General features: G+C 69.5%; 41 protein-coding genes (1 of these 41 running past the window's edge). 18 read left to right on the top strand and 23 right to left on the bottom strand.

From position 1 onward, the window contains the following. Positions 1-284: 284 nt before the first annotated feature. From KY572_RS41915 to sctV, 6 genes are all read left to right on the top strand, one after another. Positions 285-1145 carry a carboxypeptidase regulatory-like domain-containing protein gene (locus tag KY572_RS41915; RefSeq protein WP_224249377.1) on the top strand — a complete coding sequence of 287 codons (861 nt, stop codon included), beginning with the start codon at positions 285-287 and terminating at the stop codon, positions 1143-1145. A 113-nt stretch (positions 1146-1258) separates the two neighbouring features. After that, on the top strand, positions 1259-1480 hold the full coding sequence (locus KY572_RS41920; RefSeq protein ID WP_224249378.1) for a hypothetical protein: 222 nt from the start codon (positions 1259-1261) through the stop codon (positions 1478-1480). A 210-nt stretch (positions 1481-1690) separates the two neighbouring features. Beyond that, on the top strand, positions 1691-2080 hold the full coding sequence (locus tag KY572_RS41925) for a hypothetical protein (RefSeq protein ID WP_224249379.1): 390 nt from the start codon (positions 1691-1693) through the stop codon (positions 2078-2080). A gap of 212 nt (positions 2081-2292) precedes the next feature. Continuing rightward, positions 2293-2757: a tetratricopeptide repeat protein gene (locus KY572_RS41930; RefSeq protein ID WP_224249380.1), complete on the top strand. Its 465-nt coding sequence runs from the start codon at positions 2293-2295 to the stop codon at positions 2755-2757. Positions 2758-2838: 81 nt separating this feature from the next. Next, positions 2839-3519 carry a tetratricopeptide repeat protein gene (locus KY572_RS41935; protein WP_224249381.1) on the top strand — a complete coding sequence of 227 codons (681 nt, stop codon included), beginning with the start codon at positions 2839-2841 and terminating at the stop codon, positions 3517-3519. A gap of 62 nt (positions 3520-3581) precedes the next feature. Beyond that, positions 3582-5708 (top strand): type III secretion system export apparatus subunit SctV, encoded by a 2127-nt coding sequence (gene sctV / locus KY572_RS41940; protein ID WP_224249382.1) that lies wholly within the window; start codon positions 3582-3584, stop codon positions 5706-5708. A 33-nt stretch (positions 5709-5741) separates the two neighbouring features. Here the strand turns inward: sctV and KY572_RS41945 are convergent, their stop codons facing one another. Both KY572_RS41945 and KY572_RS41950 read right to left on the bottom strand, forming a co-directional pair. Further along, positions 5742-6875, bottom strand: a complete 1134-nt coding sequence (locus KY572_RS41945; protein ID WP_224249383.1) for an FHA domain-containing protein — start codon at positions 6873-6875, stop codon at positions 5742-5744. A gap of 57 nt (positions 6876-6932) precedes the next feature. Next, positions 6933-7985: a tetratricopeptide repeat protein gene (locus KY572_RS41950; protein WP_224249384.1), complete on the bottom strand. Its 1053-nt coding sequence runs from the start codon at positions 7983-7985 to the stop codon at positions 6933-6935. A gap of 102 nt (positions 7986-8087) precedes the next feature. Here KY572_RS41950 and KY572_RS41955 point away from each other — a divergent pair, with 102 nt between their 5' ends. Together KY572_RS41955 and KY572_RS41960 are read left to right on the top strand one after the other, a co-directional pair. Continuing rightward, on the top strand, positions 8088-8603 hold the full coding sequence (locus KY572_RS41955; protein ID WP_224249385.1) for a hypothetical protein: 516 nt from the start codon (positions 8088-8090) through the stop codon (positions 8601-8603). A gap of 120 nt (positions 8604-8723) precedes the next feature. Further along, a complete protein-coding gene (locus KY572_RS41960; RefSeq protein WP_224249386.1) occupies positions 8724-10673 on the top strand; it encodes an Ig-like domain-containing protein in 1950 nt (649 codons plus the stop codon). Between the two features lie 39 nt (positions 10674-10712). On the opposite strand, the gene KY572_RS41965 is transcribed toward KY572_RS41960, so the two are convergent. Next, the gene (locus KY572_RS41965; protein WP_224249387.1) at positions 10713-11525 is read right to left on the bottom strand and encodes an RDD family protein; all 813 of its coding nucleotides are present in this window, start codon (positions 11523-11525) and stop codon (positions 10713-10715) included. Positions 11526-11881: 356 nt separating this feature from the next. Here KY572_RS41965 and KY572_RS41970 point away from each other — a divergent pair, with 356 nt between their 5' ends. Beyond that, the gene (locus KY572_RS41970) at positions 11882-14965 is read left to right on the top strand and encodes a cyclic nucleotide-binding domain-containing protein (protein WP_224249388.1); all 3084 of its coding nucleotides are present in this window, start codon (positions 11882-11884) and stop codon (positions 14963-14965) included. A 27-nt stretch (positions 14966-14992) separates the two neighbouring features. On the opposite strand, the gene KY572_RS41975 is transcribed toward KY572_RS41970, so the two are convergent. Beyond that, complete coding sequence (locus KY572_RS41975; protein WP_224249389.1) at positions 14993-16261, bottom strand: hypothetical protein; 1269 nt, start codon at positions 16259-16261, stop codon at positions 14993-14995. A 173-nt stretch (positions 16262-16434) separates the two neighbouring features. Here KY572_RS41975 and KY572_RS41980 point away from each other — a divergent pair, with 173 nt between their 5' ends. Continuing rightward, positions 16435-18060: a bifunctional metallophosphatase/5'-nucleotidase gene (locus tag KY572_RS41980; RefSeq protein ID WP_224249390.1), complete on the top strand. Its 1626-nt coding sequence runs from the start codon at positions 16435-16437 to the stop codon at positions 18058-18060. An 87-nt stretch (positions 18061-18147) separates the two neighbouring features. On the opposite strand, the gene KY572_RS41985 is transcribed toward KY572_RS41980, so the two are convergent. Next, positions 18148-20088, bottom strand: coding sequence for a lamin tail domain-containing protein (locus KY572_RS41985; RefSeq protein WP_224249391.1), 1941 nt, complete (start codon positions 20086-20088; stop codon positions 18148-18150). Between the two features lie 206 nt (positions 20089-20294). Between KY572_RS41985 and KY572_RS41990 the strand changes: the two genes are divergently transcribed. Together KY572_RS41990 and KY572_RS41995 are read left to right on the top strand one after the other, a co-directional pair. Next, positions 20295-21311, top strand: coding sequence for a stage II sporulation protein M (locus KY572_RS41990; protein ID WP_224249392.1), 1017 nt, complete (start codon positions 20295-20297; stop codon positions 21309-21311). Positions 21312-21439: 128 nt separating this feature from the next. Beyond that, a complete protein-coding gene (locus KY572_RS41995) occupies positions 21440-22162 on the top strand; it encodes a hypothetical protein (protein WP_224249393.1) in 723 nt (240 codons plus the stop codon). A 5-nt stretch (positions 22163-22167) separates the two neighbouring features. Here the strand turns inward: KY572_RS41995 and KY572_RS42000 are convergent, their stop codons facing one another. The 8 genes from KY572_RS42000 to KY572_RS42035 form a co-directional block, all read right to left on the bottom strand. After that, positions 22168-23475, bottom strand: coding sequence for a DUF58 domain-containing protein (locus KY572_RS42000; RefSeq protein WP_224249394.1), 1308 nt, complete (start codon positions 23473-23475; stop codon positions 22168-22170). After that, positions 23472-24473 (bottom strand): AAA family ATPase, encoded by a 1002-nt coding sequence (locus KY572_RS42005; protein WP_224249395.1) that lies wholly within the window; start codon positions 24471-24473, stop codon positions 23472-23474. The genes KY572_RS42000 and KY572_RS42005 overlap by 4 nt, the downstream gene beginning before the upstream one ends. Continuing rightward, positions 24470-25765, bottom strand: a complete 1296-nt coding sequence (locus KY572_RS42010; protein ID WP_224249396.1) for a DUF4350 domain-containing protein — start codon at positions 25763-25765, stop codon at positions 24470-24472. The genes KY572_RS42005 and KY572_RS42010 overlap by 4 nt, the downstream gene beginning before the upstream one ends. Then, positions 25758-27629, bottom strand: a complete 1872-nt coding sequence (locus KY572_RS42015) for a DUF4129 domain-containing protein (protein ID WP_224249397.1) — start codon at positions 27627-27629, stop codon at positions 25758-25760. Before KY572_RS42015 ends, KY572_RS42010 begins: the two co-directional genes overlap by 8 nt. Then, positions 27630-27899: a hypothetical protein gene (locus KY572_RS42020; RefSeq protein ID WP_224249398.1), complete on the bottom strand. Its 270-nt coding sequence runs from the start codon at positions 27897-27899 to the stop codon at positions 27630-27632. Between the two features lie 68 nt (positions 27900-27967). Continuing rightward, positions 27968-29029: a lipase family protein gene (locus KY572_RS42025; RefSeq protein WP_224249399.1), complete on the bottom strand. Its 1062-nt coding sequence runs from the start codon at positions 29027-29029 to the stop codon at positions 27968-27970. Next, on the bottom strand, positions 29026-29838 hold the full coding sequence (locus KY572_RS42030) for a lipase family protein (protein ID WP_224249400.1): 813 nt from the start codon (positions 29836-29838) through the stop codon (positions 29026-29028). The genes KY572_RS42025 and KY572_RS42030 overlap by 4 nt, the downstream gene beginning before the upstream one ends. A 284-nt stretch (positions 29839-30122) precedes the next feature. Then, complete coding sequence (locus KY572_RS42035; RefSeq protein WP_224249401.1) at positions 30123-32168, bottom strand: S9 family peptidase; 2046 nt, start codon at positions 32166-32168, stop codon at positions 30123-30125. A 190-nt stretch (positions 32169-32358) separates the two neighbouring features. Between KY572_RS42035 and KY572_RS42040 the strand changes: the two genes are divergently transcribed. Then, positions 32359-33909 (top strand): peptide MFS transporter, encoded by a 1551-nt coding sequence (locus KY572_RS42040; RefSeq protein ID WP_224249402.1) that lies wholly within the window; start codon positions 32359-32361, stop codon positions 33907-33909. 57 nt (positions 33910-33966) lie between these two features. Here KY572_RS42040 and rho read toward each other — a convergent pair whose 3' ends face one another. The 7 genes from rho to KY572_RS42075 all read right to left on the bottom strand — a co-directional run bounded on the left by rho (position 33967) and on the right by KY572_RS42075 (position 46465). Continuing rightward, positions 33967-35544 carry a transcription termination factor Rho gene (rho, locus tag KY572_RS42045; protein WP_224249403.1) on the bottom strand — a complete coding sequence of 526 codons (1578 nt, stop codon included), beginning with the start codon at positions 35542-35544 and terminating at the stop codon, positions 33967-33969. Positions 35545-35790: 246 nt separating this feature from the next. Then, on the bottom strand, positions 35791-38268 hold the full coding sequence (sppA, locus tag KY572_RS42050) for a signal peptide peptidase SppA (protein WP_224249404.1): 2478 nt from the start codon (positions 38266-38268) through the stop codon (positions 35791-35793). Positions 38269-38319: 51 nt separating this feature from the next. After that, positions 38320-39528, bottom strand: a complete 1209-nt coding sequence (locus tag KY572_RS42055) for a PEGA domain-containing protein (RefSeq protein WP_224249405.1) — start codon at positions 39526-39528, stop codon at positions 38320-38322. Positions 39529-39585: 57 nt separating this feature from the next. Beyond that, the gene (locus KY572_RS42060) at positions 39586-40929 is read right to left on the bottom strand and encodes a PEGA domain-containing protein (protein ID WP_224249406.1); all 1344 of its coding nucleotides are present in this window, start codon (positions 40927-40929) and stop codon (positions 39586-39588) included. A gap of 123 nt (positions 40930-41052) precedes the next feature. Then, positions 41053-42987 carry a DNA gyrase/topoisomerase IV subunit B gene (locus tag KY572_RS42065; protein WP_224249407.1) on the bottom strand — a complete coding sequence of 645 codons (1935 nt, stop codon included), beginning with the start codon at positions 42985-42987 and terminating at the stop codon, positions 41053-41055. 12 nt (positions 42988-42999) lie between these two features. Continuing rightward, positions 43000-45384, bottom strand: coding sequence for a DNA gyrase/topoisomerase IV subunit A (locus tag KY572_RS42070; protein WP_224249408.1), 2385 nt, complete (start codon positions 45382-45384; stop codon positions 43000-43002). A gap of 280 nt (positions 45385-45664) precedes the next feature. Then, positions 45665-46465 (bottom strand): hypothetical protein, encoded by an 801-nt coding sequence (locus KY572_RS42075; RefSeq protein WP_224249409.1) that lies wholly within the window; start codon positions 46463-46465, stop codon positions 45665-45667. 127 nt (positions 46466-46592) lie between these two features. Here KY572_RS42075 and KY572_RS42080 point away from each other — a divergent pair, with 127 nt between their 5' ends. Continuing rightward, positions 46593-47252, top strand: a complete 660-nt coding sequence (locus tag KY572_RS42080; RefSeq protein ID WP_224249410.1) for an MBL fold metallo-hydrolase — start codon at positions 46593-46595, stop codon at positions 47250-47252. On the opposite strand, the gene KY572_RS42085 is transcribed toward KY572_RS42080, so the two are convergent. After that, positions 47249-47989, bottom strand: a complete 741-nt coding sequence (locus KY572_RS42085; protein WP_224249411.1) for a M50 family metallopeptidase — start codon at positions 47987-47989, stop codon at positions 47249-47251. The genes KY572_RS42080 and KY572_RS42085 overlap by 4 nt on opposite strands. Positions 47990-48102: 113 nt before the next feature. On the opposite strand from KY572_RS42085, the gene KY572_RS42090 reads away from it, so the two are divergent. The 3 genes from KY572_RS42090 to KY572_RS42100 are packed head-to-tail and all read left to right on the top strand — an operon-like array spanning position 48103 to position 52823. After that, on the top strand, positions 48103-50277 hold the full coding sequence (locus tag KY572_RS42090; protein ID WP_224249412.1) for a S46 family peptidase: 2175 nt from the start codon (positions 48103-48105) through the stop codon (positions 50275-50277). Then, a complete protein-coding gene (locus KY572_RS42095; RefSeq protein WP_224249413.1) occupies positions 50277-50924 on the top strand; it encodes a high-potential iron-sulfur protein in 648 nt (215 codons plus the stop codon). Before KY572_RS42090 ends, KY572_RS42095 begins: the two co-directional genes overlap by 1 nt. 54 nt (positions 50925-50978) lie before the next feature. After that, positions 50979-52823, top strand: coding sequence for an aspartyl protease family protein (locus KY572_RS42100; protein ID WP_224249414.1), 1845 nt, complete (start codon positions 50979-50981; stop codon positions 52821-52823). A 13-nt stretch (positions 52824-52836) separates the two neighbouring features. Here the strand turns inward: KY572_RS42100 and KY572_RS42105 are convergent, their stop codons facing one another. Both KY572_RS42105 and KY572_RS42110 read right to left on the bottom strand, forming a co-directional pair. Next, positions 52837-54987: a serine hydrolase domain-containing protein gene (locus tag KY572_RS42105; protein ID WP_224249415.1), complete on the bottom strand. Its 2151-nt coding sequence runs from the start codon at positions 54985-54987 to the stop codon at positions 52837-52839. Next, entirely contained in the window at positions 54987-56825 is a 1839-nt protein-coding gene (locus KY572_RS42110; RefSeq protein ID WP_224249416.1) for a GDSL-type esterase/lipase family protein, read from the bottom strand. The genes KY572_RS42105 and KY572_RS42110 overlap by 1 nt, the downstream gene beginning before the upstream one ends. Positions 56826-57321: 496 nt before the next feature. Here KY572_RS42110 and KY572_RS42115 point away from each other — a divergent pair, with 496 nt between their 5' ends. Continuing rightward, positions 57322-57671: the 5' portion of a DUF885 domain-containing protein gene (locus tag KY572_RS42115; protein ID WP_224249417.1), read on the top strand. The gene runs 1441 nt beyond the window's last position; only the first 350 of its 1791 coding nucleotides appear in the window; it begins with the start codon at positions 57322-57324; the stop codon falls past the right edge of the window.

A 57671-nucleotide genomic window follows, 5' to 3' on the forward strand; every position in this document is an offset into this window, starting at 1 on the left:
ACATGCTGAAGAAGCTGGACGAGATGTCCATGGCCGTCATCCGCAACCTGGCCTGATAAACGGCTAGCAGCGGTTGATGTACCCGGAGCCGGACTTGCGTGGGCGATGCAGCCCGAGCGCAAGCCCGGCTCCTGCCTTTGCGGGCCAGGAGACATGCACGTCGCGAAGGTGCTGCCTGGGCGCTCCGCAGGAGGTAGGGTTCCCGGGAGCCGAGGCGCGATCATGGCGACGCGCCCCGCGGCGGCTCCGGGCGGCGGAGCCTCGACTCGAGAAGAGACGCGACTATGAGAACGATGCTCAAGTGGGTGATGACCGCATGCCTGGTGGGGATGCTCGCTTCCTGCGATGACAAGGGCAGCTCGGGGCCCGATGGCGGCCCGGGGCCGGGAGGCGGAGATGGCGGGGGAGGGGGCGGAAACTCGGGGACCGTGGAGCCCGGCGTGCTCAAGGGCCGGGTGGTGAACAACCAGGGGCAGCCCATCGAAGGCGCGGTCATCTACACCGGCGCCGCTCGCGACAACGGCATCCCGGGCGAGACCCGAACGGATGCCCAGGGCAACTACCAGATGACCAAGCTGCCGTCGCAGGTGCCCTACAAGGTCTGGGCCTGGGTGGACGTGAACTACCGCAACAAGAAGTACTGCCTTCGCGTCTCTCCCGATCAGCCGGGCGACTACGAGATCTTCGGGATCAAGGACGGAGCCATCCGCAACTTCCGCTGGAGGCTGCAGGGCCGCATGGAGGACTCGACGGCGACTCCCGAGGAGGATGGCGCCTGGTTCGGAGGGACGATCCGGCTGTTCTCCAACTTCGAGGACGGGGACTACAAGTCGATCATCGAGCTCACCTTCACCCCCAACGGCCCGCTGATCGACGGCAGCGCGGGCTCCGTGGTCCAGAAGAGCGTGGACCTGCAGAAGGGCACCTTCGTGCTGGATATCCCCGTCGGGGCCTACAAGGTCACCGCCACCCGAGTGAAGTCCGACGGCACGCGCGTCTCGGCCCGCCTGGGCCCGAACTCCACCGAGGGCTCCGCCGAGTACGACTTCGAGTTCAAGCCCGCGCCGACGACGCTCGCCTGCGGCACCTATGCGGGCACGATCACCGGCCTGGATCGGGGCATCATGTACGTCCACAGTCCCTGATGCGCCGCGTCATCTGGAAAATGATGATCGCAAGGAAACTCCCCGCGTGACGGGCCGATAATCAGGTTGTATCCTCCAATCGCCTCTTCCCCTCAATTCCAGGAGAACACGCCATGGGCAGCATTGCGAGCATCGCGAACCAGGTCAGCAGCAACATCACCGGGCAGATGACCAGCGTCCAGCGGGACATGGTGGCCAAGGCTCCGGACGAGCAGAAGCCCTTCCTGGAGGCGCAGTTCAAGCTGGAGAACGAGGCGCAGCTGACCCAGCAGATCACCAACATGCTGAAGAAGCTGGACGAGATGTCCATGGCCGTCATCCGCAACCTGGCCTGATAGCTGGCTAGAGGCGGCTGAAGCACCTGGAGCCGGACTTGCTGGGCGAAGCTGCCCGAGCGAGCCCGGCTCCTGCCTTTGCGGGCGGGTGAGCTCCACTCGCGTAGGGCTTCCGCATGCCTGATCCGGAAATGGAAGTGTGGGTAGCAACTCCTCCTCCAGATCGGCGATAATCACAGTGTTACCTGGAATTTCTAGGAGACTTCGACCATGACCGTTGGCAACGCTACCAGCGCCCCCCGCACCGCGGCCGCCCCCCAGACCACCTCGACCGGCGAGAAGTTCAAGAGCATGGACGAGATCACCGACTTCCTGAAGAACGACTCGGGCATTCAGGACCTGCGCTACATGCTGGCCGGCACCAGCGGTGAGAAGGCGGACGCGGGCACGAAGATCGCGAACTCCAGCTTCGTGAAGTCCTTCGAGGCGAACCTCAAGAAGGCCGTGGACAAGCTCGGCCCCAACGCCTCCAAGGAGGATGTCCAGAAGGCCGCCAACAACGAGGCCTACAAGCAGGAGCTGTTCAAGTCCGTGGTGAACAAGGCCGCCAGCCGCGTCATGAGCCGCGTCAAGGAGATGTACTCGGACACCTGGGGGTGAGAGCTGATCGCTCCTCCGCAGTGTCTGTTGCGGTTCTCCTGAGCTCGGGGCGGGGAGCTGTCTCCTCGCTCCGGGTGAAGACTCGAGCACCTCGGGCCAGGTGCCTCGCCGTGAACGGAATCCCCGGCTTTCACGGCTCTGGCCGCTCGTGCTAGGTTCGCGACCGCCCGCGGGAAGCGTGGGCTCCGTTCCAGGTTCGAGGATCATCGTCAATGGCGAACTCCAACGACGCCACCTCCACACAGCAGGCGGGCGCAACCGGCCCCGAGTTGCTGGAGAGGGCGATGGAGGGCTTCCAGCTCTACGAGATGGGCGAGTACGGCGATGCCCGCCGCATCTTCGAGGAGCTGTGCGAGCGTGATCCCGCGGAGGCCTACTACCGCACGGCGCTGGGGGCCATCTTCCTCGCGGAGGATGAGCTGGATCCGGCGCTGGACAACTTCAACCTGGCCCTCGAGCTCAACCCGAAGGACTCCGCCGCCCTGGTGAACCGAGGAGAGGTGTTCCTTCGCCTGGGCAGCATCTTGGAGGCTGCTCAGGACTTCGCCCGTGCCGTCGATCTGGATCCGGAGAACAAGGATCCGCTTACCATGCGTGCGCGCCTGCTGGCAGCGGCGGCCATCGAGACTGTCGAGGCCGTCCAGCGGAACGCCGCCCACTCCGAACTCAAGAAGTAGGCCCCTGGCGTCGGAAGCGTCGACGCCCACCGAACCATGGCCAGCTCGCAGGGGTCCGGCAGGAAATCACCTCCTGCCCCCGTGAAGATCTACCACTTCAAGAAGCGCGCTCCCCGCAAGGACGAGGGGTGGAGCCGCGATCCGGTCCGGCGCACGCTCGAGATCGAGCGTCCCACGCTGCCCGAGATGGCCATCGAGGAGCCTCCCGAGGAGCTCGAGGAGGAGCCTGTCCGCGCCAGGCCCGCCCGCAAGCCGGAGCCGGCGTCGAAGGCCAAGTCCCGCGCCAGCTCGGCCGCGCCCGAGGCGGACGGGCGTGCCTCGCGCAAGGGGCGAGGGGGCCAGGCCTCCCGCAAGGCGCCAGCCGCCGATGATGAGCCGCCTCAGGGCTCGGTCGCCGAGCGCCTCAACACTTCCCGCCAGCTCATCTACGAGGGCCGGCTCGACGAGGCCTGCGTCATCCTGGAGCGGCTGGTGAAGCTGGGGGTGGCCTCGGGCCCGGTGCACACCGAGCTGGGCGCCATCTACATGGCCCAGGGCTACATCGAGCGGGCCCTGGAGCGCTTCGAGGAGGCGCTGCACCTGGAGCCGATGGATCTCTTCGCTCGGGTGTGCCGCGGCGAGGCCCGGCTGGAGCGCGGCGATCTGCGCCTGGCCCGAGAGGATCTCCAGCGGGTGCTCGACGTGGGCACGGCTGGCAGCCCGCTGGTCGAGAGAGCCCAGCTGCTCCTACAGAGGGCCAACGAGGAGCGGAAGCGGCACTGAGGCAAGCGGGCCCCCAGGGGCTTGGGGCGGGAGCCGGGCCCAGACTAGGATGACGCCCGCCGATGGCCTCCAATCCCAACAGCTTCCTCTCCAAGTACTCCGACATCGTCCTGGCGCTCGTTGTCGTGGCGATCGTGGGGATGATGATCGTCCCCCTGCCCACGCACCTGCTGGACGTGCTGCTGACGTTCAACATCAGCATCGGCGTGGTGCTGCTGCTCATCTCGCTCTACGTGCCAGCGGCGCTGCAGCTGTCGGTGTTCCCGACGCTGCTGCTCATCACCACGATGTACCGACTGTCCCTCACCATCTCCACCACGCGCCTCATCCTGCTGACGGGTGACCCGGGAGAGGTGGTGGTCGCCTTCGGTAAGTTCGTGGTCCAGGGCAACTTCGTCGTCGGCGCCATCATCTTCGTCATCCTCACGGTGGTGAACTTCATCGTGATCTCCAAGGGCTCGGAGCGCGTGGCCGAGGTGGCCGCGCGCTTCACCCTGGACGCCATGCCCGGCAAGCAGATGTCCATCGACGCGGACCTGCGCGCCGGCTCCATCGACATGGAGGAGGGCAAGCGCAAGCGCCGAGACCTCGAGCGCGAGAGCCAGCTGTTCGGCGCCATGGACGGCGCCATGAAGTTCGTGAAGGGCGACGCCATCGCCTCCATCATCATCACCGTCATCAACATCGTCGGTGGCCTCATCATCGGCGTGATGCAGAAGGGCATGGAGGTGGGCGCGGCCGCCGAGAAGTACGCGCTGCTGACCATCGGTGACGGTCTGGTGGGCATGATCCCCGCCATCCTCATCTCCACCTGCGCCGGCATCATCGTGACGCGCGTGGGCGGCGACGAGGAGGGCAACCACCTGGGCAAGGACGTGGGCACGCAGCTGTTCGCCTACCCCAAGGCCATTGGCATCGCCGGTGGCATGCTCTGCGGGCTGGCGCTCATCCCGGGCCTCCCCACCGTGCCCTTCCTGATCCTGGGGGGCGCGGCGGGCTTTGGCGCCTGGAAGATGCTCAAGAAGCAGGAGACGGCGGCCGTGGCCGAGGAGGGCGGTGGCATGGCGCCCACCGAGTCCGAGAACGGCACGCCGTCCTCCACCGAGCCGCCACCCAAGGAGCCCATCAACCCGGACTCCGAGGTATTCGTCCCCGTCGTCACTCCCATCGTGCTGGAGGTGAGCGACGCGCTGGTGCCCTTCGTGGACTCGCGGCAGGACAACGGGAAGTTCCTCTTCGAGCTCATCCCGTTCATGCGTGACGGCCTCTTCGTGGAGCTGGGCGTGCGCTTCCCGGGCGTGCGCGCTCGCGGGAACTCGGGCCTGCCGCCGGGCTCGTACCAGATCCAGATCAACGAGGTGCCCGTCGTCACCGGCCAGGCCACGCTGGGCCACGTGCTGGTGAACGACACGGTGGATCGCCTCAAGCTGATGAACATCCAGGGCTTCGAGGCCATCAACCCGGCCACGCGCCAGCCCGCCGCCTGGGTGCCCGAGGGTTACAAGGACACGCTCGAGGCCGCGGGCCTCACCACCTGGGACGTGCCCGGCTACATCATCCTGCACCTGGCGGCGATCCTCCGCCGCAACGCGCGCGAGTTCGTCGGCGTGCAGGAAGTGCAGACGATGCTGGATCAGCTGGAGAAGGCCTTCCCCGCCATCATCAAGGAGGTGGTGCCGAAGGTCGTCAACGTCCTCAAGCTCACGGACATCCTCCAGCGCCTCGTGGAGGAGGAGATCTCCGTGCGCGACTTGCGCGGCATCCTCCAGGCGCTCGCGGAGCAGGGGCAGGTGGAGGCCGACAACGTGATGCTCACCGAGCACGTGCGCTCGGCCATGCGGCGCTACATCTCGCACAAGTACGCGCGCGGCACCGGCACCCTGGTCGTCTACCTGCTGGATCCGCAGATCGAGGAGGCCATCCGCGGCTCCATCAAGCGCACCTCGGCGGGCACCCACCTGGCGCTGGAGCCGGAGATTGCCCAGGAGATCGTCCAGGCCGTGAAGTCCGAGTGCGGCCACCTGCCGCCCAGCGCGCAGCGCCCCGTCATCCTCACGGCGATGGACATCCGCCGCTACGTGCGCAAGCTGCTGGAGTACGAGTTCAACCCGCCGTTCTCCGTGCTCAGCTACCAGGAGCTCGCGCCGGACCTCAACATCCAGCCCGTGGCGCGCATCTCCACGCGGTAGGCGCCTCGTGGGCTCAGCGGCGCGGAGGGGGACTCACGCGCCGGCGAGCACCGCGATGATGAGGCCGATGGCGAACAGGGCGAACACGCCCATCAGCACCAGCGGCACCATCTTCTGCTTGTCCAGCCCGGCGATCGCGCCTCCACCGCTCTCGGCGGGCTCGCTGCGCCGGGAGGGCCTCACGGGCGGCGGAGGCGGCTCCTCATCCGGAGGTGGCTCGGTGGCCACGGGCTCGGGCTCCGGCGCGGGCTCGGGGGCAGGCTCGGGCGCGGGCTCCGGCTCGGGGGCGGGCGGCTCGGGGGCGGGCTCGGGCGCGGCTTCCTTCTTGGGCTCCTCCTTGGGCGGGGCCGGCTTCGGCTTCCTGGAGCTGAGCTTCGGCGCCGGGAGGTTCTGGGTGTTCTCCTCCTCGTCCCCGGGGCCCACGTTGTCCGCGGGCTCGTCCGGGAGGACGACGGACGGCTCGGACATGTCCGTCGGGTCCACGTAGAGCAGGCGGGTGTTGCCCACCTCGACCTCGTCGCTGTCCTTGAGCGTCTTGCGGTTGACCTTCTTCTTGTTGACCTTGATGCCGTTGCGGCTGCCCAGGTCCTCCACGTGCGTGCCGGCCCAGTCGCGGCGGAACTTCACGTGCCGGCGGGACACCAGGTCGTCCTTGAAGACGATGTCCGCCGAGTCGTCGCGCCCGATGATGATCTCCTGGGCGTCGTTGATCTCGATGCGCTCGCCCTCGCGAGGCCCGTTCATGATGCGGAAGTAGGGCCCCTCGCCGCTCTTGATGCCGCGCACCGCGTCCTTCACCAGGCTGCGGGCGACGAAGGACGTCTTCTCCGAGCGCACGTCCGCCGGCAGGTCCGCGACGTGGGTGAACGTCACGTCGAACTGGGCGATGGCGATGATGTCCCCGTTGCGCAGGCGGTGCTTCTCGCCCTTGGGCAGGGGCTTGCCGTTGACCTGGGTGCCATAGGCACTGCCCAGATCCTCCAGGAAGAAGAGGTTGCCCTCCTGGGAGATGCGCGCGTGGTTGCGCGAGACGGCCTGCTGCGCCAGCACCACCTGGCAGCTCTTGTCGCGGCCCAGGGTGATGCTCGCCTCGTCGAGCGTGTGCTCGACGGGCTTGGCGGAGCTGCCGGCCTGGCTGCGCTGGGTAACCGTGAGCCGGACACTCATCGCGAGGACATCAGTGGAACGGAAGCGGGTTCAGGAAGGGGGAGGGGGAAGAAGGGCTCAGAAGGTGTCCTTGGCGAGGAAGCGCTCGCACCTCTCGGTCTCGTTGGGGAACTCCTCGGCGGTTCCGAACTTGAGGAAGTTCTTGCAGGCAATGGTGGCCGCGTCGGTCTTCTGCGCCTCGGAGTAGATCTGGAAGAGGCCAAAGTGGCAGGGGGCATACTTGCCGTCCAGCCGCAGGCACTTCTTGTAGGTCTTCTCCTCTTCGGACACCATGCCTTTGTCCTTGTACTCCGTGGCGAGCAGGAAGAGCGAGGGGGTGGTGTTCTCCGCCGTCTGGGTGTCCTTCATCTCCTTCATGGCCGAGTCGGTGAGGGCCGCCTTGCGCTGGGCGATGGCCAGGTTGTTGAGGCACTGCGGGTTCTTCTGATCCAGCTGGATGCAGGTGGCGAAGGCGTCCTTGGCCTCGGAGAAGCGGCTGAGCTCCATGAGGGAGGCGCCGTAGTCGTGCCAGTAGTCCGGGACGTTGGGGGACAGCTGGGTGGCCTGGCCGATCTCCTGGGCGGCTTCCTCGAAGCGGCCCTGGCTGTAGTGGATGGTGCCCAGGCTGTGGTGGGCGTCGGCGATGCTGGGGTTCACCGCGAGGATGGTGCGCAGCTCCTTGGCGGCCTCGGACCACTTCTCCATGCGCATGTAGGTGAGGGCCAGGTTGTAGCGGGCCTCGAGGTAGTCCGGGTTGACCTTCAGGGCGCGCTGGAAGTTGTCGTGCGCCTTCCCGTAGGACTTCTCCTGCAGGTAGATGAAGCCGAGGTTCTGGTAGGCCTGGGCCTGCTCGTTGTTGTAGCGCAGGGCCTTGATGAAGAAGTCCTTGGCCTCGGAGGTGTTGCCCTGGTGCAGGCGGATGAGCCCCTTGTTGACCCAGAGGTCCGCGTAGGTGGGCGAGAACTCCAGGCCCAGATCGCAGTAGACCTCTGCCTTCACCAGATCCGGGATGGCGAGGTGCTGCACGCACAGCTCGTTATTGAGCAGGGCGCGCTCGTGCACCGGCGGCGTGGACAGGCAGGCGACAAAGGAGAGAAGGGGAAGTGCGAAGAGGGCTCGGGTCAAACGCATGGCCGCGCGAGTGTAGGGGAGGAAGTGTAGGAGGATCAACGCCCCCCTGACGTCAAATCCAAGCTGTTTTCCATGGGTTACGTCGGTAGAGTCCGGGCCACCATGCGTACGCTCTTCTGTGCCCTTGGCCTTGCGGTGGCCCTCTTCGGGGCTTCACCGGCCCACGCCCAGTTCGCCAACCGAAGCCTGGGCCTGTCATTCGGCTACATGGACTTCAACCGCACCGGAGGCCTGGAAGGTGGCTTCTTCGTGGGGTTCGACGCCAGCTACTACATCGAGAGCGGCTTCGATCTGGTGTCGCTGACGAAGCTCTCCTTCCCGAGGGATCCGGCGACGGGCAAGCGGGTGGTGGGCCTGGCCCCGTCGGTGGGCATCCGCTACCTGTTCCTGGAGGAGACGTTCCGGCCCTACGCGGGGACGGACCTGAGCTACCTGTTCGTCTTCAAGTCGGGCTCCACGGGGCAGTACGTGGGGCTGGGGCCGAACCTGGGCTTCGACTACTTCGTCACGGACACGGTGAGCCTGGGGCTGCGCGGGCAGTACATCTTCTACATCGCGCTCAACGAGAAGACGCAGTCGTCGCTGACGTTCTCGGCGGGGGCGGCGGCGTACTTCTAGAGAAGCCGCGCCGGCAGGACGAGGCGGGCTCATTGCTGGTAGGGTGGCCCCGGGCGCCGGGTGACTGCCTGCACTGCCTTCGTGCGGGGTTCCCGGCCCGCCGCGAGGAGTGCAACCGCCATGCGTCGTCTATCCGTCCTGTTCCTGTGCGCCGTCTGCTTCGCCGTGCCGCTGTCCGTGGGCTGCGGCGGTGGGGATGACCCCACGCCTGACGCGGGCACACCTCCGCCGCCTCCGCCACCTCCGCCGCCGGACGCGGGCCCGCCCAAGCCGGACGCGGGGCCGGTGGATCTCCAGCCGCCCACCCTGGTGACGTTCTCGCCGTCGGACGGGGCCGTGGGAGTGGCGCCGGAGAGCTTCATCGAATTGTCGTTCAACGAGGAGATGCAGACCGACCGCGGCACGCTGCAGATCCTCCCGGGCACGGGCCTGCCGAACGGCGGGGTCATCACCGCGCGCGCGCAGGACTGGGACACCGCCAAGCGCAAGGTCCTCTTCGGGTTCCCCGCCGGGCTGCCGATCAAGACGAAGCTGACGGTCAACGTCAGCAACTTCGCGGACGTCGCCGGCAACCCCATGCGGGGGCCGTTCACCTTCAGCTTCACGGTGAGCGACGGCATGCCGCCGCGGGTCACCGAGGCCCGCCCCATCGAGGGCGCCAGCAGCGTGCCGCTGACCACCAACCAGATCTCCTTCACCTTCAGCGAGCCCATGGACGTCACCAAGGGCACGCTCGTGGCGGGCGGTGGGCTGGTGCTGGGACAGGCGGCGTGGACGGGAAACCAGGTCATCACCGCGCCCATCGCCAGCCCGCTCGTCTACAACGCCTTCTACAGCGTGACGCTCAACGGCTTCCGCAACATCAATGGCAAGGATCTGGATGGGGAGCAGTACCTGGGAGACGGCAAGCTGAACTTCGCCACCGGGCCGGACGTCACCCGTCCCACGGTGACGGAGTCCAGCCCGCCCGAGGGCTCCAACGGGATTCAGCCCGAGAATACCCAGTTCGTGGTGGTCACCTTCAGCGAGCCCATGGACAAGACGGCGGGTGTGGCCGAGCTGTTCCAGAATGGCGTGAAGACGCACACGCTCACCCCGGTGTGGTCCAGCGACGGGTTCAACGTCAGCTACGACGTGCAGCTCAAGCTGAAGTACAGCACCCCCATCCGCGTGGTTCTCTCCAACTTCAAGGATCGGTCCAGCAACCCCCTCGACCCGGCGCCCTACCTGGGCGATGGGGCCCTCACCTTCAACACGGGCGTGGACACCGTGAGGCCCTACGTCATCAACTCCTTCCCGGCGGAAGGGGAGCGGATCTACCCGCTCGAGGTGTACGCCACCGGCGGCAACCCCCCGACGGCCTGGCGCAAGGTCTTCACCTTCCTGTTCAACGAGCAGATGAACACCTCCGTCACCCGCGTCACGCTGCACGAGAAGGGCAACCCCTCCGCGTCCCGCATCCTCGATGGCGTGTGGTCCGCCGATCAGCGGACGATGACGGTCACCGTCTACCCCCCTGCGCCGGGGCAGCTGCCGCTCATCGACGACTACTTCTCCTACTACATGGACCTCACCCAGCTGAAGGATAGCAACGGCAACTTGCTGGATCCGGCGGTGCCGGTGCTGGGCGACGGGCGGCTGGACTTCCAGACGCTGCCCAACTTCCCGCTGCTCAACCACGCCTGCGAGCACTCGCTGACCGTGGCGCCCATCGCCATCAACGCCACGGCGAACTACTCCAGCAGCGCCACGCCGCGCGCGGACCAGACCCACACGCACTACGAGCTGAACCTGCCCAGCAACGGCACCAGCTTCACGGGCTACACCAAGATGCTGCTGGAGCAGATCGCTCCCTTCACCATCTTCACGGATCGGGACATCGACCTGACGATTGCCCAGCCCGCCTTCCCCAACTCGCCCATCGTCGTCAGCAAGGCGGCCGTCAAGTCTCCGTGCACCGGCATCACCCACCGGTTCATCTTCAATGTGGAGACCTATCCGGAGCTGCAGATGCGCAGCGGCCCGGCGTTGCTGGGCAAGTACCGCTTCATCCTCGAGCGGGGGTACTGAGCCGCGGGCGCCGGGCCGGCCGCCGCCGCGCGGTCCGGCTCAGGCGCGCTGCGCGGCACGGGGGCGGGAGCGCGGGAGCTTCGCCCTCGCGCTCGGCGGAGGCACGAGCGCGGCGGCCACCAGCAGCGTCCACTTCTCGTCCGAGAGGTGCGCCGGCTTCTCCATGGCCAGCGCCTCCTGCAGCCGGGTGCCCAGCGCGGAGAAGAGCTGGAGCCGGGCCTCCATGCGCAGCTCCTCGCGGCGCAGGGCGGCCGAGAGGATGACCTCGCGCTCCTCGGTGGAGAGCTTCTTCACCCGGGAGACGAAGAGGGGATCGGCCAGCAGGCCCTCCTCTCCGGTGGTGCCCAGCGCCGAGGGCACCTTCAGCCGACGCTCGCGCACGACGATGGTGCCCGCCAGCATGTCCCCCAGCCGCTGGTGCGAGCGGGAGACGAGCGCGGCGATGCCTCCCACCAGATAGAGGAAGGGCAGCCGGTCCACCGGGCGGACCAGGTTGCGCAGCGCCGCGTGGTAGAAGCCGATGCGCACTCCACTCTCCTGGATGACCCGCAGGGACATGACGCGCTTGCCGACCGTCTGCCCGCTCCAGGCTGTCTCCAGGCCGATGCCGTACCCCCAGTCCACCAGGAAATACACCACCAGGCTCAATGCGCTGGCGAAGCCCGGGAAGGCCATCATCGCCAGGTTGAGGGCGAACAGCACCGCCCCCGTGCCCATCAGCACGATGACTGCATCCAGCAGCCAGGCGAGGAAGCGCGAGTAGATGCCCGCGAGCGTGAAGCGGAACTCCACGTACTCGGGAGTGAGGACGGTGTGGCTGCCGTCGAGCAGCGTGTCGGAGGCGGGCGTCACCGGCTCAGTCTAATCCCCTTCAGCCAGGTCCTTGAAAGCTCCGCTTGGGCTTGGGGCCGCCCAGCTCACGGACCCACAGCCCAGGGACACGGGTCGCGGGTCCCTCGCTGCGGGGCGGGTCCCCCCGTCTCCGACGGGTCCTCCCGCCCCGGCGTCCCGCTCTCTCTCGGTCCACGGCTTCCTGCCTACCCGGGTTCCTCCTGGCTCACTCCTGGCGAACTGGTTGGGCTGTCATACAGGTTTGTCCCAGACGCTCCCGATGGGGGCTCTCCCCAGGAAATCCTTCGCTCGGTGAGAGGGCAGGGGAGCGTCGTTCCGGATTGTCCCGTTCGTAGGATAGGCTGCGTCCTCCTACCGTGGCCGAGTCCGAGTCTTCCTGGGGCCAACGCCTGTGGCCCGCGGCGACCTTCCAGTTCGCCCTCATTGCCGGCGTGACGCAGCTGAAGACGGCTGCGAACGCCCTCGTCTTGTCGCGCTTCGAGTCCCAGGCGCTCCCCTACCTCTACCTCGTCGGCGCCCTGCTCACGGCCGCGCTCACCGTGCTGCCTCGCCCACGCCCGGACTCGCCCACCGAGTCTCCAGGCGTGCTCACCACCGTGGCCTGCTTCATCACCCTCGGGCTCGCCGCCGGCGTGTCCGCCGGCCAGCGCCTGCCCGCCATCGCGCTCTACCTCTTCGTCGATGCCTTCACCACGTTCGTCTCCCTGCGCTTCTGGGGACGGATGTCGGCCGCCTTCGACGCCCGTGAGGCCCGCCGCGCCTTCACCGCCCTCAACGGCTTCGGCATGGGCGGCGGCATCGTCGGCGGCCTGCTCGTCAAGGCCATGGCTGAGCCTCTCGGTACGCCCGTGGTGGTGGCCAGCGGCGCGGTGGGGCTGCTCATCGCCGGCATCGTCTTCCGCTTCCACACCGGCGTGGTGGCCGCGCCCGCACGCTCCCGACACGCCTCCATGACGGCCGAGCCGTGGATCTACTTCGCCCAGAGCCCCTATGCCCAGGTGCTCGGCGCCCTGGGCATCGCCTTCGCCGTGCTGTCCTCCTTCGTGGACTACCTGTTCCGCCTCCGCGTGGAGGGCACCCTCAGCGAGGACGGACTGGCGGCGCTGTTCGGCTCGCTGCAGCTGTGGATCGGCCTGTTCTGCGTGGGCTTCCAACTGCTCGTGGCCCAACGGCTGCTCGAGAAGCTGGGGCTGCTGCGCTACCTGGCGCTGGTGCCGCTGGTGCTCGGGCCCCTGGCCGCCGCCACGCTCGCTACCCCCATGCTGTGGCCGGTACACCTGCTGCGGCTGGTGGAGACGGCGGTGAGCTACTCCATCCTCCCCGTGGGCATCCAGCTCCTCTATGCCGCCGTGCCCGACGAGCAGCGTGAGTCCATGCGCGCCGCGGTGGACGGCCTGCTGCGCAAGGGCGGCGTGGTGCTCGCGGGCGTGCTGCTCATCGGCGCTGGCCGGGCCGCCACCGGCACCACCATGGCCGTGGCCGTCCTCGGGCTGTGCGCGGCGCTCGGCGTGCTGCTGTTCCGGCTCAAGCCCGCTTATGTCGAGGCGCTCGAGGAGCAGGTGGGCGCGCCAGTCGAGGAAGAGGTGCAGGTGGGCGGCGAGACACAGAAGCTGCTCGTGGACTCGCTCGCGGCCAACACCCCGGAGCGCGTACTGCGCGCGGTGGACCTGATGGCCCAGGCCGAGGTCCCCCTGCGGCCCCACCTGGCCGCCCTGCTGGCCCATCCCCATGAGCGCGTGGTGGAGCGGGGTGTCGAGCTGGCGCTGAAGCTCGAGGCCCACGAGACGGCTCCCACCCTGGAGCGGCTGGTGGAGTCCGGGCCTCGGCGACCTCGGGATCAGGCCGTGTGGGCCCTGGCCCGCCTGTCTCCGGACCGCGCCGAGCGCCTGCTGCCGGCGCTGCTGGACAGCCCGGACATCGGCCTGCGCTGCGCGGCCATCGGCGCCCTGCTGCACACGCAGGGCAACAGCGAGGCCCTCTCCTCCCTCAGCGCGTTGCTGGCCCGGAGCGCCCAGGCCCCCGTCGCCGAGCGGCGCGAGGTGGCCAAGCTGCTCGGCCGCCTGAAGGATGCGCGGTTCGCCCAGCCGCTGGCGCGCTACCTCGCCGATCCCGACATCTCCGTGCGGCGGGTGGCCATCGAGGCGGTGGGCGTCGGTGGCTACCTGGAGCTCGCGCCACGGCTGCTGACCTTCCTCACCTGGCGCGAGGAGCGGCGTGCGACTCGCTCCGCGCTCGCGGCGCTGGGGGATCGGGTGATGCCCCTGCTGGAGGTGACGCTCAACAACCGTGCCGCCCCGCTGGCCCAGCGGCTCCAGCTGCCCCGCGTGCTGCGCCTCATCGGCACCACGGACGCGCTCCACGCGTTCCTCTTCTCCAACGTGCGCGACGATGCCTTCCTGCAGTTCCGCATCGGCGCGGAGATGTCCCGCCTGCGCGACGAGCACCCCGAGTACGCCGTGGACGTGGAGCGCGTGCGCGAGGCGATCGGCCGGCGGCGGGAGACGTACCTCGCGCTGGTGGAGCCATTCCGCGATCTGCGCGTGGCGCTGGGCGACAACTCGCTGCTCACCCGCGCCGTGGGAGACCGGCTGGACCAGGCGCTGGAGCTGTCCTTCTTCCTGCTGGGGCTGCTCTACACGCCCCAGACGATGCGGCGCGTGCACCAGCACGTGGTGGGCAAGGATCCGCGGCGCAAGGCCTACGCCCTGGAGCTGATGGACGCCGTCGTCGCAGAGGAGGACCGTGAGCTGGTGGCCGAGCAGATCGAGGCCCACCACCGGGAGCTGCCTCCCGGCGCGCTGGGACGGCTGGAGAGCCACCTGGAGGTGCTCGTCCAGAGCGAGGACGTGGTGCTGCGCGCCTGCGCGCGCTATGTGACGCAGCGCCTGAGCACCCTGGTCGTGCCGCCCGCGCAGGAGAACGACATGAGTGAAGGCACCGTGCAGAAGATGTTCGCGCTAGAGGGCGTCAGCGTCTTCTCCCAGAGCGACGTGGACGACATCGCGGCCGTGGCGGCGGTGGCCCGCGAGGTCCGCTTCCGCGCCGGCGAGCGCATCTTCAGCCAGGGCGATCCGGGAGACGCCCTCTACGTCATCGTCGAGGGCATGGTGGACCACTTCCGCGACGGCGAGCACGTGCTGCGCAGCCAGGCCAAGGAGACCTTCGGAGATGTGAGCCTGCTGGACGGAGCGCCGCGCCCCACCGATGTCGTCGCCGTGGAGGACACGCGCGTGCTCGTCATCGACCGCCGGGACTTCCTCGATCTGCTCGCCGACCGCCCGGAGCTGCTCACCGGCTTCTTCCGCGCGGTGAGCCAGCAGCTGCGGACCCTCATCGACCTGCCCGCCACCCGCCAGAGCGGAGAGCTGCTCGAGGTGGGCTCCACCGCCTCCGAGAACGCGCCTCCGCCCACCGGAGAGGCCCCCATCGACAAGTCGTGAGCGGCGCGGCGCTCCGAGACCTGGGGCTCAAGCCTCGGGGCCAGCCGCGCCCGCGGGCGTGGGAGCCGGCAGCGCGTTGGCCTCCGCCACGGAGGCTCCATCCGCGATGCGCCGGGCGACGAGCAGGTGGGCGGCCGCCACGGGGATGAGTGGGCGCAGGAAGCACTTCAGGATCGGGATCATCGCCAGGGCCCGGATGACGGCGAGCCCGGCGAAGGCCCAGGGCAGCTTCTCCGCCTCCACGGCGGGGGCGAAGACGGAGCGGGTGCGGTTCTCCCAGAATCGGCCGTAGCGCTGGAGCAGGCTCCAGCGGAAGCCGGGCACCCGGGTGGTGAGCCTGTTCCAGGCCCGCAGGAACCAGGGATGCCCGGCGTCGGTGTCCCGCCACGCGTGGGCGGTTTTCGCGGTGGTGAAGACCACGAGCCAGTAGGCGCTCCATCCCGAGATGAGCACGGAGGCCATCTCGGTCCTGAAGGGCAGGGGCGCGCTGAGGGCGTACAGGACGGGCAGGCCCGTCAGGAACACCAGGAAGGCGCGCACGCGGCGCGAGAACTTCTTGCGCACCCACTTCAGATTCAGCCGGATGCGCGGCTCTCCAGGAGGATCCTCCGGCTCCAGCCCCGTGAGCAGGCTGGCATCCCGTGAGATGGCGTCGTGGTACTCGCGCGAGAGGGCGATGACCACCCATGAGGCAATCTGGAGCGTCGCGAACAGCGCCGCCCAGAACTCGAGATCGCCGAGGCGGAAGCCTCCCAGCGGCTTCTCCTCCGCCTCCAGCTCCGCCTGGGCCTCCGTGGCCTGCTCCACGGCAGCCCGGGCCGCCGCGGCTTCCTGGGCCGCCTGGGCCGCCTGGACCTCCTGGGCCGCTCGAGCCAGCGCCTCCGCCGCTCGGGCGATGTCCTGGTGGACCTCCTTCTCGACCGGGGCCGGCGTCTCCTCGCCAGCGCGTTGGCCGGTGGCCTGGGGCTCGCGCGCCAGCTCCTCCGCCGCGAGCTGCACCGCGAGCTTGAAGTTCTCCCGCTCCTGCTTCCGGGCCTTGGCCTTCTCCGTTCGCGACCAGCTCTCCTGGGCGGTATCCACGGCCTCGGTCGCCGAGCCCTTGCAGGTGAGGGCCAGCGCGAGGATGACCACCGACTGGACGATGCCCACCCTCACATACCGTCGCCGCGCCGCCGGGTCCGCCCACAGCGCGCGGTGCAGGTGAAACGGCAGCGACAGCCCGTGAAAGAACTGCCGCACCGGGTGCCCGGGAGGTGGCAGCTGCCGCTCCTGGAAGTGGGTCGCGCCACTACGCACGTTATCCCACACGGCGCGTGCGAGCTCCGAGGCAGCGCCGCGCTCCTGTGCGGCCTGACCCTGACCCTGCGTGTCCTGCCCGTGGCTCTCCGACACCTCGGAGACGGTACCACAGGCGCCCCGGTGTGCTCGGAGCCTGTCTGGTCTTCTGGGAATGTGCTAGAGGCGCGCCCGTGAGCCCGATCCCTTTCCGAGCCCTGTTCTGTCGTCCCTCTTCCTCGAAGTCCCTGCGCACGGCCGTGGCTGCCGCGCTGCTCGCGGGCCTGTCGGCCTGTGACAAGGGCACGCCGCCCGCCGCTCCCGCGGACAAGGCCCCCGAGGCCGCCGCGGGTGACAAGGCCCCCGCCGCCGGTGCCCAGGCCCCCGCCAAGCCCGCGGAGCCTTCCGTGGTGACGGTGCTGGTGACCGGTGGACTGGGCGGCCAGCTGGTGCCCGCGGGCGAGGAGGGCCAGACCCAGGGTGGCGCGGCCGAGACGCTGGGCCGCTGGGTGGCCGAGGACAAGCACTGCGCCGGCCCCGTGAAGGCGGACGGCCAGGCCTCGTGCCCGGACTCCACCACGCTGGCGCTGGCCACTGGCGATCACTGGAACGGCCCGGCGCTCTCGTCCTTCTTCCTCGGCGAGCCGACCGCGGCCGTGATGGCGCGCATGGGCTACGCCGCCTCGGCGCTCGGCAACCACGAGCTGGACTATGGCCGTGAGCAGTTCCTCAAGAATGCCGGCATCGGCCAGTTCTCGTTCCTGGCGGCCAACCTGAAGGTGAAGGATGCCGCGGTCGCCAAGGGCATGGACCTGCCGGCCTTCAAGGTGTTCGACCGCAAGGGCCTGAAGATCGGCGTGGTGGGGCTGACCTCGCCGAAGACCGTGACGTCCGCGATGGCCGGCCGCGCCGAGGGGCTGGACCTGGTGGGCACCGAGGAGGCGCTCGCGAGCGCCATCCCCGAGGCTCGCAAGGCGGGCGCCGACGTGGTGGTGGTGGTGGCGGACATGTGCCCCACCGAGCTGCAGCCCACGCTGGAGAAGCACCCGGACTGGAAGCTGGCGCTGGTGGCCGGTGGCCGCTGCCAGACGCAGATCGACACCAAGGTGGGTGACACGCAGGTCGTCTCGCTCGGCCGCGGCCTGGAGAAGTTCCTGCGCGCCCGCATCACCTTCGACCCGTCCAAGCCGGCCGGCGAGAAGGTCACCGCCATGGAGGCGAAGCTGGTGGACGTGGCGGGCGCCGGGGGGACTCCGGACGCCGAGGCCGCGAAGATCATCGCCGATGCGAAGACGCAGCTGGAGCCGAAGCTCGGCGAGCAGATCGGCTTCACGAAGAAGGGCATCAAGCAGGGCACGCCGGAGATGACCCGCTGGGTGGCGGGCTCCATGCGCGAGAGCATCAAGGCCGACGCGGTGGTGCTCAACCGCAAGGGTGTCCGCCAGGATCTGCCCGCGGGCCCCATCACGATGGGCAGCATCTACTCGGTGCTGCCGTACGAGAACTCGCTGATGCTCGTGAAGGTGAAGGGCGCGGACCTGGCCACGCAGCTGGCCAACCCGGAGGCGTTCGTCTCGGGCTTCACCGCCGCCGGCAAGGGCAAGTTCAAGGACGCCAAGGGCAAGCCGCTGGACCCCAAGAAGGAGTACACGGTGGGCACCGTCGAGTACCTCTACTTCGGCGGTGACGGCTTCGAGTTCGAGAAGCTCGACCCGGATCCGAAGGAGACGGGCATGGCGTGGCAGACGCCCGTGGCGGAGTGGACGCGCAACCAGAAGTCCACCGAGGCCAGGCCGCTGGAGAAGTCGCTGCCCAAGTAGTCTCGGCGCGAGCGCTTCGGCCTGAAGCAACGAGGGGCGGGACCCGGTACGAGGGCCCGCCCCTTTTTCATGCCCGGAGTCCGGCGCTCAGAAGGCCGCGCCGCTGGCGCGCTCGCCCGGAGAGGCGTCCAGCGACGACAGGGAGGTGTGGAGCACGAAGCTGCCCGTGGCGCTGGCATCCGGGCTCCGGTTCATGGAGACCCCATCCGTGCCGGCCAGGGCGCTGCCGTAGCTGAAGGAGTCCAGGGTCGTCTTGCCGCTCTTCACCGCCACGGTGGCGCTGCTGTTGAGCAGGCTGAGGCCACCGGTGGAGGCCGCCACGGCGTTGGGCGTGCCCGAGGGGATGCCAGAGGCGCCACCGAACACGACGATGGCCTTGCCCGGCGCCAGCGAGGTGCCCGCCGCGAAGGTGTGGCGCACGGTGCCGCCCACGGTGATCGTCCAGCCCGCGATGGTGAGGGGAGCGCCTCCCACGTTCACCAGCTCCACGAACTCGCCGGAGGTGGCGGAGCCGGGCTCGTTGGCGAGGATCTCGTTGAGGATGACCTTCCCTGGACTGGAGGAGGTGAGGGTGAAGACGCCGTCGCTGGTGTCCACCGGGGTGCCGTTGAGCGCGTCCGAGATGCGCACGCGCGCCTGGGTGGAGGCGGAGTTCGGCACGGTCCACGTGTAGCTGCCCGTGGAGGCCGCCGCGCTGCTGGCGAGGACCGTCCACGAGCCGCCGTTGTCGAGCGTGTACTCGAGCTTCACGTTCGACACCCCGGAGGAAGCCCAGGTGATGGCGCGGCTGCTCCCGCCGCTCCAGCTCTCTCCGCCGTTGGGCGCGGTGACGGTGAGGCTGCGCGTCTGCGTGCCGGTGGTGGCGGAGACGGTGGCGCTCGCGGGGGACTCGTTGCCGGCCGCGTCGGTGGCCGTCACCCGGTACCAGTACGTGGTGCCGCCGGACAGCCCCAGATCGGCGAAGCCGGTGGTGGAGGAGGTGCCCACGAGCGAGAAGCTGGAGCCGTTGGTGCTCCGGTACACCTGGTAGCCCGTCACCCCCACGTTGTCCGTGGCGGCCTGCCACGACAGCTCGATCTCCGAGCCGGACGCCACGGTGGCCACCAGCGAGCCCGGCGCGCTCGGCGGCTGGGTGTCTGCGCCCTGGCCCTTGGAGGTGTAGGCGGTGGAGGTGTTGCCCTGGCTCACGGTGAAGCCGGCGCCGGTGGCGCTGGTGAGCTCGATGTGGCCGTACTTGCGGTTGGTGCCGGGATCCTCGGTCTCCCAGACGTCCGAGCCGACATTGGCGAGCCGGGCCAGCGCCTCCGAGGAGGGGTGGCCGTACGGGTTGCCGATGCCCACCGAGATGAACGAGGCGAGCGGCTTGATGATGCCCAGGAAGGTGGCGTTGGACGAGTACCTCGAGCCGTGGTGGTGGACCTTGTACACCTCGAGCTCGCCCACGGCGGAGGCCACGCTCGACTCCTGATCCGGCGAGGCGCCCGTGAGATCTCCACCCACCAGCGCATCGAAGGCGCCGTAGGAGATCTTCACCACCACCGAGTTGGCGTTCTCGTCGGAGTTGCCGCCCCCGGAGCGGACGACGGACAGCGTCACCTGGTTGCACAGCGAGAAGCTCTGCCCCGCCGAGGCGGTGCGGCGCTTGCCAGCGAAGTGGGACGCGTACTCGTCGTAGGCGCTGGAGGAGTAGGTGCCACCGTTGTCATAGATTGCGTCGATGGGCACCGCGTCCGTGCCCACGTCCACCTCGTCGATTCCGCCCATGTGGTCGGCGTGGAGATGGGAGATGAAGGCCATCTGCACGCGCGTCACGCCGATCGACTTGAGGTACGCCTTGATGGTGGCGCCCGAGCCTGTGGGCCCTCCGTCGAAGAGCACCGCGCAGCCTCCGGGCGCGACGAGCACGGCGGCATCTCCCTGGCCGATGTCCATGGTCGTGAAGCGCAGGCTCTGGGCCAGCGCCAGTCCCGGGAGGAGCAAAGGAAGGAAGACGGCCAGTTGAGCCAGGAAAGGCAGACGCAGGCGCATACGCTCGACTCCGGGGCTGGGGGATGCACCCGTTGTACGGGTCCGCGTTTCAGAGGGTCAATTTCGTATTCTCAATTTATCGGAAGAAAGGAATACGAGTGGCCGAGGTGAACCCAGACAGACATTGATTTCAGTGTGTCTTTCCCCGGGTCCCTCGTGCCCCAGGTGTCAGTGGGCACCACGGCCTGGGCTAGAGTCGAGCGCCTATGGACGTGGCGGAGTTCATCGAGACGCGGCGCCCCCGGTGGGAGAAGCTGGAGTCCCTGCTCGACAAGGCCGAGTTCGCGGGCCTGGCGGGGCTGAGCATCGAGGAGGCGCGCTCGCTGGGGAAGATGTACCGGGCGGTCTCCAGTGACTTGCTGTGGGTGCGCGCGCGCAGCGGCTCGGCGGACGTGAGCGCGTATCTGAATGATCTGGTGGGGCGCGCCTACGCCATCACCTACCCGGGCAAGCGCCCGCGGTTCGCGGACGTGTGGGGCTTCGTCTCGAAGGGCTTTCCGGCGCTCATGCGGCGCGAGTGGCGCATGTACGTGGCGTCGGTGCTGATGCTGCTGGCGGGCACGGGCTTCGGCTACCTGGGCATGGTGATGGATCCGGACGCGGCGCACTACCTGGTGCCCGAGGAGCACCTGAAGCTCGATCCGGTCGAGCGCGCCGAGAAGGAGGCCAAGGGCGAGGGGATGACGGTGGAGGAGCAGGCGCACTTCTCCGCGTTCCTCTTCACCCACAACATCCAGGTGGCCTTCCTGGCGTTCGCGCTGGGCATCACGGTGGGGATCGGCACGGCGCTGATGCTCTTCGTGAACGGGCTGTTCCTGGGGGCGCTGGCCCAGGTGTACACGGCGAAGGGGATGGCCGGGTGGTTCTGGGCGTGGATCCTCCCGCACGGCATTCCGGAGATCACCGCCATCTGCATCGCGGGGGCGGCGGGGCTCGTCATCGCGCGGGGGATGGCGGCGCCCAAGGGGCTGCCTCGGGGCATGGCGCTGCGGCAGGAGGCGGTGACGGCGGTGAAGCTGCTGTTCGGCACGCTGGCGCTCTTCGTGCTCGCGGGCTTCATCGAGGGCACGGTGTCGCAGATCCATCCGCCGAAGCTGTCGGTGGCCTTCAAGGTCTCGTTCGCGCTGGCGGTGGGGGCGGGCGTCTACGCCTACCTGGGCTCGGACTTCCTGCGCTCCTGGCAGGGAGAGTCCAAGGCCACTGTCTCGCCGCGTGGATCCTGAGTCTCCGGTTGGAGACGGGTCGCCGTCCGGCTCGTCTCTCAGGTGGTTGAATCCACGGGGATTTGTCTTGGCGTGAGTCCTGCTCTGGCTCGTCTGGCCACACTCCAGTGGCTCAACGGGAGCAACTCATGACTGAGACGAACGGAACCCAGACGAGCGCTGTCCCCTCGACCCTCGCGGAAGCGCGCGTGCTGATGCTGCAGTGCGTGGCGCGGGACAACGCCGAGCACTACCGCCTGGGGTGCCTCTACAACCAGGTGGTGGACAAGGGCCTGGCGGGGACCTTCACGGAAGAGAGCGCGCGGCGGTACTTCGCCCCTTGGATCAAGACCTTCTCGATGTCGGATCTCCACATGTACGGCACCGTGGCGCGGGAGTTCCCAGAGGAGATCTGCAGGAAATACGGCATGAAGCCGCTGCGCCTGCTGATGGCGTACGCGAAGAGGTTCAGGCTCTCGGTGGTGGGGAAGGATCCCGGGCCCCTGCTCATCCGGGTGCCCCAGGCGGACGGCACGATGCTCTACAAGCCCTTCCATGCATGCTCCAGGGAGGAGGTGGGGCGGGCGATGACCGGAAGAGTCCCCACGGAGGACAAGGGCTTCGGGACTGTTCCTGGCGAGGAGCTTCATCGCCTGCAGAGCCTGCGAGATGGCATGCAGAAGCACTTCCCGGAGAACTCCTCCGCACGGCTGCGTGCGGCGGCGCGGGATGGTCAGCTCCAGATCACGCTGAGGAATGTCTCGGTCGCGGAGCTGGAGCTGCTGATGGCGGCCATCTACGAGAGCCGCGAGCACGTGTTCCAGGAGCAGATCTCCAGGCCCGTGGAGCCGCTCTCAGAAGCAGTCTCCTGACGCTGCTACAGCACTCCGCGCGCCTTGATGTCCAGGTAGCGATTGACGGCGGCCAGGCTCAGCTCGTCCGGCTGCACGTCGATCATCTGCACCCCGCCCATGCTCACCCGGGCCTTGAGCGTCTCGCGGTCCGAGAGCAGCTCGGAGGCCACCGCGTGCTGGAAGGCCTCCTCCGGCCCTGGCGGAGGCTGGCGCAGCAGCCCCAGCAGCGCCGTGTCCTTCACCGAGAGGCACAGCGGCACGTGGCGCCGCGCCAGCCGGTGCAGCGGATCGATCATCGTGGAGGCCTGCTCCTCGTCCAGGAAGTCCGTGAACACGCACAGCAGGCTGCGCCGCGTGAGCCGGACGTTCAGCTCCTTGAAGAGCGCCAGGTAGTCCACGTAGGTGAGGCTCGGCGTGGCCGAGTAGAGCGCGTCCACGATCTTCCGGTACTGCCCGCGCCCCGCCGCCGGCGGCAGGTACGTCTTCACCCCATCCGCGAAGACGACCAGCCCCACCCGATCCCCGTTGCGCACCGCCACGAAGGCCAGGAAGAGCGCCGCGTTCACCGCGTGGTCCAGCTTCGTCAGCCCGTCCACCTGGGCCGCCATGGAGCGCCCCGCGTCCACGGCGATCAGCAGCGACTGGGAGCGCTCGGACTCCATCACCCGCGTGACGGGCTTACCTCGGCGGGCCGTGGCCTTCCAGTCCACCTCGCGCACCGAGTCTCCCTGAGCGTAGTCGCGCAGGCGGGCGAACTCACTGCCCCGGCCGTCCCGCCGGAGCTGGCGCAGGCCCAGGTTCACCAGATCCAGCGCCGCGCCCGAGAGCAGCAGCCGGCTGGCGCCTCGCAGATCCGGGAACACAGAGGCGCTCTGCGCCGCCTTGAAGGCGCGCTCGTCGTAGACGAGCCCCAGCGGCCCCCGCACCCGCACGTGCACGTCACCGAAGGAGAACTTGCCGCGCCTGGACGGCGTCACCTTGTACACCCAGCGCGTCTGACTCTGGGGCGGCAGGCTCAGCGGCGCCTCCTCCGGCGTGGCGGTGAAGGCCTCTGGCACATCGTCCCGGACGCGCACCTGCACCGCCTGGTTGGAGCGGTGGATGAGCTGCACCTCCACCCGGTTGGGCACGCCCACCGACAGCTTGCTCGGCAGGTGGCGGTGCACCTCCAGCCGCACCCGGCGGGCCATCACCAGGTCCACCGCGGCCAGCCCCACGACGAGCAGATCCAACGCCAGCACGAGCCCGCCCAGCCCCGGGAAGAATCCCGCCGCCATCATCGGCAGCGCCATCAGGGCCAGCACCGCCCACAGGCGCGTGGTGGGAATCACCGGGGAACCTCGACGGACTGGACCACCTCGCGCAGCACGTCCGCCGGCGTGGCCCCGTCCAGCTCCGCGTCCGGAGACAGCAGCAGGCGGTGCTTGAGCACCGGCCCCGCCAGGAAGCGCACGTCATCCGGCGTGACGAAGCCACGGCCTCGCAGCGCCGCCAGCGCCTTGGCCGCCATCAACAGGTGCACGCCCGCGCGCGGCCCCGCGCCCAGGCGGATGCGGCTGGAGGTGCGCGTGGCCGACACCAGCTTGCGGATGTAGGCCAGCACCGGCGGCTCCACCGTCACCTCGTTGAGCGCGGCACGAGCCCCCATCAGCCCGTCCTTCGTCACCGCCGCGCCCACGCCCGCCCGGGCCAGGTCTCCCGCGTCGAAGCCCCGGTGCACCGAGGCGAGGATGGCGTCCTCCTCCTCGGGGGCGGGGTAGCCCACCTCGATCTTGAAGAGGAAGCGGTCCAGCTGGGCCTCGGGCAGCGGGTAGGTGCCCTCGGACTCCACCGGGTTCTGCGTGGCGAACACCGTGAAGAGTGGGGAGAGGGTGATGTTGCGCCCCTCCAGCGACACGCTGCGCTCCTGCATCGCCTCCAGCAGCGCGGACTGCGTCTTGGCTGGAGCGCGGTTGATCTCGTCGGCCAGCAGCAGGTCCGTGAAGATGGGGCCGCGCACCAGCACGAAGGACTGGGACTTCAGATCGAACACGCTGGTGCCCAGGATGTCCGCGGGCATCAGGTCCGGGGTGAACTGGATGCGCTTGAAGTCCGCGCTCACGCTGCGCGCCAGGGCCTTGGCCATCAACGTCTTGGCCACGCCGGGCACGCCCTCCAGCAGCACGTGGCCGCCGGCGATGAGGCCGCAGAGCATCAGCTCGAGCGCCTCGTCCTGGCCGACGACGGCCTTGCGCACCTCGCTCAGCACGCCCTCGCGGACGGCGTTGGCGGCCTGCACCGCGTTGGCCGGCAGGTTGAAGGAAGGGGCGGGGACGGGGGGGACGTTCATGACTCCTCGACGGAAATGGCGGTCGGGCGGGTGGGCCCGGTGGGATGGATGCGGTTGCGCAGCTCGGCCGTGCGCGCGGCCAGCTGCTGGAGCTCGCTGTCGCTCAGCGTCTCCTCCGAGCGGCGGACGATGGCGCGCAGCCCCTGGGACAGGTCCTCCCGGCCGCGCGCCTGGAGCCCCTCGGCGACGGCGGAGGCGGGCGCGTGCGCGGGCAGCCCGGCGTACAGGGCCAGCTCCTGGGTGAGCCCCTTGGAGATGAGGCCCGCGGCGAAGGCATGGTGCTTGCCCTCCCGGTACAGGCGGCTCATCGCGAAGAGCGCGTCCGTGGCGCCCACGCGGACCGACTCCGGCGGCGGGTGCGGACGGCCGAAGCGCTTGAGCGAGATGGACCACAGCGCCACGCCCAGCAGCAGCTGCGCCACGGCGAAGTGCAGGCCGTAGCGCCTGGCGAAGTCCACGATGGAGCGCTCGTTGGTGAAGCCGTGGTGGAACTCGCTGAACTCGTAGGGGCCGGGGCCCAGGGCGCGCAGGGCGCTCAGCCAGAACTGCGCGTTGTCCGCCCGCGCGAGCGCCTCGTTCATCGCCAGCTCCGGCGCGCCCACCACCAGCACCTTGCCCAGGCCGTAGGGCACCACCGCCGCCACCGGGCGCTCGAGCTGCGCGTCCTGCAGCACGGGCACCGCGCCGGAGGGCAGCTGCAGGAAGGACTGGATCTTCGCCTCCACCCGCTCCATGCCCAGCGTGTACGGCGTGGGCATGGGCGGCACCAGCGTGCGCATGGGCAGCGTGGTGTCCACCTTGGAGAGCTTCACCTCCAGCGCGTCCAGCAGCGGGTTCTCCCTCGAGCCCCACGGCACGTACACCAGCGAGTGCCCGGCCTTCACGTGCCCGAGCAGCTTCTCCCGCTCGTCCTCGGTGAGCTCGTTGGCGTGCAGGACGTTGAGGCCCTCGTGGGGCACGTCCTCGGACTGCTCCAGCTCCTCGTCCCGCTCCTTGGCGAGCAGCGTCTCGTCCAGGTCGTCCTCGCGCGCGCCGTCCACGGCCACCGCCAGCAGGATCAGCGTGGCGGTGGACTTCTCGTCCAGCACCTGGAGATCCGCGGAGCGCCGGACGACGGGCAGCCCGCTCTCCTCGGCCAGCAGGTAGAGCGCTCGGGCTCCGCCCTCCGCCGCGCGGTAGGTGGAGAGCGTGTCCGCGAAGCCGCCGCGCGAGGCCCCCTTCATCAGGAAGGTGCCGAGGATGGCGGAGAGCAGCAGCCCGCCCACCACGAGCATCGGGAAGCGATCACGCACCGGAGGCCTCCGGCTGAACGGGCGCCGTGAGCAGCGGCTCGGTGAGGGTGCGGAAGTCGCGGTAGCCGTCCAGCCCGACGGGCAGGTTGCCGTACCAGGCAAAGTCGAAGCGGCGCGTCAGCTCGCGGAAGGGGGACAGCCACTCGCGGCGGCCCTTGAACTGGCGCAGGTAGTCCCAGTTGCTCAGGGTGGAGTCGTAGAGGATGGCGCCATCGCGGTGCAGCCGGGACAGCAGCGCCAGGTAGAGGCTGCGGATCGCCTCGCGGTACTCGCCCCGGGCCGCCAGCTCGTCGGCCAGGTGGGCCCAGCCCTCGGGCGGGCGGGACAGGGCGCTCATGGGATCCTGCGCGAGCGCCGTGGAGTCCAGCGTGCTGACCTCGAGCTGGGCGCTCTCGTCCTGCTGCCGCCGCCCCAAAGCCCGCAGCAGCAGGGTGGCCAGCACCGCCAGCACCAGCCCGATGACGAGGACCACCAGCACGTTGGCCGCGCCCGCCCCGCTGGCGCCCGTGAAGTTCGGCGTGGACCGGACGGGCTCATCCTTGTCGCGCTCGAAGAGCTTCTTGAGCGCCTCGCCCAGCCAGTCCCAGAAGCGCTTCCAGAGGCTGGGAGGCTCCGGAGGCGTCTCCTCCTTCGGCGCGGCCGGGTCCGCCGGGGGGATGACGTCGGAGAACTCCGGTCGCGCGAGGATGTCCTTCGCCCGCGCCGAGGCCGAGCGCGCATCCGGCGCGGCCTGCTCGAGCGCCGCCGTCTCCCGCGCCTGCGTCAGGCCCTGGCTCAGCGTCATCGCCGCGGCATCGCAGTCCTCGGAGTCCTGCGCCAGGCGCTCCACGGCGCGCAGCAGGCGCTGGAGCTTGGCGGCCTCGGCGGTGCTCAGCGAGTCCGCCGCGTCGAGGCCCGCGGCCAGGTCATCGCCCTCGTACTCGCACTCCAGGGCCACCGCCTCCAGGCGCTGGCGGAGCTCCGAGCGCGAGATCGCCGGCTCCGACTCCTGCGCCCGCGCCGCCGTGCCGCCGAGCAGCACGCACAGCAGGACTAGCGCCGCGCTCTGGAGGGGCCGCGCCTTGCCTCGCGCGGGGAGCTGCTGGACGGCGGCGAGCAGATCCAGCCCCTCCTGGCGCACCCGCCCGTCCACCAGCAGCAGCGTGGAGGCGGCGGCCTTGATGGGCTCGAAGAGGGTGAAGGTGAGGGACGCCAGGAAGATCAGCCAGGAGACGTTGTCGAGCGACGCGAAGCGCTCGGCGAACGTGAGATCGATGGCCAGCAGCTTCCGCCCCAGCATGAAGAGGACGTTGCTGGCGATGTGGAGGTTGAAGAAGGTGAGCACCTGGACGAGCAGCATCATCCGCACCCCCGTGGCGGTGCCTCGCGCCGGCCCCAGCAGCTTCGAGCACAGCCCGTACAGCCTCAAGGGGCTGCCCTTGCCCTGCATCGTCGCGGCGTAGCCGACGATGTGCGCCGACAGCAGGAAGTACGCGACCCCCACCGAGAAGCTCAGGGTGAGGGCGTTGAAGACGAAGAGGAAGCCCACGGCGATGAAGAGGCTCGGCATCCGGCCCAGCGCGGCGCGGAGGCTGGCGAGCACCCGGGGCTCGTCCTTGCCCAGGAGCAGCTCCTGGACGAAGTGGCAGGTGGCGCCCTGGAGGACTCCACGGAAGAGCCACGTCAGGGTCATCCACAGCGTGGGCAGCACCAGCGAGCGGCGGTGAATCACCGCGTCCGCCAGGTGCAGGGCGGCCGCCGTGACGAGCGCTCCTCCCGGCAGCGTCAGCGCCCACACGCCGGTGTGGCGCGAGCACAGCCGCAGGGCGGCATCCAGGATGGCGACGGCGCCTCGGGGGCGCAGCTCGAGCGCGGAGACGGCCATTCAGAGCCTCACCAGTTCGATGAGCAGGCGGACCCCGCCGTAGATGACGGCCGCGCTCACCAGCGCGAGCAGCACGTTGCCCACCGACCAGTCCCGGCGCTCCGTGGGCCCCTCGAGCACCTTCAGGCGCTTCTGGAGACAGGCCGCGCAGCGGTTGATGCCCTCGAACTGCGTGGTGCACTCGCGGCAGATGACCCGCCTGCACTCGACGCAGATGCCGAGCCCCGCGCGATCCGGGTGATAGTGGCAGCGGCCCGACCCCTGGAGCATGGGAGCAGCCTACGAAATCTCGGGCCGTCTGTCCCACCCCCCGGATGGCCTGGGGGTTGCTTCCCGGGTCAGGAGTCGTCGCGCAGGGCCTCGGCCATGCGCAGCACGATGGCCTCGAGCAGCACGCCCCGTGGAAAGTGCGCCCCCGCCGAGTTGCCGGCCAGCAGGAACCACCGCTCCTGCAAGGGCAGGGCGATGGCCCAGTGGTCGGCGCGGACGTAGCCCAGCAGCTCGCTGCCCGGCAGGAGCTGATCATAGAAGAGCAGCTGGCCGTCGTTGAGCGGATCCATGTAGCGCAGCACGCCGTCCATGGGGTCCATCGCTCGGGCGATCTCCGCCTCCGGGGCGATGCTGCCCACGGAGAAGTAGCGGATGTGCTTCGGCAGCTGGTGCCGCGCCAGCCACTTCATCCTCGGCTCGCGCTGCAGGTCCCTCGCGACGGCGCGATCTCCCGGCGGGCACTTCTTCGAGGGCCAGTTCCGCAGGGCCTCGTAGACGAAGGTGTAGCGGTTGGCGGCCGGCGAGCCGTTCACGCTGCCCGCGATGCTGACCACCGCGTGCACGCGGGGGGCGAGGCTGGGGTACTGGACCAGGAACTCCATGATGTCCGAGATCCCCTTCGAGTAGCCCATGAGCACCAGCCGGCCCTCGGGAGGGAGCTTCGTCCGGGCGACCGCCACGGCGATGCGCCAGGCGTTGGCGGCGCTGCTCGAGCGCCCGCTCACCCGGATGGTGTTCACCGAATAGCCGAGCGTGCGCAGCCGGGGCACGGCCTCCGGGAAGAGCTCCGCGTCATCGAAGCACTCCGCGAAGCCACCCGGCACCAGGAGGATGCGCAGGCGCGGGTCGTGCGCCGGAAGCGCGGCGGGGGCCGTCGCCCGAGGCTCCGCGGCGAGCGGGAGGAGCAGCTTCTCGCAGTCCGAGTCGGGCAGCTGCTGGCGCGCGGCGAGCTCGCAGAAGATGGTGCGGAAGCGCGCGCGCCCATCCTGCACCGAGGGCTGGCCCACCACCACGAGCTGGGCCGGAGGGATGTCGGAGGTCTGGTAGCCCAGCAGCGGGGTGGCACAGCCCGTCACGCCGAGCGTGAGCCCCGAGAGGACGGCTACCCAGAACATCGACATGAGGCTCATCGCCCGGCTCCCTCGCCGAGCGCTTCGGTGATGCGCAGGACGGCCGCCTCCAGCAGCGCGTCACGTGGGTAGGAAGGCTTCGTGCCCGGAGCGCCTTCCACCGCGGGCGTGGGTGGGAGCGGATCGGTGGCGATGGAGTAGTGGTCGGCGTTCGCGTAGCCGAGCAGCTCCGCGCCAGGGATGACCTGATCGAAGAAGGGGGCCAGGCCGTCGTTGCGCGGATCGATCCGGGTGAGCGCGGCGGCCCGGTCCCTCAGCGGCGGGCTGATCTCCGAGAGGGGCGTGAAGGCCGCGAGCGAGAAGTACCGGGGCGGCACCGGCAGCGGATGCGCCATGAGCCAGCGCAGCCGATGGGCCCGTTCCATCTCCGGGAGGGCCCATCGCTGTCCCCGGACGCACGGCGAGTCTTCTCCGTTGGGGAAGAGCAGGTCCGCCCCCTTGGAGTCGCCCGCGAGCGGGGTGCCGTTGATGGCGCCCGCCACGCTCAGCACGGCTGACACGCGCGAGGCCACGGTGGGGTTCGCGACGAGGAGTTCGAGGATGTCCACGGCGCCTCTGGCATGGCCGACGAGCAGGAGGTGCTCCGAGGGGATCTCCGCGATCTCTCGGGCGAGGTGCTCGGCGTTGACGTGACTGTTCGAGGAGGTATTCACCTGGGAGACCCGAGCGTCATAGCCCAGGAGCCGCAGGCGCTTCACGGTGGGCTGGAAGGGCGCAGCCAGGCCGTCAGCACAGTCGCCGAGCAGCCCGGGGACGAAGAGCACCGCCAGCCGGGGCTCGTGCGCGGGCAGGGGGCGCGCGGGACGCACCGTGTCACGCTCATCGCTCAGGCGATGGAGCAGCGCGTCACACGGGCGCCCGCGGGCCTCTGGCTCCCGGGCGAGCAGCGCGCAGAACAACTCGCGGAAGCGCGCGCGCCCGTCCTGGACCGGCGGCGCGCCGGGCAGGGTCAGCGTCTGAGCGGGGACGTCGAGGCTGTACTCGAGGACCGGGGTCGACTTGCAGCCCGAGGACAGGACGAGCGGTAGCAGGGCGAGCAGCCCTGCGAGGTGCTGATATCTGGGAGTTCGAATGGGCTCACCCGCCGCCGTGGCTACCGCGGTTGAGAGGGCTTCATCGGGCCCGCGTGCTGCTCCATGAACCGGGCCGCCCGCGCCAGGAGCTCGATCAGGTTCTCCCTGCGCATGATCGAGTGCCCCTCGTTGTCAGCGACCATGTACTCGACGGGGATCCGGCGCTCGCGCAGCGCGCGGACGACCTGATCCGACTCGCTCCGGGGCACGCGCGGGTCATTGGCGCCCGCGTAGACGAAGAGCGGGTCGACGATCTTGTCCGCGTCCTTCAGGGGCGAGATCGAGTCCAGGAAGGCCGCGTCCTTGTCCGGATCGCCCATCTCCAGGAGGAAGATCTCCCGGATGAACCCGCTGGTGGTGGCCATGAAGGTCTTCATGTTCGCCACGCCGAAGAGGTTCACGCCCGCGCGCCACAGGTCCGGCATCCGGGTGAGGCCGATCAGCACGGTGTAGCCGCCGTAGCTGCCGCCATAGATGATGACGCGGTTGGCGTCCGCCCAGGGCTGCGAGGCGGCCCAGCGGCCCGTGGCCTCGATGTCCTTGAAGGCCTCCAGGCGCCCGCGCCCGTTGTCCGCCTCCTCGAACGCGCGGCCGAACCCGCCCGAGCCTCGCACGTTCGGCTCCACCCACGCGTAGCCCTGGGACAGGAAGAAGCCGATGGGCGCGGCCCACCGGATGCGCGAGCTGCCCGCCGGCCCACCGTGGTAGCTGACGATCACCGGCAGCTTCCCCGTGCGGTTCTTCGGCAGGTACACGTTGATGGGAAGCGCCAGCCCGTCATGCGCGCGGAGCTCGGTGATGCTCGCCTCGATGGCGGGCAGCTCCTTCAGCGAGGGGCGTGCCTCGGTGCGCAGCGCGGCGACCTTGCCCGTCTTCGTGTCGATGACCCAGGCGTCGGTGGGAGAGGAGGGCGTCGACCAGACGGCGGTGAGCCGGCGGCCGTCCTCGGAGAACTCGAACGCCTCGCCCTGGCCCAGCGGCATGGCGACCGTGGCGCGCGGCTTCAGGGTGCGCGCGTCGAGCAGCCGGATCTCGTTGCGGTTGCCGGCATCGAGGGTGAACGCGATCGCCTCGCCCGTCTTCGCGACCATCAGGTTGTTGATGCGGTTCGCGGCGGGGCTCTTCTCCACGTAGCGCGCCAGCTCCTTGCCGCTGCTCGCGTCGAGCGCCAGCAGCAGCGACTGCTCGCCGCCCGCATCGGTCGCCACGTACACCGTCTTCCCGTCGGGGGAGAACTGCGCCGCGAAGATGGTCACCTTGCCCGGCGCCAGGGGGTACAGCGGCCGGGTCTGCCCCGTCGCCAGCTCGAGGTGCCGCAGGAAGTTCTCCGAGCCCGACAGGTAGCGCAGGAACAGCGCCTGCTTGCCGTCGCGGCTCACGTCCGTGAGGAAGCCCGGCTTGTCGTCGCGGTGGACCACCCGGGCCGGGCCGCCACTGGCGGGCACGGCGTACACGGCCGAGGACGCCTCTTCCTTGCGGCGGCCGCTGAAGTAGACGGTGTCTGGCGCCAGGTCCGGGATGATCGGGAGGTCTCGGTTCAGCGTCTCTCCCGGTGTGAGCTCCACGGGCGCCGACCCGTCCAGGCCCACCTTCCAGATCGACCAGTTCTCGTCCGCGCCCTTGTCGGACCGGAAGAGCACCGCCTTCCCGTCGGGCGTGGTCTGCGAGAACGTCATCCGCTCGGGCCACGCCACCAGCCGCTTCGCTGGCGAGTCGGTGCGAGCGGCGTCGGCGATGTAGAGCTGCGGCAGCCCGTCCCGGTTGGAGTTGAAGATCACCTGCGTGCCGTCGCGAGTCAGGGCCGCCTCGGTGTTGAGGAAGGCGTCCACGAACGGTGTCACCTTCCGTACGAGCTCGGCATCACGCGCCGCGTCAGCTCCGGCGGGCACGTCCGGCTTCTCCACGGTGCTCACGGCCGTGGGCGGGGAGGGGGGGGCTCCCTCGAGCTTCGAGTCCTGGGAGGAGGCGGGGGCCGGTGGAGCCACCTCGGGCTGAGGCTGAGGCGCTGTCGCGCAGGCGGCGAGCAGCGCGGCGACGAGAGCGAACGGGTAAGGGAAGGTGCGCATGGGCCGGGGAAGCTATCGCGCCATGCCGCGCTTCACCACCGATGAGTCGGGTCCTCCGCGCCCGGCCTCTCGGGGAGGACGCGGCGGCTCGCCCTACTTCGGAGGAGGGGCCATGTCGTCCTGGCTTGCGGGGGTGGACAAGGCAGTGTTGAGTTCGCGTCCGCGACGCCCACGGGCCCAAGGAGCCTTCATGTCATCTGCTGCACCCTCCGAATGGAAGGGACCCCCGTCGAACCGCACGTTCATGGGGCACCCGGTAGGTCTCTTCGTTCTGTTCTTCACCGAGATGTGGGAGCGCTTCTCGTATTACGGGATGCGCGGGCTGCTGAAGCTCTACATGGTGAACTACCTGTTCATCTCCGTGCGCCAGACGCTGCAGGGCAAGGCGTACGACGGCGTGGGCAACCCGGACGAGGTATGGGGCTGGGGCTTCATCAAGTCGCTCCTGCCGACGGTGGATGAGGCGACGCTCCAGCAGTGCTCCGCGGAGAAGGTGAAGGCGCTGCTGGCCGAGAACTCGGGCATGGTGGCGGAGGTCGCGCAGGGCATCGCCGCTCAGCGGTGCTCCGTGGAGCCCAACGCCTCGCTGCTCTACGGCCTGTATACGGGCTTCGTGTACCTCACCCCGGTGATCGGCGGCCTCATCGCCGACAAGTACCTGGGCCAGAAGAAGTCGGTCTACGTCGGCGCCATCGTCATGGCGCTCGGGCAGTTCGTGCTCTTCGGCGCAGAGAACCTGTTCTTCATCGGGCTGCTGCTGCTCATCATCGGCAACGGCTTCTTCAAGCCGAACATCTCCACGCAGGTGGGCAACCTCTACCCGCCGGGGGATCCGCGCCGCGACGGCGCCTTCACCATCTTCTACATGGGCATCAACCTGGGCGCGTTCATCTGCAACTTCGTCTGCGGAACGCTGGCCGCCGTGGTCGGGTGGCGCTACGGCTTCCTCGCCGCGGGCATCGGCATGTGCATCGGTCTGGTGGTGCAGCTCATCGGGCGCAACACGCTGGCCCCGGACACGCTGCAGGAGCGCAAGGACAGCACCGTCGTCGAGAAGCAGCCGCTGACCTCCAACGAGTGGAAGCGGGTGTGGGCGCTCGTCATCCTGTGCATGCTCAACATCGTCTTCTGGGCCGTCTACGAGCAGCAGGGCAACACGATGCAGACGTGGGCCGACGAGAAGACGAACTGGCCGCAGTGGGCCTCCTCGACGTGGTTCCAGTCCGCCAACCCGCTCTTCATCTTCACCTTCGCGCCGCTGCTCGACATCTTCTGGCGGTGGCAGAACAAGCGCGGCTCCGAGCCGTCCTCCGTGGCGAAGATGGCCATCGGCTGTTTCGTGCTGGGCATCTCCTTCGTCGTCATGGTGGCGGGCGCCCGCATCGTGGGCGACGACAAGGGCAGCCTGTTCTGGCCCATCTTCTGTACGCTGCTGCTGACGATTGGTGAGCTCTACCTGTCGCCGATCGGCCTGTCGCTGGTGACCAAGGTGTCGCCGGTGCGCATCGTCTCGCTGATGATGGGCATGTGGTTCCTGTCGAGCTTCTTCGGCAACCTGCTCTCGGGCGTGATCGGCCGCTTCTATACGACGATGTCGAAGGACGCGTTCTTCTTCCTCCTCATGGTGCTCGGCATCTCCGCGGGCGTCGCGATCTGGCTCTTCAACAAGCCGCTGAAGAAGGCCATGGAGCCGGAGGCTCCGCCCGCGGGGACGCCCGCCGTGAGCGGCACGTCCTCGTAGTCTGGGGGCCGTCGTCTCCGGGGCGGCCCGTCCGCCCCGGAGCATCCGGCGCAGGCGCTACAACTCGTCGAGGAACTCGTCGTTGTAGGTGTAGCGGCTGAGGCGCTTGACGAGCGCCTCCATGGCCTCGACGGGCTTCACCGCGAAGAGCATCTGCCGAAGCTTCTTCACCTTCTCGTACTCCTTCTGGGTGAAGAGCTTCTCCTCCTTGCGGGTGCCGGACTGGGCGATGTTGATGGCCGGGAAGATGCGCTTCTCGGCCAGCAGCCGGTCCAGCGTCACCTCGGAGTTACCGGTGCCCTTGAACTCCTCGAAAATCACTTCGTCCATGCGGCTGCCGGTGTCGATGAGCGCCGTGCCGATGATGGTCAGCGTGCCGGCCTCCTCGGTGGCGCGCGCGGCGCCGAAGATGCGCTTGGGGCGCTCCAGCGCGCGGCTGTCCACACCGCCCGTCAGCGTGCGGCCCGAACTGTCCACTTCCTTGTTGTAGGCGCGCGCCAGGCGGGTGATCGAGTCCAGCAGGATCATCACGTCCTTGCCGGCCTCCACCAGGCGCCGCGCCCGCTCCAGCGCCAGCTCCGCCACCTTGAGGTGGTCGCCCGTGGGCCGGTCCGAGCTCGAGGCCAGCACCTCCGCCTTGATGCTGCGGCGCATGTCCGTGACTTCCTCGGGGCGCTCGTCGATGAGCAGCACCATCACGTGCATCTCGGGGTGGTTGTTGATGACGGCCTGCGCGATGCGCTGGAGCATGATCGTCTTGCCCGTCTTCGGCGGGGCGACGATGAGGGCGCGCTGCCCCTTGCCGATGGGGGCAATGAGGTCCATCACCCGCGTCACCATGTCCTTGTGGCCGTTCTCCAGCTTGATGCGCTCGATGGGGTCCACCGAGGTGAGGTCCGCGAAGTGCGGCAGCCGGGGCGCCCCGTCCAGCGGCCGGCCGTCCACCGTGTCCACCTTCTGGATGAGGCCCTTGGTGCCGCGCATCTGCGCGAACGCGGTGACGTACTGGCCCTGCCGCAGGCGCAGCTTCTGCACCAGGTTCTTGGGCAGCTCCGGGTCATCCGGAGAGGGCAGCAGGTTCTTCTTCACCTGCCGCAGGAAGGCGTTGGGCCCCTTGGCCTCGGTGTCCAGCACGCCCTCCACGGGCGTCAGGTTCTGCTGCGGCGCGGCCTGCTGCTGTCCGCCGTGGTGCTGGTGACGCTGGCCGCCGTGCTGCTGCTGGCCCTGCTGCCCCTGCTGTCCCTGCTGTCCGTGCTGCTGCTGCTGTTGCTGCTGCTGGGCCAGGCGCTGCTTGTACTGCTCCAGCTCCTGCGGGGTGAGGAACACCTGCTGCATCTGCCCGTCCGGGCCCGGCTGCATGCGGTAGGCCTGTCCCTCCGGGGTGAAGTGCACCTGCGCGCCACGGCGGCGACGGCGGCGGCGGCGGCGGCGGCCTCCACCGGGGCCGGGCTGTCCACCAGGGCCTGCCTGTCCCGGAACCTGTGCCGCGCCTTCCGCACCGTCGTCGGGGCCGTCATCGCCCTCGCCATCATCTCCGCCGTCATCGTCCGAGCCGGGCGGCTCGGGCCGGGAAGCCTCGGCGGGGGGCGGGAGGGGCTCGCGGGGATCGTTGTTATCGGGGGTGTTCTCGCTCATGGAATTCCGAACGCTCTGCATGCACGGACCCAGCTCGGGTCGGGCGCGCACTGCTCGTCATGTGGGACAGGGAGCCAGACGCGGGGTCCTCGAGGCGGCCTGCGCTCCATGCGCGGGTCCTCGATGACCGAAACCGCCGGTCCCTGAAGCCCCCGGCGGCCCGAGAGCCGGCCAGGAAGCAACACTCACATTAGCAGAGACCCACGAGAGGCTTCGAGAATTTCGAGCCCCTGTCCTACAGCAGACTCACTCGATGGTGAGGGTGAAGGGCATGGCCGCCTTGAGCCCCGGCTCCACCCAGGTCGCGCTCAGCCCCGTCTCCTTCACGAGCGCCTGCATGCCGGGCAGGAGGGCAGGCTGGGCCTCCGGGAGCAGCCGGGCCATGACGCTCGGCTCTCCGCCCAGCGAGGAGAACAGGCCCCGAGGCTCCCCGTAGACCTCCAGGTCGATCTCCTCCCCGGGGTCCACCTTGGCCCGGGTCCGCGCCGCGTCCACGGCGTCCATGAGGCCGCCCAGCTTGTCCACCAGCCTTCGCGCATGGGCGTCCTTGCCGGACCACACCCGGCCGCGAGCCACCGCGTCCACCTGGGCCTTGTCCAGCTTGCGCTCCTGGCTCACGTAGGTGATGAAGTCGTCATAGGTGGCGTCCACCCAGGCCTGCACCGCCGTCTGCTCCTCGGGCGTCCACGTGCGCCACGGATCGAACATGTCCGCCAGCGGGGAGCGGGAGATCTTCTCCCGGTTGATGCCCAGCTTGTCCCCCAGCAGGCCCTGCAGCGCGGGCTTGAGGTAGAAGACGCCGATGCTGCCGGTGATGGTGGTGGGGTTGGCGAAGATCTCGTTGGCGCCCATGGACACGTAGTAGCCGCCGGAGGCCGCCACGTCCCCCATGGAGGCGATGACGGGCTTGTGCTTCCTGGCCTCCAGCACCGCCCGGTACATCAGATCCGAGGCGAGCACGTCTCCGCCGCCCGAGTCCACCCGCAGGACGATGGCCACCACGGATGGATCCTCCTGCGCCCGCTGGAGCGCCAGCACCACCGTCTCGGCTCCGGCGATGCGCGCGCCGCCGAAGGGATCCTCGCGGCTCTTGCCTCCGGCGATGCTGCCCAGCACCGGCACGATGGCGATGCGGCGGCGGCGGGCCCAGCGCGTCTCCCGCTCGGCGCGCGGCGAGTAGGTGGGGGAGTAGGTCGCCGTGGGGGCCATCTCGCGGACCTTCTGCTCCAGGTCACTCTGCAGGGGGAGGAGGCCGTCCACCAGCCCCAGCTGCTGGGCCTTCGCGGCCGGGATGATGCCCGTGGCCCACACCTCGCGCAGGCGCCCCGCCGGCAGCCTCCGGCCCCGCGTCACCGCCTCCTCGTACCAGGCCACCTCCGTGTCCAGGTAGGCGCTCACCTGCTCCCGCTGCGCCTCGCTCATCTGCTGGAGGGTGAGCTGCTCGGGCGCCGTCTTGTACTGGCCCACGCGCGCCACGTCCCAGCTCACGCCCAGCTTCTCCATCGTCCCACCGAAGGTGGTGACGCTGGCCGACAGCCCGTTGATGATCAGCGAGGAGGCCGGCACCGTGTAGATCTGATCCGCCGCCGAGGCCACCAGGTAGCACCGGTCGTCGCACGAGAGCAGCACCGCCATCACCTTCTTGCCGGAGGCGCGCAGCCGCAGCACGGCCTGGCGCAGCTCCTCCGCCCGGCCCCAGTCCGCGCCGCCCAGTCCCTCCATCTTCAGCACCACCCCGCGCAGCTGCGGATCCCTCGAGGCGAGATCCAGGAAGCGCATCAGGCGCAGGTACGGATCCGGCCCGCTGGCCCCGAACAGCGCCAGCGCGGGGCTGACCCCGCCGGAGAGCCGATCATTGAGATCCACCATCGTCACCACGCCCGAGGACACCACGGAGCGGTAGGTGCTGCTGGACAGGCGCACCGCCAGCACGTGATCCAGCCCGTCGTTCGTCCCGCCCGGCGCGTAGGTGACGCCGAAGTGGGAGGTGTCCAGCGTGAGGCCGAGCTGGAACGCCAGCGCCTCGCCCTCGCGCAGGCCGTGCGACATGCCCGCGCCCACCCTCAGCCCTGGCAGCACCTCCGCCTTCAGCGCGTAGCTGAAGCGCCCCTCGTCCAGGCCGCCCGAGCGGAACTGGTAGTCCACGCCCAGCGTGTAGCGCTCGCCGAAGGGGCGCAGGCCGACGCCCACGTCGAAGCTGCGGGTGAGCTTGTACTCGCCCTGCTCGGGCTGGTTGATGTCCCGCGCCACCACGCTGTACGAGAACTCGCGCCAGGGCCGCGCCGACAGGCCGATGTCCCACGTGGACAGCTTCTCGATGGACTCATCCGCCGAGCCGAAGGCGTGGTAGGTGGCGCCCAGCGCCAGCGTGTCCGTGCCCAGCGAGAAGCCGAACGAGGTGCGGCGGTAGTCCGGCTCCGTGCGGTTGTTGAGCCACTCCAGGCCGAAGCCCAGGCCCACCACGCCCAGCATGCTGGTGCCCGCGAACAGGCCGTTGCCCACCTGGTCCTGGAGCCGGTTGCGCTCGTGGATGAAGAACACCTGCGGATCGTCCACGAAGCGCAGGCTGCCCGGGTTGAGCGAGAGGGCGGTGGCCTCGTCCACGATGGCCGTGGAGTCGGGAGGCAGCGTCACCCCGCGCGAGCCCACCAGCGGGCGGACGATGTTCTGGGTCTGGGCAGCGGCGAGGCAGGGCAGGAGCAGGAGCAGGGCCGGGAGGCGCATACGCCCGGGGACTCTAGGCCGCTCCAGCCCCGGGCGGACAAGCGTCACGCGCTACCAGTCTTCAGTTCCGTTCACTCCGTCCAGCGGATCGCCGTTCTTGCCCTTCTTCTCCGTCACCTGGCGGCGGCCGCCCTGGTCCTCGGCGTTCCAGTCCTCCATGCCGTGCCGGTTCTCCAGCGGGTCCGAGGCCTTCACCTTCTTCTCCCCACCGCCCAGGCCGTTGTTGACCAGATAGTTCACCAGCCGGCCCATCTCCGCCTTGGCCATGCCGTACTCGTCGCCCTGGAGCACCACGCGCCGGCTCGCCAGCTTCTTGCCGCTCTGCAGATCGAAGAAGCCCACCACCAGCTCCGTGCCGTTGGGGCCCAGGTCCTTCACCGTGCCCAGCAGGCCACGATCGATCGACAGCGACTTGCCCAGCGACGTCGCCGCGGGGCTCGGCTGGGTGCGGACGATCTCCCCGGCCACCTTGTCCAGCTGCGCGTCGTACTTCTTGTAGTTGGAGGTGGGGGTGAGCTCGGCGGTGATCTCCACGTCGTCCGGCGTCACCTCCATGAGCTGGCCGTGCTGCCGGAAGCCGGGGCGGTCCAGCCGCAGCATGTGCTTGCCCACCTGCATGGGGCCCACCGTCATCGGCGTGTAGCCCTGGAACTCGCCGTCCACGTAGACGCGCGCACCCGCGGGCCGGGACTTCACCGTCGCGCTGCCGCGCATCACCGAGGAGCGGCCCGTGGCCACCTGGGCGCGCAGCGAGATGAAGTCCTTGTTGTAGCGCTTGGTGCTCAGCTCGAAGGTGGGGTTGAGCGCCATCAGATCGATGAGGTTGAGCTTGGCCTCCTCGATGTCTCCGCGCTGGTTCAGCACGGCGGCGTACAGGGCAGTGGCCTCGCACAGCTCGGTGCACGAGCGCATCGCCCCGACGGCCCCCTGCAGCTCCTTGAGGGTGGCGCGCAGCTTGCGCTCCGCGTCCTCGTACTCCTTGGCCTCGTAGGCCGCCAGGCTCTCCTCGAGCCCCTTGGTGCCGCGCTTGAGCGAGGCCTGCGCCTCCTCATCCGCCGGCATGCCGAACAGCTCCTCGGGCTTCTTCACCGTGAAGCCGGAGAACTGCTCGAGCGCCTCGTTCATGTACGTCTCGAGCTTGACCGTGCTGCTCTCAGCCCCCTGATCCATGGGGATGAGCAGGGCGCTGATGCGCCGGGCCGTCGGCGGCGGCGCGGCCAGGGCAACAGCGGGAAGGAGTGCGAGCACCAGGGCTTTCATGCGGAGACCTCGATACCTGCCGGACGCGAGCGCACGGGCAGCCATTCAATCCCGTCGCTAGAAGCCCAGCCCAGGCATGCCGGAGATGGGACCCAGCGGGCCACCATTGCCGCGGCGATCCTGAGTCGCGTAGAGGATACCACCCGTCACGACGGCCGCACCTCCCACGACGGCCGCCCAGAACCAGGGCTTCTTGACGAGGGGCGGCAACTTCGACGGAGACGAGGGCCCGGCCACCGGCCTGCCCGTCAGGAAGCCGTGCACCTGATCCGCCGCCGCCACGGTGCTCTCCTCCGGATCCTTGGAGTCCGGCTTGAGCTCCACCCCGCGCAGCCGGTTCTTCGTGCGCACATCCCACACCTGCAGCTCCGCCTGGGCGCTCTTCTTCTGCTGCACCGCGGCAAGGACCACGTAGCGCGCGCCCACCTTCTCCGCGAGGGTGGCGACGTCGGGGGGCATGGTGTCGGCGTCGAACGCCCGCTCGGAGGCGGCCCGGGCGGCGGCGGCGCGCACCTCGACCAGGGCCGGCAGCGGCTCGAGCTGGGGCTTCAGCTCGGACGTCTTGCCCGAGGCCACCTGGGGGTAGGAGGCGTAGGGCACGTGGCCGGGCAGGGAGATGACCACGGGCTGGCGGCCCGGGTGGACCTCCACGCTCTTGAGCGGGGTGACGCCCACGTCCTCGCCGCGCACCGTCACGCGGGCCCCCGAGGGCTTCGAGTCGATGGCGAGCATGCCCGGCTTCTGCGCGTTGAACTCCTTCTGCGCGTCGCGGAAGGCGGCCTGCACGTCCGAGCCGAAGAGGGTGGAGTCCGGCTGCGCGAGCGGATCGGCGGCCAGCGCGCGCAGGAAGGACGACTTCGCGCCCTGCTTGTCCCCGTTGAGCAGCTGGCAGGCGCCCAGGAAGACGAGCGTCTTGGAGAGCCGCTGCGGCTTGAAGGCTCCCGGATGCTTCTCATAGGCATCCGCCGCGGCGGTGAACTTCGCGGCGGCGGCCTCGGGATCCAGGTTGTCGTACTCCGTCTTCCCGGCCTCGTAGAGCGCGTCGGCCTCTTTCAGCGAGGCGGGCGGAGGAGGAGGGAAGGCCGAGGCCAGGTCCACGAGCTCTACGTCCGGCTTCGCGGCCAGCGCCCGGGTGAGCTCCTCCTGGATACGGGTGGCGGCCGGCTCGGCGTTGCTGGCGCGCGGGACGGCGAACACCACGAGCCCATTCTCGAGCACCTTCCGGGCGGGGGGCTCGGGGGGAGGCGGCGGCTCCGGCTGCGCCACGGGCTCGGGCGTCGGCTCGGGCGCGGGCTCCACCTTGGTGGGCGCCGGCTTCTTCTTGCCGCGGCGGGACGACTGGGCTTCAGCATTGACGCTCAGGGCGAGCGCCAGGAGGAGGAGGAGGCGAGCGGTGAACACGGCGGCGGATGCTACCCGAGCCTGCCCCCCAGACACCATTCCCCGGCGGGTGTCGGGCCATCCGCCCGATGACGGAGGGGGGAGCCATGACGGCCCGGCGCCCCTCCGGCACGGCTCAGCGGATCAGACGTCGAGCTCCTCGACGTCGCCGGCGCGCTCCATGATGAACTTGAAGCGCGCGCTCACGTCCTTGCCGAGCAGGTCATTGATGACCCGGTCGGTCTCCAGGGCGTTGTCGATGGTCACCTTGAGGCTCTTGCGGTTCTTGGGGTCGAGCGTGGTCATCTTCAGCTCGTCGGCGGTCATCTCGCCCAGACCCTTGAAGCGCATGATGTTGGGCTTGGCGTTGCCCTTGGCCTTCTCCTGGATGATGCGGTCGCGGTCTGCCTCGTCCAGCGCCCAGTACGTCTCCTTGCCGATGTCCACGCGGTAGAGCGGGGGCTGGGCGATGTGGACGGCGCCGCTCTCGATGAGCGGGCGCAGGTGCCGGTAGAAGAAGGTGAGCAGCAGCGTGGCGATGTGGTGGCCGTCGCTGTCGGCGTCCATCATCAGGAAGACGCGGCCGTAGCGCAGCTTGGAGATGTCGAAGTCCGAGCCGATGCCGCAGCCCAGGGCGCTGACGATGTCCTGGAGCTCCTTGTTGGTGGCCACCTTGTCGGTGGAGGCCTGCTCGGCGTTGAGCACCTTGCCGCGCAGCGGGAGGATGGCCTGGGTCTTCCGGTCTCGGCCCTGCTTGGCGCTGCCGCCTGCGGAGTCACCCTCGACGATGAACAGCTCGCTGGTGCCGGGATCCGTGGAGGAGCAGTCCGCCAGCTTGCCGGGCAGGTTGAGCCGGTGGCTGACGGCGGACTTGCGGCTGACGGCCTGGGAGGCGGCGCGGCTGGCCTCGCGCGCGCGGGCGGCGAGGATGATGCGGGCCACCACCGCCTCGGCGATGGACTTGTTGTCGTTGAGCCACTTCTCCAGCGCCGGGCGCAGCACGCCGTCCACCTGGGCGGTGACTTCCGGGTTGTTGAGGCGGCCCTTGGTCTGGCCCTGGAACTGCGGCTCCACCACGTAGACGGAGAGGATGGCCGTCATGCCCTCGCGGATGTCCTCCGCGGTGAGGGTGACGCCCTTGGGCGTCAGGTCATGCGTCTCGATGTAGTTGCGCACGGCCTTCACGACGGCGCCGCGCAGGCCCGCCTCGTGCGTGCCGCCCTGCGCGGTGGGGATGCCGTTGACGTAGGAGCGGATGGTCTCATCCGTGGCCTCCGTCCACACCAGGGCGGCCTCCAGGCGCACCCCGTTGTCGCGCGAGTGGTAGAAGCCGGTGCTCGCGGGCGGCACCACGGGCTTGGCGCGCTCGGCCACCCACCTGGTGAGGTACTCGGCGATGCCGCCGTCGTGCTTGTAGGTGACGTGCACGTGCGGGTGGGCCGTGTCGTCCTTCCAGACGACCGTCATGCCCTTGTGCAGGTAGCTCTTGGCCTCCAGCCGCTCGCGGATGAGCTCGGCGTCGAACTTCTGCTTCTCGCCGAAGATCTCCGGATCGGGCTCGAAGGTGATGGAGGTGCCGGTGCCGCGCACCGGGGCGCCGTCCGCCTTGAGCGGGCTGGTGGGCTTGCCGCGCGCGTACGTCTGGACGTGGCGCTTGTGGTCCTTCTTGATCTCCACCACCATCTTGCGCGACAGGGCGTTGACCACGGAGCTGCCCACGCCGTGCAGACCGCCCGAGTGGATGTAGTTGCCCTGCTCGAACTTGCCGCCCGAGTGAAGCGTGGTGAGGATGACCTCCACCGCCGGCTTCTTGTACTTGGGCATGATGTCCACGGGGATGCCGCGCCCGTTGTCCGTCACCGTGATGGTGCGCCCATCCTTGTGGAGCGTGACTTCCACGGTGGAGGCGTAGCCGTTGATGACCTCGTCCACCGAGTTGTCGAGGATCTCCCACAGCAGGTGGTGATAGCCCGCGCTGTCGGTGCCTCCGATGTACATGGCCGGGCGCTTGCGCACCGGCTCCAGGCCCTCGAGGACCTGGATGTCCGCACCTGTGTACGTGTCCTTCTTCGTCGCCATGGCGTCCCTCGACTACTCTTTCTTCTGCTCGGGCAGCGGGATGAAGGTGACGGGCCGCGTCACTTCCTTCACCGCGTCCTTGCGCGACATCTCGTGACCCTTGCCGCCGCGGCCCGTCACCTCGTACTTCGCCGGGTGCAGGCTCAGCTTGCGGCCCTTCTGCGTCTCGAACTCGATGGCCCTGTCCTTCTGGCCCGGTGGCACCGCGAGGAACTCCACCACGCGGTCCTGCTCCTCCACCTTGATGACCATCACGCCCTTGCCAGGGCCCTGCAGCTCGTTCACCTCGTTTGCCTTGCAGACCAGGGCGCTCGTCTTCTCGGTGAGCACCGCGAGCAGATCCTTCTCGCCCACCGGCTGCACGCCGATGATCTCGTCGCCCTCGCCCGTCTTGGCGTAGCGGCGGCCGGAGCGGGTGGACACCTCCGTGTGGCCCTCCAGCGCGAAGCGCAGGCCCAGGCCATCCTTGGTGACGGCGATGAGCTTCTCGGGCCTGGCCAGCCGCGTGTCCAGCGACAGCGCGCCGACGATGCGCTCGTTGTCGTCGAACTTGAACAGCTTCTGCACCGGATCGCCGTAGCCGGTGGAGGCCGGCACGTCGTTGAAGCGGGTGACGTAGGCGGCGCCCAGGTTGCTGAAGAGCACCAGGTTGGCCTTGAGGCTGCCGGCCAGCACCGTCATCACCGCGTCGCCCTCGCGCAGACGCGTGGTGGACGGATCCTTGATCTCCTTCACGCGCTTGATCCAGCCGTCGCGGGTGAGGACCACGTGGGCGTCCTCGTCGGCGATGAAGGCCTCCTCGCTGAACTCCACCTCCTCGGAGCCGGCGCCGCCGATGCGCGTGCGCCGCTTGTCGGCGTAGGCGGCCTTGATCTCGTCCAGCTCCGTCTTGACGGTGCCCCAGATCTTCTTCTTGTCCTTGAGGATGCCCTCGATGCGCTTGATCTCCGCGCGCTTCTCCCCGAGCTCCTTCTGGACGACGAGGATCTCCAGCCGCGCCAGCTTGTAGAGCTTCATCTCCAGGATGGCGTCCACCTGGAGCTCGTCCAGGTCGAAGCGCTTCATCAGCTTCTTCGCCGCGTCCTGCTTGCCCTCGGAGGCGCGGATGATCTTCAGCATCTCGTCGAGCGCGTCGTAGACCTTCTCGAAGCCCTCGAGGATGTGGACGCGCTTCTGCAGCTCGCCCAGCTCGTGCTGGAAGCGCTTGGTGACGACCTCGAAGCGGAAGTCGAGGAAGTACTGGAGGATGCTCTTGAGATCCAGGCGGCGGGGCGCGCCCACCTCCGGGTTGTCCGTGGGCACCAGGCAGGTGAGGTTCACGCCGAAGTTGGTCTGCAGCGGCGTGTGCTTGAAGAGGTAGGCCATCACCAGCTCGGCGCTGGCGTCCTTCTTGATCTCCAGGACGATGCGCACCTCCTTGGTGGACTCGTCGCGCACGTCCAGCAGCAGCGGCAGCTTCCGCTCGCGCACCAGGTCGCCAATCTTGGCCACCAGGTTGCTCTTGTTCACCGTGTAGGGGATGGAGGTGATGATGATCTGCTGGCCGCCGCGCTTGAGGTCCTCCACCTCGTACTCGCCGCGGATGCGGATGCTGCCCTGGCCCGACTCGTAGATCTCCCGCAGCTCCTGCTTGGAGTTGAGGATCTGCCCGCCGGTGGGGAAGTCCGGGCCCTTGATGAACTTCATCAAGTCACGGACGGAGGCCTCCTTGTCCTGGATGAGCATCACCAGGGCGTCACACAGCTCGCCCAGGTGGTGGGGCGGGATGTTGGTGGCCATGCCCACCGCGATGCCGGTGGTGCCGTTCATCAGCAGCTGCGGCACGCGGGCGGGGATGACGATGGGCTCGAAGAGGGTCCCGTCGTAGTTGGGGCGGAAGCCGACCGTCTTCTTGCCCAGCTCGCCGAGCAGCTCGCTGGCGATGCCCGCCATGCGGCACTCGGTGTAGCGCATGGCCGCCGCGGCATCTCCGTCCAGCGAGCCGAAGTTGCCGTGGCCGTCCACCAGCGGGTAGCGCAGGGAGAAGTCCTGCGCCATGCGCACCAGCGCGTCGTAGATCGCGGTGTCGCCGTGCGGGTGGTACTGGCCCATGATGGTACCGACCACCTTGGCCGACTTCTGGTACTTGGCGTCCTGGGTGAGCCGGTGGTCGTGGTACATGCCGTAGAGGATGCGGCGCTGCACCGGCTTGAGGCCGTCGCGCACGTCGGGCAGGGCACGCGAGGTGATGACCGACAGGGCGTAGTTGAGGTAGCGCCGGCGGGCCTCCTCGGCGAGCGGGGCCGAGACGGACTCTCCACCGCCACCGCCAGCACCCCCGGCCTTGCCGCCTCCCGAGCCTCCGTTGCCCGAGGCGTCCTGCTTCTTGCGTGTCTTGGTATCGGCTTGTGCGAGCATGCTCATGTGTTCAGGCAAAGGAACATCCGTTCCCCGAACGCGGCGCGCGCCTCGCGCACTCCACGCTCCCGGACGCGGTGTGTGTCTGTCGGCCCGCCTACCATGGCCCACTGACAAAGGGAACGAAATCGAGGGGTTGCGACCGCTCGTGATCGCAATATCTATACAGGCGTTCAGTGAAACGCGCCATGGGAACCTGCTCCCAAGGCGTGGAAATCACGAACCCCGAGCCTGGCTGGCCGGTGGGTGATCGGGACGGCGCGTGTGGGTGGAAGCGCGCTCAGCCGTTGTCGTCGGACGGGGGAGGGATGTTCCCGGGGCGCTGGGTGGGGGCGTTCCACTTGTCCGAGGAGGAGGAGGACGAGGAGGAACCGGACGACGAGCCGGACGAGGAGCCGGAGCCGTAGCGAGCGCCCGAGCCCCCGCTCTTGCTGGAGCCCCTGCCGCCGCTGTTGCCGCGGAAGATCTTCACGTTGGCGCTCGAGCCGCCGCCGCCGGCGAGCATGCCAGCGATCGTCGCCTGGATCGCCTTGGCGGCGGGCGGGTGGTAGACGACGCGCACCTTGCGGCCGGAGGGCAGGGTGGCGCTGGTGGCGTCGATGAGCAGGTAGACGGTGTTCTCGTCGAGCTGGACGCGCTCCGGATCCTGCCGGTTGTCGAGGTCCGCGAGGGCCTCGCCCTGATCGACGGACTTGATGTCATTGGTGAGCTGGCGCACCTTCACGCGCAGCTGGGCGCTGGAGCTGTCGCCCCGGTACTCGCGGGTGCCCAGGACGACGACGGCCAGGTCCGCGCCAGTCTCCGGCGTCTTGCCGAGCTGGATGCCGGTGGTGTTGTTGGCGTCGGTGTCGAGGAAGATGGTGGCGTTGGCGCAGCGGCTCTTGCAGGCCTCGCCCCAGGGCTCCTTGTCGAAGCGCAGGCGCATGGCGAAGTCGCTGCCCTGGGGGGCGACGAGGGCCTCGACGATGAGGGGGCGCTCCTCGTCCTCGGGCGGGGTGTAGCGGAAAGTCGCCTTGGGGGGCGCGGCGACGCTCAGGCTGGCGGTCAGGGTGCAGGCGAGCGTCAGCAGCGGTCTCTTCACGAGGGGCCTCCAGGGCAGGGCTGGACAACGGTTCACGAGTGGAGCGAGTCGTAGCTGGAGCCGAGCTTACCCGCATTCATTAGAGTCTCGCAGCGCCCCGTGGAGGTACGGGGGAGGAGGCATGCCCATGGAGAAGCCGTACGTCCGCCAGCTGAAGCTCGGACCGATGGACAACTTCGTGTACCTGGTGGGGGCCGAGGGCTCGCCCGAGGTGCTGGTGGTGGACCCTGCGTGGGACGTGGCGGCCATCGAGCGGGCGGTGGTGGAGGAGGGCAAGCAACTGGTGGGGGCGTTCGTCTCGCACTGCCACAAGGACCACACCAACGGGCTGCCGGAGCTGCTGGCGCGGCACGATGTGCCCGTCTACGCCCAGCGCGAGGAGGTGGCCTTCTCGGAGGACCTGCGCGCGCTGGCCGGGGATGCCCTGCGGCCGGTGGGGGCTGGGGACGCCATCCAGGTCGGAGGCCGGAGCTTCCAGGCGCTCCACACGCCGGGGCACACGCCGGGCTCGCACTGCCTGCTGGCGGGGGACTCGCTGGTGTCCGGGGACACGCTCTTCATCAATGGATGCGGGCGGTGTGACTTGCGAGGGGGCAACCCGGAGGACATGTACCGCTCGCTGAGCCAGGTGCTGCTGAAGGTGCCGGACCAGACGCGGCTGTGGCCGGGGCACGACTACGGCCAGGTGCCGGTGGCGGAGCTGGGCGAGGTGCGGCGCACCAACCCGTACTTCGCCTTCCCGGACGTGGCCTCCTTCGTGCAGTTCCGGATGCGCCCGCGCCGCTAGAAGCGCCGCGCGGAGGACAGCGGCGGCATGCGCATGTTCGAGGACTTGTGGTCCACGTGCATCGACTTGTACGCGGCCCAGCCCAGCAGCGAGATGCCCAGCAGCGTCCAGATGGCCGCCCAGACGATGGCGGGCACCCACGTGTGCTGCGCCAGCAGCGCCGCGTCACTACCCGCGCGCACCTGGCTGTCCCACAAGTCACTGCGGAAGTCGAACAGCGCGTAGAGCGCGGTGAACGCCGCCAGGAACAGGTTGACCACCTCCACCGCGCCCTCCGGCAGGAACTTCGCCGCCACCCCCAGCACCGCCGAGGTGCCCAGGCAGAAGGCCAGCGTGAAGGCATCCCGCGCGTACAGCACCCCCATCACCGCCAGCCACAAGCACGCGGCGCCCAGCACCAGCCGCCGCAGCCGGAAGCGGAAGGTGGCCAGCATCAGCACCGCCCCCATCACCGCGCTGCCCAGGTAGCCCGCCGAGAAGACGATGATCTGCCGCAGCACCCCCGGCGGCAGCGCCGAGAAGCACGCGCCGGACTCGTCCGCGCGCAGGGTGATGCTCTGCACCGAGCCGCCGACGATCAGCGAGGCGATCGCATGCCCGCTCTCGTGCATCATCACCACCAGCAGCTTGACTGGCCGCAGCACGGGCGAGTCCCAGAAGAACCAGCCCACGGCCAGAAAGGCCAGCAGGAGGGCCACTCGCCCCATGTCCAGCCTGGCTCCACTCGCGGTCTGCATCGTGCCTTCCTCCGGCCTTCGCAACACCCCTGCCCGCATCATCTTCCGCTGAAAACGACCTGTCCGCACACATGGGGTCGCCTGCGGGCCCCAGACGGGATAGGGAAAGGCCCATGAAGAAGACGCTCCTGCTCCTCTCTCTGGTTGCACTCCCTGCCCTGGCGGGTGAGGGAAAGTGGACACCCCAGCAGGTCCTCGAGCTCGATCCCGCCGCCCTCCGGGCCCAGGGCCTCAAGCTGCCGCCCCAGCGGCTGTGGGACCCGAAGCGGGGAACGGGGCTCCTGGCGGGCACTGTGAACGTGGGTGGGTGCTCGGGGGCCTTCATCTCCTCCACCGGCCTCGTCATCACCAACCACCACTGCGCCTTCTCCATCATTCAGGAGCACAGCTCTCCGCAGCGCGATCTGATCACCCAGGGCTTCCTGGCCACCCACCGCGAGGCGGAGCTGCCCGGGAAGGGCTCGCGCGTCCAGGTGCCTCGCAGCTTCACGGACGTGACCAAGGACATGCTCGCCGCGGTGCCCGCCGGCGCGGATGACCTGACGCGCGCCAAGGCCATCGAGCGCAGGCAGAAGGAGCTGGTCGCCGAGTGCGAGAAGCGCCCGGCCACCCGCTGCCAGGTGGCCACCTTCGACGGCGGCGTCCAGTACATGCTGGTGGACGCGGTGGAGCTGAAGGACGTGCGGCTCGTCTACGCCCCGCCGCGCGGGGTGGGCGAGTTCGGCGGAGACGTGGACAACTGGACGTGGCCGCGCCACACCGGAGACTTCGCCATCGTGCGCGCGTACACCGCGCCGGATGGCTCGTCGGCGCCGTACAGCGAGCAGAACGTGCCCTACAAGGCGGAGTTCTTCTTCCCGCTCTCTCCCCAGGGCGTGAAGCCCGGGGACTTCGTGATGGTGCTCGGCTACCCGGGCGTCACCTTCCGCGCCATGCTGGCCGACGAGATGGCCGAGCGGCAGTCGCGCCACTACCCGCGCATCATCGACTTCTACGGCGAGTCCATCCGCATCCTCGAGCAGGAGGGGGAGAAGGACCCGGCCGGGAAGATCGCCGTCGCCTCGACCCTCAAGAGCCTGCGCAACGTGTACAAGAACGCCGGCGGCCAGCTCGAGGGGCTCAAGCGCGGGCGCATCATCGAGAAGCACCGCGAGGCCGAGGAGTCCGTGGTGCGCTGGGCCGAGAAGAAGCCCCAGCACGCCGAGGCGCTGCGCGCACGCTCCGAGCTGCTCTCCCGGCAGAAGGAGATGGGCAAGACGTGGGAGCGCGAGTTCCTGCTGAACAACCTCAAGGCCACCGCCCGCGGCATCGCCATGTCGGTGACCGTGTCGCGCCTGTCCCGCGAGCGCGCCAGGCCGGACCTGGAGCGCGAGCCCGCCTTCATGGAGCGCGAGCACCCGCGCATCAAGGATCAGCTGGAGCGCGAGCAGAAGAACCTCTTCCTGCCCGCGGAGAAGCGCCTGTTCCAGGCCTTCGTGCGGCGCGCCCTGGCGTTCGGGCCGGAGGAGCGCATCGCCGCCGTGGACAAGCACTTCGGCGCCAAGGCCACGGAGAAGGACGTGGCGGCGAAGATCGACGCGATGTACGCCGGCACGAAGCTGCTCTCGCTCACCGACCGGCTGGCCATGTTCGGGGAGACCGAGGCGCAGCTCCAGGCGCGCAAGGATCCGCTGCTGGCCTTTGGGCTCGACCTGGCCACCGAGGTGGCCGCGCTGGACGAGGTGAAGGACAGCCGGGACGGCGCCTCGCAGCGGCTGCGCCCCGAGTGGCGCCGGGCGGTGATGGCCCACGCGGGCAAGCCCGTGGCTCCGGACGCCAACGGCACCCTGCGCGTCTCCTTCGCCAAGGTGCAGGGCTACTCGCCGCGCGACGGCGTCCTCTATACGCCGCAGACCACGCTCTCGGGCCTGCTGGCCAAGCACACGGACGCCGAGCCCTTCGACGCGCCGGACAAGCTGCTCGCCACCGCGCAGGCCAGGCGCCTGGGGGCGTGGGTGGATCCGGGGCTGAAGGACGTGCCGGTGGCCTTCCTGTCGGACGCGGACACCACGGGCGGCAACTCGGGCAGCCCCACGGTGAATGGCAAGGGCGAGCTGGTGGGCGTGAACTTCGACCGCGTCTGGGAGAACGTGGCCAACGACTTCGGCTACAACCCGGACATCGCCCGCAACGTCAACGTGGACGTGCGGTACGTGCTGTGGATGTTGGATCAGGTGGAGAACGCGGACGCGCTGCTGCGTGAGCTGGGCGTCCGCAAGGGCCCGCCGGTGGCCCAGGAGAAGCGCTGATGTCGGATGCCTCGACGCCCCAGCTGCCCGTCTTCAAGCCCGAGGAGCGGGTGTGCGGCAACTGCAAGCTGTGGAGCCCGCACTCGGTGGACCACCGCGGGTGGGTGGGGCCGTGCCGCATCTACCCCGGGCGAGGGCTGTTTCCGCCCTCGGCGCCCCTGTGTGACAAGTTCGCGCCCCGGGGCGGAGTGACTGTCCCCGAGGCCGCGCCCGCCGCCCGCGCGAGGGCCGCGCGCAGCGTGGCGCCGGTGGTGCGGCGCAAGAGTGACCCGAACGAGATCGTCGAGCTGGGAGACCTGAACATGACGCGCGAAGAGCTGATGGAGATCTTCCGGGAGGCCGCCGGAGAGACGGAGGCGCCGCCGCTGGCGGGCAAGTGGGAGGGCGGCACGCTGCGGCTCATCCCGGGCAAGACGGACCTGCAGGCCAAGGACCTGCCCATCGACAGCCTGTTCCACAAGGTGGTGATGGTGCGCGACCGCCTGCGCACGCTGGAGCAGAAGATCAACGGGCACGCGAAGCTGACGGACGCCGAGAAGGTGGAGATGCAGAGCTACATCACGCGCGTCTACGGCTCGCTGACGAGCTTCAACATCCTGTTCCGCGAGAAGGGTGACCAGTTCGTGGGCCAGAAGGGCGAGGAGTGAGCCGTCGGCGGTAAATCGTGAACGAGGGCGGGGTGCGTTGGGTAGCATGGCCGCATGAACCTCGCGGCCCTCTCATTGGTGCTCGTCCTCGGTGCGGCACCGGACACCGGCTCTTCCAGTGGCACGCTCGCGCCCCTGCTGGCGAAGCACCTCGCGGCCATGGGCGGCGAGCGCGCCCTGACCCAGCGCTCGCGGATGAAGGTGACGCAGCGCACCACGCGCTTCGGGCTGGCGGGGACCGCGGTCTCCTACTCCGACGGCGTGCTGCGCCGCTACGAGCTGCGCTTCCCGGAGGTGCCGCTGGAGTTCATCACCATCTGGGACGGCCAGAAGCAGTTCCGCCAGGGCACCAACGGTGATGTCACCGAGACGGGGGCGGCGGCCATCGAGGATCAGCGGACCGAGCTGGCCCTGGACTCGCTCGAGTACGCGAAGCCCGGCTCCGCCGTGAAGGTGACGCTGCTGCCGCCCGTCGAGGAGGAGAAGCAGCACTTCGAGCGGATCTCCATCGACGTCCCGCGGGGACACCCGGTCGAGCTCTGGCTGGATGCGCAGGGCCTGCCTCGGCGCCAGATCAGCCAGTCGGAGGGCGTGACGACGACGACCTTCTTCGACGAGTACGCGCAGTACTCCGGCATCGCCTGGCCGAAGCGGGTGAGGAGCCGGTCGAGCGCGGAGCTCAAGGAGAGCGTGAGCGAGACGGTCCAGGTGGAGTTCCCCGCCTCGCATCCGAAGCACCTCTTCGAGCGGCCAACGCCGCGCGAGGACGCGACCTTCCCGCCGGGGGAGGACTCCATCATGCTGCCCCTGTCGCTGTGGCAGGGCCGGTACGTCGTGGTCCAGGCGAAGCTCGCGGGGAAGCCGGGGAACTTCCTGCTCGACACGGGCGCGGACTCGAGCGCCTATGACATGACCTTCGTGAAGTCGACGGGCGCCGAGCCGAAGGGAGAGGTCGCGCCCGCGGCCGGGCTGTTCAAGGGCATCTTCTTCGTGCGGACGGGCGAGTTGGAGCTCGCGGGGATGCGGCTGAAGCCTCAGACGGCCCTGGCCATCGACCTGCACTCGAGCGTGGGGCTCACCTTCCCGAAGCAGATCCACGGCATCCTCGGGTACGACTTCCTCTCGCGCTTCCCGTTCACCATCGACTACGTCGGCGGCTGGCTGACCTTCTGGAAGCCGGGCAGCTACAAGCCGGCGGCTGGCGAGCTCACGATGCCCGCGGAGTTCGCGGGGCCGAGGATCCGGCTGCCCGTGCAGGTGAACGGCAAGGACGCGGGGCTGTTCCAGCTCGACACCGGGAACGGGGGGACCATGAACATCCATCACGGCCCTGGCGCGCTGGCGGCGCTGCCGAGCGGCGGGCGCACGCTGCTCTACCCGAAAGGCATCGAGTACGGGACGGGGGCCGCGGCCGCCTACTTCACGCGCTGCGATCTGACCGTGGGCACGCCTCCCAACGCGGTGGTGGCGCGGCAGACGCCCGTGGCCGTGGTCAAGCAGGAGGATCCGGGCGCGGCCAGCATCGAAGGCAATGGCAACCTGGGCTACCAGTTCCTGCGGCAGTTCCGGCTCACGATCGACTACGCGAGGAACAAGCTCTATCTCCAGCAGAAGAAGCCGTTCCGTCCGGCCTCGACCGTTGGAGACTTCGGCCTCAGGGTGCGGCAAGAGAAGGGGAAGCTCCGGGTGAGCCAGCTCGCTCCGGGCTTCCCGGCGGAGCGGGCAGGGCTGAAGGTTGGTGACGAGCTCGTCGAGGTGGAGGGCGTCACCCCCGAGCAGGCGGAGTCGGAGGCCATCCGGCTCTTCTCCGACGCCGCGCCGGGCGAGGTGCGCACCGTGCGCCTGCTGCGCGAGGGGAAGAGCGTGGAGGTGAAGCTGACCGCGGAGGCGCTTCCGTAGCGGGTGCGGCGGGCTACGGAGTCGGTGCGGCCTGGAGCGAGTCGGTGGGCGGGGGAGGCAGCTCACCGAGCTCCCTCACCCGCTCCAGCGCGGCTTCGGCCGCCGCCGTGTTGCCCACCTCCTGCTCGCGGGCCGCCAGCGCCCTCCACAGGGCCGGCGCGCCAGGGTGCAGCTTCACGGCGATCTGCAGCAGCCCGAGCCCCAGCTGCGGCTGCTTCGCCCGCGCCAGGAGCTTCTCGGGAGCCATGGCCTCGGGCCCGGAGGGCCGCTCGAAGGCGCGCCGGTAGAGCAGCTCCGCGGCCTCGGTGTCGCCCGCCAGGATGAACGCATCCCCCCGGGCGAGCAGCGTCGGGATGGAGCCCGGGTGGTTCTTCAGCGCCCAGTCCAGCAGCCGCATCGCGCGCTCGGGAGGCGTCCTGGGCGCCTTGGCCAGGGCGAGCACCTCCTCGGAGTAGTCCGGGTGCACCGGCGCCGCCTGGAAGACGCGCTCGAGCGTCTCCAGCGCCAGGGGCAGCTCCGGCACCTTGCGCAGCGACACCGTGCGCAGCTCCGGCGCGTTCGCCTTCCGCCACGGCCCCACGAGCCTGGCGATGTCCGCGCGCACGGCCGGCGAGAAGCGGAGCTCTGCGGGGCACTTCTCCTTCTCGCAGGCGCGCAGGTAGTCCTCGAAGAAGGGCAGGGCCCCCTCGGCCGGATACGCCGCCAGGGCCTCGGGTCCGAACGCCGAGGCGATCCGCTCCGCCATCTGGACACCCACCCGGATGAACAGGCGTCCGGCGTGTGGATGGTGGGCCTGCCGCACCAGCTTCTGCGCGGCGCGCGGATCCGCCGCGATGGACTCGCGGGACAGCAGCCTGGAGGCCTCGGCGAAGGCGCCCGGGAGGTCGCCGGGCTCGGGGAGAGCGCCCAGGCCGGCGCGGTGGTTCGTGTAGAAGGCGCGACCGTACGAGAAGATCCGGAACAGGCCCTCGTGGAGCACCTCGTCCGCCGGCTCCGTCGCGTGGGCGGGCCGCCGACGCGAGCCTCCCTCCAGGAGCACCTCCAGCAGCGAGCCGTAGAGATCCTTCAGCAGGTCCGCCTGGTCCTCGACGTTGGTCTCCAGCGCGATCACCACGCGCTCCGCGGGGAGCAGCAGCAGGAAGGTGCTCGTCTCGGGCTGGCCGCCGGCATGCGCGACGACGTAGTGGCCGCGCAGCGGATAGGTGGCGAACCCCATCCCGTAGTCGGTCAGCCGGCCATCCCGCGTCTCCATGGAGACGTGCATCATCCGGGTCGTCTCCGGCTTCACGAGCGTGTGGGCCATCACCGCTCGGCCGAACGCGAGCAGATCGACGACCGAGGCGCGGCCCCCTCCGCCGCCGAAGCGCGACGAGACATCCAGCAGGTGGGAGCGGGCGAGGCCTCCGGACGTGAGCCGGTAGCCCGCCGCGTGCCAGGCATCCCGCGTCCGGAAGTCATCCAGCGCCGCGTGCGTCATGCCGGCGGGGGCGAACACGTTCTGCTGCAGGTACTTCCCGAAGGGCATCCCCGAGGCCCGCTCCACGAGCGCCCAGAGCAGGTTGTAGCCATACGAGGTGTAGGTGAACTCGGTGCCGGGCTCGACCACCAGCGGCCAGTCCTTGAAGAGTCCGAGCGCCTCGGCGGTGTTCATCCGCTTCGTCACCCGGTTCTCCTTGGAGGGTTCCTTGTAGTGGCTCACACCGCCCAGGTGGCCCAGGAGCTGCCGCACCGTGACGGGCCACGGCTTCTCGGGGAACTCCGGCACCCACTTGCGGATGTCGTCGTCCAGCGACACCGTGCCCGCCTCCACGAGCTGCAGCACGCAGATGGCGGTGAAGCTCTTGGTGATGGACGCCAGGCGGTAGGTCGTCCTCGGTGTCGCCCGGAGCCGCTTCTCGAGGTCTCGGAAGCCGAAGCCCCCGGTCCACGCCAGGTCTCCCTTGACGATGCCGACCGACAAGCCTCCGAGCAGCCGGCCTTCGAGCTCCTCACGGAGGCGTGCCTCCAGGGCTCGGGCCACCTCGGGCGGGAACGCCTGGGTGCCGGGCGGGAGCTGCGCGGGGGCGACCTTGGCGGCTCGGGGCTGAGCGGCGACCGCCGTGGACAGCAATACCCCGAGCGCGACCCACAGCCCGGGGGAGAACCACGTCCTGGACTGCCGCATCAGGGATTTCTCCGGGGCACTACGCGCGAGTCATGCCGGACGAGTTCCGCCAGGATCCACGCGCCCACCGTGACACCCCGGTCGTGTGGATCCTGGAGATCCGGAGGCAGGGGCGGCAGCGTGACGGGCACGCAGGGCTCGCCGCTGCGCGCCGGCTCTCGCGTGGCGACGAGCGACGCGCAGCGCAGGCTCACGGGGCCAGCGGTGGCGATGGAGTGGGGCACGGCCTGTGCGGCGGCCGGATCGAGCACCAACCACCGCGCCTCCTCGGAGCGAGGCGTCCACGCCCGGGCCGCCGAGAGCACGCGCTGGATGCCTCCGGTCAGCGGATCCTTGGGATCGCCGGGGAGCAGCGCCACGGGAGGAGCGTGTCGCCAGGGTTGGACCTCGTGAGGGAGCAGATCGTCTCCCACCAGGGTGGCCCAGGCCTCCGCCAGCGCGTAGGGCTGCTCGGCGCGCGGAGTCTCGGACCAGGCCTTCAGCAGGGCGCTGCCCAGCAACTGGCCGATCAGATCGAGTCCGTGTCCGCGCGGGTGCACCAGATCGTCATGCACCAGGCCTCGGGCGTGGAAGCGCTGCAGGGAGCCCGCGCCGCCCATGGCCGCGAACATGTCGAAGAAGGCGCACCCTTCCTCCAGGGCGATCTTCCGCTCGAGCTCGATCACCTCCAGCAGCTCGGCCCGCTGCTGGAAGGGCCTCGCGGCATCGCGGCCCAGCACGGCATCGAGCGGCCCCACCATCAGACACGCGGAGGCGGGCGCGGCCTGCTTGATGCGCTGGATGAAGCGGTGCAGATCCCGCTCGACCTTCTCGAAGGTGGAGCGCCCCCACTGCAGTCGCTTCACCTCGTTGCCCCCCAGCATGATGATCACCAGGTTGGGGGAGCGGGAGCGCAGCTGATCGGTGACCATCTCTTCTTCCGCGCGGAGGAAGAGGCTGGCGTCCGCCGCGGCCACGCCCAGCGTGTCGAGGACGACGCCGGGGTTGGGCCCATCGAGCACGAGGCCCTGGATGGGAGTGCCGCGCTTGTGGGCGATGAGCTCCAGCGACGTGGCCTCCGGTGGGAGCGTGAACTCCGTGCGCTGCGAGGAGGCCTCATTCCTGGGAGTCGTCTGGACCAGGAGCTTGCCGTCGACGCGGAGCTCGATGGGGCCCGCGCTCTTGTCCACCCAGAACAAGGTGCCCTGCCGCTCGCCCGCGAGCGAGAAGCGCGCCCGGGCCCGGGCCTTATCGGAGACGTGGACGACGCCCGCCAGGCCGAAGGGCCAGGACGAGGGCTGGACGTCGCCCACGGTCCGGACGATCCAGCCATCCGCCGCGCTGCTGGTGCGGACTCGAGGGCCGTAGTCCGCCATGCGATCGACCAGGAGCAGGCCTCGGCCGCCATCCCCGAACATGCGGGTCAGGTCGTCCCGGACGACGTCGACGATGCGGTCCGCCGCGATGAGGGAGTTGCCGAACGCCTCGATGGTGACTCGGGAGGTGGAGCCGCCCGAGCGCAGACCGTCGAGCGCGGAGAAGAACGGGTCCAGCGTCGTGCGCGCGCAGAAGGGGCCAGCCCACTCGGTGCACGGGTTCTCCACGGCGCCACCTGGAGCCTTGAGCGCGGCGGCCAGCTGGGCGAGCTCCTGGTGCCGGGGTGTGGGCTCGGGGAGGCGGCGCGACGGGAGCGGGGCCAGCGTCCGGGCGATGGCACGGGCCGCCGCGACTCGCACCGTCTCCCGATCCGGAGGCTGCCCCGAGGGCTTCACCGGTGGGGTGGGGTGGGCCGAGGGTGCCGGAGCACTGGAAGAGCGAATCGAGACCAGCGCGATGGAGGCCACGAACGATACGACCACGACGGCGGCGATGCGTCTCGCGGTCCTGCTTCGCTGCGGGACCCCTTGTGGGGGCTGAACGTCCATTCCCGCCAGTCTATCCGCATGGTGTCGGCACGCGAGAGAGCAGCCGAGGAAGCTCGGGGGGTGGGGCTCCGTCCAAGTCCCTGAAGCTCTTGGGAAAAGTTTTGAGCGGGGGTGGGCAGCCAGAAAGCAGGGAAGTCCGATAAGTCAGGCAGGCCAGCCGGCAGGCTCGAAGAAACTCCTACACCCTGGGAGAGGCTCCTGTGCAGACGCGACTGCCTGCCCATGGGAGGCCCCCTGTGAGCGAACCGGTGCCGAACTGGTATGACAAGCAGACCAGTTCGCACAGAGTTCGCCCGACAGGGGGGCGGACCAGACGCGGGGGCGGACTCGGGCCCTCTGCCCGCTTCAGGGAGCGCAGCCTCTGACGGGAGTCGTGAAATGACTTTTTCGGGCCTGCCTGGCGTGCGCCTCGCGTGACAGAGTCCGGCGCATGAACATGCGCTCCGCGCTCGTCCTGCTGGGGTTGATCGCCTCGGCCTGCGCTACTTCGTCCCCAGCCCCCGCCGCCACGGCTGCCTCTACGGCCTCGTCCGAGGATGCGCGCTTCAGCACGCTCCTGGAGGAGGAGTGGCAGTGGGGCCTGAAGGAGTGGCCCCTCTTCGCCACCATCGTCGGCGACGAGCGCTACAACGACCGGCTGGAGGACCTGTCCGCCGAGGCCATCGAGCGCCGCAAGCAGCACGCCCGCGAGCTGCTCGAGCGGCTGAAGGGCATCGACCGTGCGAGGCTCTCGGAGGCGCGTCAGCTCGACTACGATCTCTTCCTCCGGGACACGCAGAC

It is taken from the genome of Hyalangium gracile (genome assembly GCF_020103725.1).
In the GTDB taxonomy this organism is placed as follows: Bacteria; Myxococcota; Myxococcia; order Myxococcales; family Myxococcaceae; genus Hyalangium; species Hyalangium gracile.

Excerpts from the sequence above, each read along its gene's own strand:
- KY572_RS41915 (WP_224249377.1), top strand. The coding sequence starts at position 285 with ATGAGAACGATGCTCAAGTGGGTGATGACCGCATGCCTGGTGGGGATG.
- KY572_RS41920 (WP_224249378.1), top strand. The coding sequence starts at position 1,259 with ATGGGCAGCATTGCGAGCATCGCGAACCAGGTCAGCAGCAACATCACC.
- KY572_RS41925 (WP_224249379.1), top strand. The coding sequence starts at position 1,691 with ATGACCGTTGGCAACGCTACCAGCGCCCCCCGCACCGCGGCCGCCCCC.
- KY572_RS41930 (WP_224249380.1), top strand. The coding sequence starts at position 2,293 with ATGGCGAACTCCAACGACGCCACCTCCACACAGCAGGCGGGCGCAACC.
- sctV (WP_224249382.1), top strand. The coding sequence starts at position 3,582 with ATGGCCTCCAATCCCAACAGCTTCCTCTCCAAGTACTCCGACATCGTC.
- KY572_RS41945 (WP_224249383.1), bottom strand. The coding sequence starts at position 6,875 with ATGAGTGTCCGGCTCACGGTTACCCAGCGCAGCCAGGCCGGCAGCTCC.
- KY572_RS41950 (WP_224249384.1), bottom strand. The coding sequence starts at position 7,985 with ATGCGTTTGACCCGAGCCCTCTTCGCACTTCCCCTTCTCTCCTTTGTC.
- KY572_RS41955 (WP_224249385.1), top strand. The coding sequence starts at position 8,088 with ATGCGTACGCTCTTCTGTGCCCTTGGCCTTGCGGTGGCCCTCTTCGGG.
- KY572_RS41960 (WP_224249386.1), top strand. The coding sequence starts at position 8,724 with ATGCGTCGTCTATCCGTCCTGTTCCTGTGCGCCGTCTGCTTCGCCGTG.
- KY572_RS41985 (WP_224249391.1), bottom strand. The coding sequence starts at position 20,088 with ATGCGCCTGCGTCTGCCTTTCCTGGCTCAACTGGCCGTCTTCCTTCCT.
- KY572_RS41990 (WP_224249392.1), top strand. The coding sequence starts at position 20,295 with ATGGACGTGGCGGAGTTCATCGAGACGCGGCGCCCCCGGTGGGAGAAG.
- KY572_RS41995 (WP_224249393.1), top strand. The coding sequence starts at position 21,440 with ATGACTGAGACGAACGGAACCCAGACGAGCGCTGTCCCCTCGACCCTC.
- KY572_RS42005 (WP_224249395.1), bottom strand. The coding sequence starts at position 24,473 with ATGAACGTCCCCCCCGTCCCCGCCCCTTCCTTCAACCTGCCGGCCAAC.
- KY572_RS42015 (WP_224249397.1), bottom strand. The coding sequence starts at position 27,629 with ATGGCCGTCTCCGCGCTCGAGCTGCGCCCCCGAGGCGCCGTCGCCATC.
- KY572_RS42020 (WP_224249398.1), bottom strand. The coding sequence starts at position 27,899 with ATGCTCCAGGGGTCGGGCCGCTGCCACTATCACCCGGATCGCGCGGGG.
- KY572_RS42025 (WP_224249399.1), bottom strand. The coding sequence starts at position 29,029 with ATGAGCCTCATGTCGATGTTCTGGGTAGCCGTCCTCTCGGGGCTCACG.
- KY572_RS42035 (WP_224249401.1), bottom strand. The coding sequence starts at position 32,168 with ATGCGCACCTTCCCTTACCCGTTCGCTCTCGTCGCCGCGCTGCTCGCC.
- KY572_RS42040 (WP_224249402.1), top strand. The coding sequence starts at position 32,359 with ATGTCATCTGCTGCACCCTCCGAATGGAAGGGACCCCCGTCGAACCGC.
- rho (WP_224249403.1), bottom strand. The coding sequence starts at position 35,544 with ATGAGCGAGAACACCCCCGATAACAACGATCCCCGCGAGCCCCTCCCG.
- sppA (WP_224249404.1), bottom strand. The coding sequence starts at position 38,268 with ATGCGCCTCCCGGCCCTGCTCCTGCTCCTGCCCTGCCTCGCCGCTGCC.
- KY572_RS42055 (WP_224249405.1), bottom strand. The coding sequence starts at position 39,528 with ATGAAAGCCCTGGTGCTCGCACTCCTTCCCGCTGTTGCCCTGGCCGCG.
- KY572_RS42065 (WP_224249407.1), bottom strand. The coding sequence starts at position 42,987 with ATGGCGACGAAGAAGGACACGTACACAGGTGCGGACATCCAGGTCCTC.
- KY572_RS42070 (WP_224249408.1), bottom strand. The coding sequence starts at position 45,384 with ATGCTCGCACAAGCCGATACCAAGACACGCAAGAAGCAGGACGCCTCG.
- KY572_RS42080 (WP_224249410.1), top strand. The coding sequence starts at position 46,593 with ATGGAGAAGCCGTACGTCCGCCAGCTGAAGCTCGGACCGATGGACAAC.
- KY572_RS42085 (WP_224249411.1), bottom strand. The coding sequence starts at position 47,989 with ATGCAGACCGCGAGTGGAGCCAGGCTGGACATGGGGCGAGTGGCCCTC.
- KY572_RS42090 (WP_224249412.1), top strand. The coding sequence starts at position 48,103 with ATGAAGAAGACGCTCCTGCTCCTCTCTCTGGTTGCACTCCCTGCCCTG.
- KY572_RS42095 (WP_224249413.1), top strand. The coding sequence starts at position 50,277 with ATGTCGGATGCCTCGACGCCCCAGCTGCCCGTCTTCAAGCCCGAGGAG.
- KY572_RS42100 (WP_224249414.1), top strand. The coding sequence starts at position 50,979 with ATGAACCTCGCGGCCCTCTCATTGGTGCTCGTCCTCGGTGCGGCACCG.
- KY572_RS42105 (WP_224249415.1), bottom strand. The coding sequence starts at position 54,987 with ATGCGGCAGTCCAGGACGTGGTTCTCCCCCGGGCTGTGGGTCGCGCTC.